Annotated in this window: 52 protein-coding genes (1 of these 52 cut by a window edge); 8 read left to right on the top strand and 44 right to left on the bottom strand. The window is 72.2% G+C overall.

All coding sequences use genetic code 11. From position 1 onward, the window contains the following. Nucleotides 1–122: 122 nt before the first annotated feature. From AB0C25_RS20815 to pyrR, 6 genes are read right to left on the bottom strand one after another with little or no spacing between them, the layout of a single operon-like run. Nucleotides 123–1,169 carry a quinone-dependent dihydroorotate dehydrogenase gene (locus AB0C25_RS20815; RefSeq protein ID WP_357375445.1) on the bottom strand — a complete coding sequence of 349 codons (1,047 nt, stop codon included), beginning with the start codon at nt 1,167–1,169 and terminating at the stop codon, nt 123–125. Then, on the bottom strand, nt 1,166–4,513 hold the full coding sequence (gene carB, locus AB0C25_RS20810) for a carbamoyl-phosphate synthase large subunit (RefSeq protein WP_357375443.1): 3,348 nt from the start codon (nt 4,511–4,513) through the stop codon (nt 1,166–1,168). Before carB ends, AB0C25_RS20815 begins: the two co-directional genes overlap by 4 nt. Further along, nucleotides 4,506–5,669: a glutamine-hydrolyzing carbamoyl-phosphate synthase small subunit gene (gene carA / locus AB0C25_RS20805; RefSeq protein ID WP_357375441.1), complete on the bottom strand. Its 1,164-nt coding sequence runs from the start codon at nt 5,667–5,669 to the stop codon at nt 4,506–4,508. The genes carB and carA overlap by 8 nt, the downstream gene beginning before the upstream one ends. Continuing rightward, nucleotides 5,666–6,943: a dihydroorotase gene (locus tag AB0C25_RS20800; RefSeq protein ID WP_357375439.1), complete on the bottom strand. Its 1,278-nt coding sequence runs from the start codon at nt 6,941–6,943 to the stop codon at nt 5,666–5,668. The genes carA and AB0C25_RS20800 overlap by 4 nt, the downstream gene beginning before the upstream one ends. Then, a complete protein-coding gene (locus AB0C25_RS20795) occupies nt 6,940–7,866 on the bottom strand; it encodes an aspartate carbamoyltransferase catalytic subunit (protein ID WP_357254827.1) in 927 nt (308 codons plus the stop codon). The genes AB0C25_RS20800 and AB0C25_RS20795 overlap by 4 nt, the downstream gene beginning before the upstream one ends. Continuing rightward, nucleotides 7,863–8,465, bottom strand: a complete 603-nt coding sequence (gene pyrR, locus AB0C25_RS20790; protein ID WP_357375437.1) for a bifunctional pyr operon transcriptional regulator/uracil phosphoribosyltransferase PyrR — start codon at nt 8,463–8,465, stop codon at nt 7,863–7,865. The genes AB0C25_RS20795 and pyrR overlap by 4 nt, the downstream gene beginning before the upstream one ends. Nucleotides 8,466–8,753: 288 nt before the next feature. Here pyrR and AB0C25_RS20785 point away from each other — a divergent pair, with 288 nt between their 5' ends. After that, on the top strand, nt 8,754–9,242 hold the full coding sequence (locus AB0C25_RS20785; protein WP_007458348.1) for a transcriptional regulator: 489 nt from the start codon (nt 8,754–8,756) through the stop codon (nt 9,240–9,242). Between the two features lie 75 nt (nt 9,243–9,317). On the opposite strand, the gene nusB is transcribed toward AB0C25_RS20785, so the two are convergent. The 5 genes from nusB to AB0C25_RS20760 all read right to left on the bottom strand — a co-directional run bounded on the left by nusB (nt 9,318) and on the right by AB0C25_RS20760 (nt 13,236). Next, a complete protein-coding gene (gene nusB, locus AB0C25_RS20780; RefSeq protein WP_357375583.1) occupies nt 9,318–9,728 on the bottom strand; it encodes a transcription antitermination factor NusB in 411 nt (136 codons plus the stop codon). A 23-nt stretch (nt 9,729–9,751) separates the two neighbouring features. Then, a complete protein-coding gene (gene efp, locus AB0C25_RS20775) occupies nt 9,752–10,309 on the bottom strand; it encodes an elongation factor P (protein ID WP_210793018.1) in 558 nt (185 codons plus the stop codon). A 410-nt stretch (nt 10,310–10,719) separates the two neighbouring features. Continuing rightward, nucleotides 10,720–11,151 (bottom strand): type II 3-dehydroquinate dehydratase, encoded by a 432-nt coding sequence (gene aroQ, locus AB0C25_RS20770; protein WP_357375435.1) that lies wholly within the window; start codon nt 11,149–11,151, stop codon nt 10,720–10,722. Beyond that, entirely contained in the window at nt 11,148–12,227 is a 1,080-nt protein-coding gene (aroB, locus tag AB0C25_RS20765; protein ID WP_357375433.1) for a 3-dehydroquinate synthase, read from the bottom strand. The genes aroQ and aroB overlap by 4 nt, the downstream gene beginning before the upstream one ends. 10 nt (nt 12,228–12,237) lie before the next feature. Next, nucleotides 12,238–13,236 carry a YafY family protein gene (locus AB0C25_RS20760; RefSeq protein ID WP_357375431.1) on the bottom strand — a complete coding sequence of 333 codons (999 nt, stop codon included), beginning with the start codon at nt 13,234–13,236 and terminating at the stop codon, nt 12,238–12,240. Between the two features lie 79 nt (nt 13,237–13,315). On the opposite strand from AB0C25_RS20760, the gene AB0C25_RS20755 reads away from it, so the two are divergent. Continuing rightward, on the top strand, nt 13,316–14,044 hold the full coding sequence (locus tag AB0C25_RS20755; RefSeq protein ID WP_357375429.1) for an alpha/beta hydrolase: 729 nt from the start codon (nt 13,316–13,318) through the stop codon (nt 14,042–14,044). 19 nt (nt 14,045–14,063) lie between these two features. On the opposite strand, the gene AB0C25_RS20750 is transcribed toward AB0C25_RS20755, so the two are convergent. The 27 genes from AB0C25_RS20750 to AB0C25_RS20620 all read right to left on the bottom strand — a co-directional run bounded on the left by AB0C25_RS20750 (nt 14,064) and on the right by AB0C25_RS20620 (nt 46,503). After that, nucleotides 14,064–14,567, bottom strand: coding sequence for a shikimate kinase (locus tag AB0C25_RS20750; protein WP_357375427.1), 504 nt, complete (start codon nt 14,565–14,567; stop codon nt 14,064–14,066). Beyond that, on the bottom strand, nt 14,567–15,745 hold the full coding sequence (aroC, locus tag AB0C25_RS20745) for a chorismate synthase (protein WP_357375425.1): 1,179 nt from the start codon (nt 15,743–15,745) through the stop codon (nt 14,567–14,569). The genes AB0C25_RS20750 and aroC overlap by 1 nt, the downstream gene beginning before the upstream one ends. 101 nt (nt 15,746–15,846) lie before the next feature. Next, nucleotides 15,847–16,770, bottom strand: a complete 924-nt coding sequence (locus AB0C25_RS20740) for a glycosyltransferase family 2 protein (RefSeq protein WP_357375423.1) — start codon at nt 16,768–16,770, stop codon at nt 15,847–15,849. Further along, entirely contained in the window at nt 16,767–17,438 is a 672-nt protein-coding gene (locus AB0C25_RS20735; RefSeq protein ID WP_357375421.1) for a glycosyltransferase, read from the bottom strand. Before AB0C25_RS20735 ends, AB0C25_RS20740 begins: the two co-directional genes overlap by 4 nt. Further along, the gene (locus tag AB0C25_RS20730) at nt 17,435–17,914 is read right to left on the bottom strand and encodes a UDP-N-acetylglucosamine--LPS N-acetylglucosamine transferase (protein WP_357375419.1); all 480 of its coding nucleotides are present in this window, start codon (nt 17,912–17,914) and stop codon (nt 17,435–17,437) included. The genes AB0C25_RS20735 and AB0C25_RS20730 overlap by 4 nt, the downstream gene beginning before the upstream one ends. 213 nt (nt 17,915–18,127) lie before the next feature. Beyond that, a complete protein-coding gene (locus AB0C25_RS20725) occupies nt 18,128–19,390 on the bottom strand; it encodes a hypothetical protein (protein WP_357375417.1) in 1,263 nt (420 codons plus the stop codon). Beyond that, nucleotides 19,387–20,289 (bottom strand): sulfotransferase domain-containing protein, encoded by a 903-nt coding sequence (locus AB0C25_RS20720; protein ID WP_357375415.1) that lies wholly within the window; start codon nt 20,287–20,289, stop codon nt 19,387–19,389. The genes AB0C25_RS20725 and AB0C25_RS20720 overlap by 4 nt, the downstream gene beginning before the upstream one ends. A gap of 8 nt (nt 20,290–20,297) precedes the next feature. Then, on the bottom strand, nt 20,298–21,848 hold the full coding sequence (locus AB0C25_RS20715; RefSeq protein WP_357375581.1) for a lipopolysaccharide biosynthesis protein: 1,551 nt from the start codon (nt 21,846–21,848) through the stop codon (nt 20,298–20,300). Between the two features lie 74 nt (nt 21,849–21,922). Then, nucleotides 21,923–23,233, bottom strand: coding sequence for an O-antigen ligase family protein (locus tag AB0C25_RS20710; protein WP_357375579.1), 1,311 nt, complete (start codon nt 23,231–23,233; stop codon nt 21,923–21,925). A gap of 59 nt (nt 23,234–23,292) precedes the next feature. Continuing rightward, entirely contained in the window at nt 23,293–24,888 is a 1,596-nt protein-coding gene (locus AB0C25_RS20705) for a lipopolysaccharide biosynthesis protein (RefSeq protein ID WP_357375413.1), read from the bottom strand. Continuing rightward, nucleotides 24,881–25,387 (bottom strand): DapH/DapD/GlmU-related protein, encoded by a 507-nt coding sequence (locus AB0C25_RS20700; RefSeq protein ID WP_357375577.1) that lies wholly within the window; start codon nt 25,385–25,387, stop codon nt 24,881–24,883. Before AB0C25_RS20700 ends, AB0C25_RS20705 begins: the two co-directional genes overlap by 8 nt. Before the next feature lie 138 nt (nt 25,388–25,525). Further along, complete coding sequence (locus AB0C25_RS20695) at nt 25,526–27,463, bottom strand: hypothetical protein (RefSeq protein WP_357375575.1); 1,938 nt, start codon at nt 27,461–27,463, stop codon at nt 25,526–25,528. A gap of 224 nt (nt 27,464–27,687) precedes the next feature. Then, nucleotides 27,688–29,400, bottom strand: coding sequence for a glycoside hydrolase (locus AB0C25_RS20690; RefSeq protein ID WP_357375411.1), 1,713 nt, complete (start codon nt 29,398–29,400; stop codon nt 27,688–27,690). Nucleotides 29,401–29,501: 101 nt separating this feature from the next. Beyond that, nucleotides 29,502–30,314, bottom strand: coding sequence for a shikimate dehydrogenase (locus AB0C25_RS20685; RefSeq protein ID WP_357375573.1), 813 nt, complete (start codon nt 30,312–30,314; stop codon nt 29,502–29,504). Between the two features lie 79 nt (nt 30,315–30,393). Continuing rightward, nucleotides 30,394–31,593 carry an endolytic transglycosylase MltG gene (gene mltG / locus AB0C25_RS20680; RefSeq protein WP_357375409.1) on the bottom strand — a complete coding sequence of 400 codons (1,200 nt, stop codon included), beginning with the start codon at nt 31,591–31,593 and terminating at the stop codon, nt 30,394–30,396. Then, on the bottom strand, nt 31,594–32,052 hold the full coding sequence (ruvX, locus tag AB0C25_RS20675; protein WP_357375407.1) for a Holliday junction resolvase RuvX: 459 nt from the start codon (nt 32,050–32,052) through the stop codon (nt 31,594–31,596). Between the two features lie 72 nt (nt 32,053–32,124). Then, entirely contained in the window at nt 32,125–34,803 is a 2,679-nt protein-coding gene (alaS, locus tag AB0C25_RS20670) for an alanine--tRNA ligase (RefSeq protein WP_357375405.1), read from the bottom strand. Continuing rightward, nucleotides 34,800–35,105: a hypothetical protein gene (locus tag AB0C25_RS20665; RefSeq protein WP_091401860.1), complete on the bottom strand. Its 306-nt coding sequence runs from the start codon at nt 35,103–35,105 to the stop codon at nt 34,800–34,802. The genes alaS and AB0C25_RS20665 overlap by 4 nt, the downstream gene beginning before the upstream one ends. A gap of 30 nt (nt 35,106–35,135) precedes the next feature. Continuing rightward, nucleotides 35,136–35,600 (bottom strand): DUF948 domain-containing protein, encoded by a 465-nt coding sequence (locus AB0C25_RS20660; RefSeq protein ID WP_357254791.1) that lies wholly within the window; start codon nt 35,598–35,600, stop codon nt 35,136–35,138. Nucleotides 35,601–35,748: 148 nt separating this feature from the next. After that, the gene (locus tag AB0C25_RS20655; protein WP_357375571.1) at nt 35,749–36,444 is read right to left on the bottom strand and encodes a hypothetical protein; all 696 of its coding nucleotides are present in this window, start codon (nt 36,442–36,444) and stop codon (nt 35,749–35,751) included. A 2,465-nt stretch (nt 36,445–38,909) separates the two neighbouring features. After that, nucleotides 38,910–40,448 (bottom strand): replication-associated recombination protein A, encoded by a 1,539-nt coding sequence (locus AB0C25_RS20650; RefSeq protein WP_357375403.1) that lies wholly within the window; start codon nt 40,446–40,448, stop codon nt 38,910–38,912. Between the two features lie 74 nt (nt 40,449–40,522). Beyond that, complete coding sequence (locus tag AB0C25_RS20645; protein ID WP_357375401.1) at nt 40,523–40,744, bottom strand: hypothetical protein; 222 nt, start codon at nt 40,742–40,744, stop codon at nt 40,523–40,525. Nucleotides 40,745–40,877: 133 nt separating this feature from the next. Then, the gene (locus AB0C25_RS20640) at nt 40,878–42,161 is read right to left on the bottom strand and encodes an MFS transporter (protein ID WP_357375399.1); all 1,284 of its coding nucleotides are present in this window, start codon (nt 42,159–42,161) and stop codon (nt 40,878–40,880) included. A 115-nt stretch (nt 42,162–42,276) separates the two neighbouring features. After that, on the bottom strand, nt 42,277–42,876 hold the full coding sequence (locus tag AB0C25_RS20635; RefSeq protein WP_357375396.1) for a helix-turn-helix domain-containing protein: 600 nt from the start codon (nt 42,874–42,876) through the stop codon (nt 42,277–42,279). 66 nt (nt 42,877–42,942) lie between these two features. After that, on the bottom strand, nt 42,943–43,755 hold the full coding sequence (locus AB0C25_RS20630) for a sugar nucleotide-binding protein (protein WP_357375568.1): 813 nt from the start codon (nt 43,753–43,755) through the stop codon (nt 42,943–42,945). A 99-nt stretch (nt 43,756–43,854) separates the two neighbouring features. Then, on the bottom strand, nt 43,855–45,660 hold the full coding sequence (aspS, locus tag AB0C25_RS20625; RefSeq protein WP_357375394.1) for an aspartate--tRNA ligase: 1,806 nt from the start codon (nt 45,658–45,660) through the stop codon (nt 43,855–43,857). Between the two features lie 123 nt (nt 45,661–45,783). Further along, entirely contained in the window at nt 45,784–46,503 is a 720-nt protein-coding gene (locus AB0C25_RS20620) for a hypothetical protein (RefSeq protein ID WP_357375392.1), read from the bottom strand. Between the two features lie 803 nt (nt 46,504–47,306). On the opposite strand from AB0C25_RS20620, the gene AB0C25_RS20615 reads away from it, so the two are divergent. The 3 genes from AB0C25_RS20615 (at nt 47,307) to AB0C25_RS20605 (ending at nt 49,020) form a co-directional block, all read left to right on the top strand. Further along, a complete protein-coding gene (locus AB0C25_RS20615; RefSeq protein WP_357375390.1) occupies nt 47,307–47,468 on the top strand; it encodes a hypothetical protein in 162 nt (53 codons plus the stop codon). A gap of 75 nt (nt 47,469–47,543) precedes the next feature. Continuing rightward, nucleotides 47,544–48,278 (top strand): DUF998 domain-containing protein, encoded by a 735-nt coding sequence (locus AB0C25_RS20610; RefSeq protein WP_357375388.1) that lies wholly within the window; start codon nt 47,544–47,546, stop codon nt 48,276–48,278. Between the two features lie 94 nt (nt 48,279–48,372). Next, nucleotides 48,373–49,020, top strand: coding sequence for a DUF998 domain-containing protein (locus tag AB0C25_RS20605; protein WP_357375386.1), 648 nt, complete (start codon nt 48,373–48,375; stop codon nt 49,018–49,020). A gap of 155 nt (nt 49,021–49,175) precedes the next feature. Here AB0C25_RS20605 and AB0C25_RS20600 read toward each other — a convergent pair whose 3' ends face one another. Beyond that, nucleotides 49,176–50,222 (bottom strand): S1 family peptidase, encoded by a 1,047-nt coding sequence (locus AB0C25_RS20600; protein ID WP_357375383.1) that lies wholly within the window; start codon nt 50,220–50,222, stop codon nt 49,176–49,178. A gap of 275 nt (nt 50,223–50,497) precedes the next feature. After that, nucleotides 50,498–50,974, bottom strand: a complete 477-nt coding sequence (locus tag AB0C25_RS20595; RefSeq protein ID WP_357375381.1) for a helix-turn-helix domain-containing protein — start codon at nt 50,972–50,974, stop codon at nt 50,498–50,500. A 55-nt stretch (nt 50,975–51,029) separates the two neighbouring features. Here AB0C25_RS20595 and AB0C25_RS20590 point away from each other — a divergent pair, with 55 nt between their 5' ends. Then, the gene (locus AB0C25_RS20590) at nt 51,030–51,536 is read left to right on the top strand and encodes a PaaI family thioesterase (RefSeq protein ID WP_357375379.1); all 507 of its coding nucleotides are present in this window, start codon (nt 51,030–51,032) and stop codon (nt 51,534–51,536) included. 204 nt (nt 51,537–51,740) lie between these two features. Here the strand turns inward: AB0C25_RS20590 and AB0C25_RS20585 are convergent, their stop codons facing one another. The 3 genes from AB0C25_RS20585 to AB0C25_RS20575 all read right to left on the bottom strand — a co-directional run bounded on the left by AB0C25_RS20585 (nt 51,741) and on the right by AB0C25_RS20575 (nt 54,866). Beyond that, nucleotides 51,741–52,682, bottom strand: coding sequence for an acyl-ACP desaturase (locus AB0C25_RS20585; protein WP_357375377.1), 942 nt, complete (start codon nt 52,680–52,682; stop codon nt 51,741–51,743). Between the two features lie 71 nt (nt 52,683–52,753). Then, the gene (gene hisS / locus AB0C25_RS20580; RefSeq protein WP_357375375.1) at nt 52,754–54,082 is read right to left on the bottom strand and encodes a histidine--tRNA ligase; all 1,329 of its coding nucleotides are present in this window, start codon (nt 54,080–54,082) and stop codon (nt 52,754–52,756) included. Nucleotides 54,083–54,155: 73 nt separating this feature from the next. Next, entirely contained in the window at nt 54,156–54,866 is a 711-nt protein-coding gene (locus AB0C25_RS20575; protein ID WP_357375373.1) for an MBL fold metallo-hydrolase, read from the bottom strand. Nucleotides 54,867–55,135: 269 nt separating this feature from the next. Between AB0C25_RS20575 and AB0C25_RS20570 the strand changes: the two genes are divergently transcribed. Beyond that, nucleotides 55,136–56,020 carry a peptidylprolyl isomerase gene (locus tag AB0C25_RS20570; protein ID WP_357375371.1) on the top strand — a complete coding sequence of 295 codons (885 nt, stop codon included), beginning with the start codon at nt 55,136–55,138 and terminating at the stop codon, nt 56,018–56,020. Between the two features lie 62 nt (nt 56,021–56,082). Next, the gene (locus AB0C25_RS20565; RefSeq protein ID WP_357375369.1) at nt 56,083–56,922 is read left to right on the top strand and encodes a peptidylprolyl isomerase; all 840 of its coding nucleotides are present in this window, start codon (nt 56,083–56,085) and stop codon (nt 56,920–56,922) included. A gap of 66 nt (nt 56,923–56,988) precedes the next feature. Here the strand turns inward: AB0C25_RS20565 and AB0C25_RS20560 are convergent, their stop codons facing one another. Then, a protein-coding gene (locus AB0C25_RS20560) for a bifunctional (p)ppGpp synthetase/guanosine-3',5'-bis(diphosphate) 3'-pyrophosphohydrolase (RefSeq protein WP_357375367.1) crosses the window boundary here: on the bottom strand, nt 56,989–57,671 show its 3' end. 1,840 nt of this gene lie beyond the right edge of the window; 683 of the gene's 2,523 nt are visible here — the last part of the coding sequence; its start codon lies beyond the right edge, outside the window; its stop codon occupies nt 56,989–56,991.

Genomic DNA, 57,671 nt, shown 5'->3' with positions numbered 1-57,671 from the left:
GGGTGTTGCGTCCGGTGAAGCAGAGCAAAGGGCGCCAGGTGAAGGTGGCCTCCCGGGCTCGAAGCCGGTGCGGCGGCCAACCGCCGCCGGCCGGCCCCCGCACCGGCCCGACCCGGGAGCGGTCACCGGCCGGCGACCGCGTCCGGTGCCGCCGTGGCGGCCGTCGCGCGGGCGGCGGCGCGGACCAGGGCCGGTCCGCGGTAGATGAAGCCGGTGTAGAGCTGCACCAGGGCGGCGCCGGCGTCGAACATCCGCGCCGCGTCGTCCGGGTCCAGCACCCCGCCGACGCCGATGATCGGCAGCCGACCACCGGTCTCCCGGTGGACGAAGCCGACCACCTCCCGAGCCCGTCCGGTGAGGGGCCGACCGGAGAGCCCACCGGCCTGGGCGCCGCGTTCGGCGTCCACCGTGGCCAGCCCGGTCCGGGACAGCGTGGTGTTGGTGGCGATCACCCCGGCGGCCCCACGGTCCAGGCAGACCTCCAGCAACTCGGCGATCGCCGCCTCGGTCAGGTCGGGCGCGATCTTGACCAGCACCGGCTTCTCCCCCACCAGCGCGCCGAGCAGCGCGTCCAGGTGGGCGCGGTCCTGCAACGACCGCAGGCCCGGAGTGTTCGGTGAGGACACGTTCACCGCGAAGTAGTCGCCGTGGCCGCGCAGCGCCCGGTACGAGGCGAGGTAGTCCTCGACCGCCTCGTCCAGTGGGGTCACCTTGGACTTGCCCAACGAGATGCCCAGCGGCACCCCGAGCGGGCGGGTGAGCGCCGTCAGCCGGGCCGCCAACGCCGCGGCCCCGGCGTTGTTGAAGCCCATCCGGTTGACCACGGCCTCGCTGGCCGGCAGGCGGAACAGCCGCGGCCGTGGGTTGCCCGGCTGGGCGTGCGCCGTGACCGTGCCGACCTCGACGAAACCGAAGCCGAGGGCTGGCCAGGCCGGCAGCGCCGCGCCGTCCTTGTCCATCCCCGCCGCCAACCCGACCGGGTTGGGGAAGCGCACCCCGAACACCGTGCGCGGCGCGTCGACCGCGTAGCGGGTTCGCAGCGCCGCCAACGCGGCCGGCCGCCGCGACAGGGCCGCCAGCCGCCGCAGTGTCCACTCGTGCGCCGCCTCGGCGTCCCCACCCCCGATCCGGAACAACCAGGGCCGTACCGCCTGCTCGAACAGGGTCACTGGGCGGCCCGCAGGATGGCGTGCAGATCCTGCAGGGGGCGTACCTGCATGTCGCCGCGGATTCGCGCCTCGATGCCCATGACCGCCGCCGCCGCGCCGGGGACCGTGGTGATGCAGGGGATGTCGGCGGTGACGGCCGCGCTGCGGATCTCGTAGCCGTCGGAGCGGGCGCTGGCGCCCGAACCCTGCGGCGTGTTGATCACCAGCGCCACCTGGCCGCCGGCGATCAGCGACACCGCGTCATCGCCCTCGCCAGCCTGGTAGTGCTTGCGGACCTGCTCGCAGGCGATGCCGTGCCGGCGCAGCACCTCGGCGGTGCCGGTGGTCGCCACGATCTCGAAGCCGAGATCGGCCAACCGCTTGATCGGGAAGATCATGCCGCGCTTGTCCCGGTTGGCCACCGAGACGAAGATCTTCCCGGCCGTCGGCAGCGAACCGTACGCGGCGGACTGGCTCTTGGCGAAGGCGTGCCCGAAGTTGGTGTCGATGCCCATCACCTCGCCTGTCGACTTCATCTCCGGCCCGAGCAGCGAGTCGATGCCCTTGCCCGCGCGGGTCCGGAAACGCTTGAACGGCAGCACCGCCTCCTTGACCGCGACCGGCGCGTCGGCGGGCATCGTGCCCCCGTCCCCCGCCGCCGGCAGCAGGCCTTCGGCGCGCAGTTCGGCGATCCTCGCGCCGAGCGCGATCCGGGCCGCCGCCTTGGCCAGCGGCACCGCCGTCGCCTTGGAGACGAACGGCACGGTACGCGACGCCCGCGGGTTGGCCTCCAGCACGTAGAGCACGTCGTCCTTGAGGGCGTACTGCACGTTGAGCAGGCCGCGGACGCCGACGCCACGGGCGATGGCCTCGGTGTAGCGGCGGACCTCGGCCAGGTGCGAGCCCGCGAGGGTGATCGGCGGCAGCGCGCAGGACGAGTCGCCGGAGTGGATACCGGCCTCCTCGATGTGCTCCATCACGCCACCGATGTAGACCTCGCCGTCGGCGTCGCAGAGAGCGTCCACGTCGATCTCGATGGCGTCGTCGAGGAACCGGTCCACCAGCACCGGGTGATCCGGGGAGATGTCGGTGGCCCGACCGATGTAGTCGCGCAGCGTCGGGTCGTCGTAGACGATCTCCATGCCCCGACCGCCCAGCACGTACGACGGCCGGACCAGCACCGGGTAGCCGATCTCGTCGGCGATCGTCTTGGCCTCGTCGTAGGACGTGGCCATGCCGTGCGCCGGCGCGCGCAGCCCGGCGCGGGCCAGCACGGCGCCGAACGCGCCCCGCTCCTCGGCCAGGTGGATCGACTCCGGGGAGGTGCCGACGATCGGCACACCGGCGTTCTTGAGCCGCTGCGCCAGGCCCAGCGGGGTCTGCCCGCCGAGCTGCACGACCACCCCGACCACACCCGGCCCGCCGGCCGCCCGGCCGGACGAGTCCTCGGCGTGCCAGACCTCCAGCACGTCCTCGAAGGTCAGCGGCTCGAAGTAGAGCCGGTCGGCGGTGTCGTAGTCGGTGGAGACCGTCTCCGGGTTGCAGTTGACCATGACGGTCTCGTAACCGGCCGACCGCAACGCCTGCACCGCGTGCACACAGGAGTAGTCGAACTCGATGCCCTGCCCGATCCGGTTCGGGCCGGAGCCGAGGATCAGCACCTTCGGCCGGTCCGACGGCGCGACCTCGGTCTCCAGGTCGTACGTCGAGTAGTGGTACGGCGTGGTCGCCTCGAACTCGGCCGCGCAGGTGTCCACCGTCTTGTAGACCGGGCGTACGTCGAGGCGGTGCCGCAGGGTGCGTACGCCGTCCTCGGCGGCCAGCTCCGGGCGCAGCGCGGCGAGCTGACGGTCGGACAGGCCGGCCCGCTTGGCCCGGCGCAGCAGGTCGGCGTCGAGCACCGGCGCGTCGACGATCTCGCCGCGCAGCTCGATCAGCGCGGCGATCTGGTCCAGGAACCACGGGTCGATCCCGCCGGACGCCTCACTGACCTCGGCGATCGACGCGCCGAGGCGCAGCGCCCGCTCGACGGTGTAGAGCCGCCCGTCGTGCGGGATCCGCAGCGCGGCGAGGGTGTCCGCCAGGGTGACGTCCGCCGGGTCCGGCACACTCCAGAAACCGGCCGATTTGGTTTCCATCGAGCGCATCGCCTTGTTCAGCGCCTCGGTGAAGTTGCGCCCGAGGCTCATCGCCTCGCCCACCGACTTCATCGTGGTGGTCAGCTCCGGGTCCGCGCCGGGGAACTTCTCGAACGCGAACCGGGGGATCTTCACCACCACGTAGTCCAGGCTCGGCTCGAACGCCGCCGGGGTCTTCAACGTGATGTCGTTGGGGATCTCGTCGAGGGTGTAGCCGATGGCCAGCTTCGCGGCGATCTTCGCGATCGGGAAGCCGGTCGCCTTCGAGGCCAGCGCCGAGGAGCGCGACACCCGGGGGTTCATCTCGATCACGACGATCCGGCCGTCGACCGGGTTGACCGCGAACTGGATGTTGCAGCCGCCGGTGTCCACCCCGACCTCGCGCAGCACCGCGATGCCCAGGTCCCGCAGGCGCTGGTACTCCCGGTCGGTGAGCGTCATGGCCGGGGCCACGGTGACGCTGTCGCCGGTGTGCACGCCCATCGGGTCGATGTTCTCGATCGAGCAGACCACCACCACGTTGTCGTGCCGGTCGCGCATCAGCTCGAGCTCGTACTCCTTCCAGCCGAGCACGCTCTCCTCGATGAGGACCTCGTGCACCGGGCTGGCGGCCAGGCCGTCGCCGGCGATGCGGGCCAGGTCCTCCGAGGTGTGCGCCATGCCGGAGCCCAGGCCACCCATGGTGAACGACGGCCGGATCACCACCGGCAGGCCCAGCTCGGCGACCGTCGCCTCGACCTCGTCCATCGTGTGGCAGACCCGCGAGCGGGGCACCAGGCCGGTCGGGTCGTCGACACCGAGGCGTACGCCGGCCTTCGCCACGATCTCCTTGAACAGCTGCCGGTCCTCGCCCCGGTTGATGGCGTCGATGTTCGCGCCGATCAACTCCACGCCGTATTTCTCCAGGACGCCGGCCTCGTGCAGGGCGACGGCCGTGTTCAGCGCGGTCTGCCCGCCGAGGGTCGCCAGGATCGCGTCCGGGCGCTCCTTGGCGATGACCAGCTCCACGAACTCCGGGGTGATCGGCTCGACGTACGTCGCGTCGGCGAACTCCGGGTCGGTCATGATCGTCGCCGGGTTGGAGTTGACCAGGCTGACCCGGATCCCCTCGCTGCGCAGCACCCGGCACGCCTGGGTGCCGGAGTAGTCGAACTCGCAGGCCTGCCCGATGACGATCGGCCCGGAGCCGATCACGAGGATGTGCTTGAGATCGGTCCGCTTAGGCATTGCTGCGCCCCCTGCTGTGGTTCCGGCCCTCGATGAGATCGGCGAATCGGTCGAAGAGGTAGTCCGCGTCGTGCGGGCCGGCCGCCGCCTCCGGGTGGTACTGGACGGTGAACGCGGGCAGGTCCACGGCCCGCAGTCCCTCGACCACGTTGTCATTGAGGCAGACGTGCGACACCCGGACGCCACCGAAGTCGGTGTCGATCACCTGGTCGGGGACGACCGCGCCAGCGCCCGTGCCGGGGACCTGGACCGCGAAGCCATGGTTGTGGCTGGTCACCTCGACCTTGCCGGTGACCCGGTCGAGCACCGGCTGGTTGATCCCCCGGTGGCCGTAGCCCAACTTGTAGGTGCCGAAGCCGAGCGCCCGACCGAGGATCTGGCTGCCGAAGCAGATGCCGAACAGCGGCACCTCCCGCCGCAGCGCCTCCCGGGCCAACGCCACCGGGGCGTCGGCGGTCGCCGGGTCACCCGGGCCGGGCGACAGGAAGATCGCATCGGCGCCGGTGGCGAGCATCTGGTCGATGCTCGACGACGCCGGCAGCACGTGGGTGGTCACCCCACGGGTGGCCAGCCGACGCGGCACGTTGCGCTTGATGCCCAGGTCCAGCGCCGCCACGGTGAACCGGTGCTCGCCGAGGGCCTCGACGACGTACGGCTCGGCGGTGCTCACCTCGGCGGACAGGTCCGCACCGACCATCTGCGGTGACTGCCGGACCCGGGCCAGCAGGCTCTGCGGGTCCTTCTCGACGCTGGAGATGCCCACCCGCATGGCGCCCCGCTCGCGCAGGTGCCGGGTCAGCGCCCGGGTGTCCACCCCGCTGATGCCCACCACACCCTCGGTGGCGAGGCGGTCCTCCAGACTGCCGGTGGCCCGCCAGTTCGAACCGATCCGGGCCGGGTCGCGCACCACATAACCCGCCACCCAGATCCGGCCGGACTCGTCGTCCTCGCCGTTCACGCCGGTGTTGCCGATGTGCGGGGCGGTCTGCACCACCACCTGCCGGTGGTAGGACGGGTCGGTCAGGGTCTCCTGATAACCGGTCATGCCGGTGTTGAAGACCGCCTCGCCGAAGGTCTCCCCGACGCTGCCGTACGCCTCACCGGGGAACGTGCGCCCGTCCTCGAGCACCAGGATTGCGGGTCTGCGCTTGGTCACTTGATGGCCTTTCCGTCCAGGACCGTCGGCTCGCCACGCAGGAAGGTCGCCACGATGCGACCCGGCAGCGTCATGCGGGCGTACGGGGTGTTGCGACTGCGGCTGGCCAGCTCCGTCGGCTCGATGGTGCGGCGGGCGGCCGGGTCGATCAGGGTCAGGTTGGCCGGCACACCCGGCGCGGGGTCGACGCCGTGCCCGGTGAGGCCGGCGATCCGGGCGGGCGTACGCGACATCCGCTCGGCGATCAGGTCCCACTCGGGGCCGAGCACGTCGAGCGCGATGGACAGGGCCGTCTCCAGGCCGAGCATGCCCGGTCGGGCGTACGCCCACTCGCACTCCTTGTCCTCCACGGCGTGCGGGGCGTGGTCGGTGGCGATCACGTCGACCACACCGTCGGCGAGCGCGGCGCGCAGCGCGGCGATGTCCGCGGCCGTCCGCAGCGGCGGGTTGACCTTGAAGACCGGGTCGTAGCTCTCCGCTCGCTCATCGGTGAGCAGCAGGTGGTGCGGGGTGACCTCGGCGGTGACGCGTACCCCACGGGCCTTCGCCTGGCGCAGCACCTCGACGCTGCCGGCGGTGGAGACGTGGCAGACGTGCAGGCGGCTGCCCACGTGCTCGGCGAGCAGCACGTCCCGGGCGATGATCGCCTCCTCGGCGACCGCCGGCCAGCCGATCAGCCCGAGTCGGGTGGAGACCTCACCCTCGTGCATTTGTGCGCCCTCGGTGAGCCGGGGCTCCTCGGCGTGCTGGGCGATGATCCCGTCGAACGCCTTCACGTACTCCAGTGCCCGGCGCATCAGCTTCGGGTCGGCGACGCAGTGCCCGTCGTCGGAGAAGATCCGCACCCGGGCCGCGGAGTCCGCCATCGCGCCCAGCTCGGCGAGGCGCTCGCCGGCCAGCCCGACGGTGACCGCGCCGATCGGTTGCACGTCGACCAGACCGGCCTCGCGGCCGAGCCGCCAGACCTGCTCGACCACGCCCGCGGTGTCGGCGACGGGGGACGTGTTGGCCATCGCGCAGACCGCCGTGTAGCCACCCATCGCCGCCGCACGGGACCCGGACTCGACGGTCTCGGCGTCCTCCCGGCCGGGCTCGCGCAGGTGGGTGTGCAGGTCGACGAGGCCGGGCAGGGCGACCAGCCCGGTGCCGTCGACGACTGTGGCGTCCGGCGCGGACAGGCCGGCGCCGACCTCGGCGACCAGACCGTCGCGGATCAGCAGGTCGGTCGGCGCGCCGCCGACGACACTCACGCTGGTGATCAGGTACGCGCTCACCGGTTGTTCCCTCCGAGCAGCAGGTAAAGAACAGCCATCCGCACGGAGACACCGTTGGTGACCTGTTCGACGATTGTGGAGCGGGGTGAGTCGGCGACCTCGGGGGTGATCTCCATCCCCCGGTTCATCGGGCCGGGGTGCATGACGATCGCGTGCTCGGGCAGCCGGCGCATCCGTGGGCCGTCCAGCCCGTAGCGGCGGGCGTACTCGCGCGCGGAGGGGAAGTAGGAGTCGTTCATCCGCTCCCGCTGCACCCGCAGCATCATCACCACGTCGACGTTGGGCAGCACGGAGTCGAGGTCGTAGGAGACGTCGGTCGCCGGGGCGAGGGCTCCCGCGATGTCGACCGGGATGAGCGTCGGCGGGCCGACCAGGGTGACCTTCGCGCCGAGGGTGGAGAGCAGCAGCACGTTGGAGCGGGCGACCCGGGAGTGCAGCACGTCCCCGACCACCGCGACCGACAGCCCGGCGAGCCGGCCCAGCCGGGACCGCATGGTGTACGCGTCCAGCAACGCCTGGGTCGGGTGCTCGTGGGTGCCGTCCCCGGCGTTGACGACCGATCCGTCGACCCAGTTGGCCAGCCGGTGCGGCGCGCCCGAGGCGGGGTGCCGCACGACGACGGCGTCGGCGCCCATGGCCTGCAGGGTCAACGCGGTGTCCTTCAGGCTCTCGCCCTTGGTGACGCTGGAGCCCTTCGCGGAAAAGTTGATCACGTCGGCGCTGAGCCGCTTCGCCGCCGCCTCGAAGGAGATCCGGGTGCGGGTGGAGTCCTCGTAGAAGAGGTTCACCACGGTCCGGCCGCGCAGGGCGGGCAGTTTCTTGATCTCCCGACCGGCGACGGTGGCCATCTCGGCGGCGGTGTCCAGGATCTCGGTGGCGGTGTCGGCGTCCAGGTCCGCGCCGGAGAGCAGATGCTTGATCACTCCGCTGGCCTTTCGTTCGCGACGGGTCCCCCGTAGAGCTTGACCTCGTCGGTCCCGTCGGTCTCGGCGAACGTCACCTTCACGTTCTCGGCGAGCGAGGTCGGGATGTTCTTGCCGACGTAGTCGGCGCGGATCGGCAACTCCCGGTGGCCGCGGTCGACCAGGACGGCGAGTTGCACCGACGCCGGGCGGCCCACGTCGTTGAGCGCGTCGAGCGCGGCCCGGACGGTACGGCCGGAGAAGAGCACGTCGTCGACGAGGATGACCCGCTTGCCGTCGATCCCGCCGGACGGCAACTCGGTCGGGCCGATCGCGCGAGTGGCCTGCCGGCGCAGGTCGTCGCGGTACAGGGTGATGTCGAGCACACCTACCGGAACGGCGACGTCCTCGAAGGTGCTGATCCGGTCGGCGAGTCGCCGGGCGAGGGGCGTCCCCCGGGTCGGAATTCCCAGCAGCACCGTGTTGGCGGCACCCTGGGTCTTCTCCAGGATCTGGTGGGCGATGCGGTCGACCACGCGTTGCACGTCGGCGCTGGCGAGGATCACCTTCACCGAGGGTTGTCGCGGTGGTGACGGGCGGGCAGCCGGTGGGTATGCCACGGCGGACCTCCTTCCCCGCCTCACGGGACGGGTCGTTAAAGGATGTCGGGCACCTCCGGCCGGACCGCGCAGCGGACCTGACCGGGGCTTCGCGCCACGTTACCAGTGGTCACCGGGCCGAGGGACGGCGGCCGCTGACCACCGGGTCAGGACCAGGATTCGGGGACGACTTCCCGGACGCTCCTCAACGGTCGGGTCACGACCACTTGACCAGGTGTCGCATTCCCCGTACCGTCACGCTCCGTAGCGATCGACGGGAGAACCCCGAGCAGCACTGGGAGTGTCCGAATGCCCTCTGAATACGCCAAGTCTCTGGGCGCCCGCCTGCGCTCCATCCGCCAGCAGCAGGGCCTGTCCCTGCAGGGTGTGGAGGAGAAGTCGAATGGGCGGTGGAAGGCCGTGGTGGTCGGCTCGTACGAGCGCGGCGACCGGGCCGTGACGGTGTCCCGTCTGGCCGAGTTGGCCGAGTTCTACCGTGTCCCCGTCTCGGAGCTGCTGCCTGACGGCAGTGGTGTCCGGCACGAGCCCACCAGCAAGATCGTCCTGGACCTGGAGCGGCTCTACGACGAGGCCTCCGAGGACCTGGCCTACGTCGCCCGCTACGCCCGCGCCATCCAGCAGCAGCGTGGTGACTACAACGGCCGGGTGCTCTCGATCCGCGCCGACGATCTGCGGGCCCTCGCGATCGTCTACGACGCCTCGCCGTCGGGTCTGATCGAGCGGCTCACCGAGCACGGTGTGCTGGTGGCCGACCCGCGGGCGTTCTTCGCCTCCTGAGCTGTCGCTGTACCGAAAGGGCCCGTGCCATCTGGCACGGGCCCTTTCCGGTAACGGTGTTCGGTGCTGCGACGGTCAGCGGGTGGCGTACTCGGCGATGCGGCCGAGCACCCCGTTGAGGAAGCGCGGCGAATCGTCGGTCGACATCTGCCGGGCCAACTCCACAGCCTCACTGATCGCTACCGCGTCGTCGATCTCGTCGACGTAGAGCAACTCGTAGACGGCGATCCGGGCCAGATTCCGGTCGACGACCGGCATCCGCTCCAACGTCCAACCCTCGGCATAGCTGCCGATCAGCTCGTCGATCCGGTTGAGGTGCTCGGCGACGCCCTCGACCAGACCCACCGCGTAGCCGAGGTGCTCCGGTCGGGGCTGCTCGATCCGCTGCACGTAGCCGGCCAGCACCTCCACCGGAGGCTTGTCCCGCAGGTCGGCCTCGTAGAGGACATCCAGCGCCCGCTTGCGCGCCTTGCGGCGCGCCGGCATCTGCTGCTTGGAACCCTCAGCCATCAGGCGCGGCCGAGGTAACGGCCGTCGCGGGTGTCGACCTTGATCTTCTCACCGGTGGTGATGAACAGCGGCACCGGCACGGTGGCGCCGGTCTCCACGGTCGCCGGCTTGGTGCCGCCGGTCGAGCGGTCACCCTGCAGGCCCGGCTCGGTGTAGGTGACCTCCAGCACGACGCTCGTGGGCAGCTCGATGTAGAGCGGCACACCCTCGTGCTGGGCGACGGTCGCCTCCGCCTCGGGCAGCAGGTAGTTGGCTGCCTCGCCAACGGTGCCGCCGAGCACGGTGATCTGGTCGAACGTCTCCAGATCCATGAAGACGAAGTCCTCACCGTCGGCGTACAGGTATTGCATCGTGCGCTTGTCAACGGTCGCGGTTTCGACCTTGGTGCCCGCGTTGAAGGTCTTGTCGACCACCTTCCCGGACAGCACGTTCTTCAGCGTGGTGCGCACGAAGGCACCACCCTTACCGGGCTTGACGTGCTGGAACTCGACGACAGCCCAGAGCTCGCCGTCCAGGTTGAGTACCAGGCCGTTTTTGAGGTCGTTGGTGGAGGCCATTTCCTGCCTTGATCATCAATTGGCGGACAGACCTTACGAGTCTACTAGCTGCGCCGAGACCCGCTGACCACCCTACGCGGGCGGGGGCCGACCCACGGGCATCGACGCCCACAATGGTGACGGAACGTGACCTTCGCGAGGGTACCCGTTCCCCTCGTCGAACCCTTTGCTCTGCTTCAACCCACGCACCAGTCACCCACCGTGCCGGCCAGACAGCCGCCCTCGGTACGACCCAACTCACAAAGCCGCAGCTCACCGCACTGTTGCGCCGGTTGAAGCAGAGCAAAGGATCTGAGCAGCTGGGTACACCGGCGCCGGACGCGGCACACCCGGTAACGCTCGGCGACGCCGTTAACGCTCACAATCGGTGATTTGTCGCAGCCGGTGGGAAATGGGCGGGAAGGCGTTGGTCAGGCGCCTCGGCCGGCCAGGTGGTGCAGAGCGAGGCGATAGCCGTCGATGCCGAGGCCGCAGATCACCCCGGTCGCCACCGCGGACACCACCGAATGGTGCCGGAACTCCTCACGGGCGTGGATGTTGGACAGGTGCACCTCCACCAACGGCCCCCGCAGCATCGCGCACGCGTCACGGACGGCGTACGAGTAGTGCGACCAGGCAGCCGGGTTGAGCACCACCGCGGCAGCCTCGTCGGCGGCGGCGTGCAACCAGCCGAGCAGCTCGTGCTCGGCGTCGGTCTGCCGGACCGTCACGTCCAACCCCAACTCCCGGCCGGTGGCCTCGCAGAGCGCCACCAGGTCGGCGTAGGTGGTCGCGCCGTACACCTCGGGCTCCCGGGTGCCCAGCCGGCCCAGGTTCGGCCCGTTGAGGACGTACACCTTCACCGGCTGGCCACCTCCTGGTAGGCGGCCTCCAGCAGCGCGTCGTCCGGGCCCTCCAACATCGCCGGACGGGCCAACCCGTCCAGCACCACGAAACGCAGCCGACTGCCCCGCGCCTTCTTGTCCACCCGCATCGCGGCCAGCAACCGCGGCCAGGCGTCGGCCGGGTAGCTCACCGGAAGACCGAGCGCGGTCAGGGCGACCCGGTGCCGGTCGGCGGTCGGCGCGTCCAGCCGGCCGGCGAGCCGGGCCAGCGCGGCCGCGTAGACCAGGCCGACGGCGACGGCGTGCCCGTGCCGCCAGCGGTAGCCTTCGTTCTGCTCGATCGCGTGGGCGAGGGTGTGACCGTAGTTGAGCACCTCCCGCACGCCCGACTCGCGCAGGTCACCGGCGACCACGTCCGCCTTGACCCGGATCGCCCGCTCGATCAGCTCCCGCGTCACCGGCCCGCGCGCGTCGGTGGCCGCCTCCGGGTCGCTCTCGACGAGATCCAGGATCGCCGGATCGGCGATGAACCCGCACTTGACCACCTCGGCGAGCCCGGCCGCCAGGTCGACCGCGGGCAGGCTGTCCAGGGTGGCCAGGTCGGCCAGCACACCGACCGGCGGATGGAACGCGCCCACCAGGTTCTTGCCGGCGGCCGTGTTGATGCCCGTCTTGCCGCCCACCGCGGCGTCCACCATGCCCAGCAGCGAGGTCGCCACCGGCACCCAGCGCACCCCGCGCAACCAGCAGGCCGCGACGAAGCCGGCCAGGTCGGTCACCGCGCCGCCGCCCACCCCGACCACCGCGTCGGTACGGGTGAAGCCGGCCGCGCCGAGCCGGTCCCAGCAGGCGGCCGCCACGTCGATCTGCTTGCCCGACTCGGCGTCGGGCACCTCGATCGGCAGTGGCTCGACGCCGGCGGCGCGCAGCCGCTCGCCGAGCGCGTCCGCCAGGGCCTTGAGCGGGGGCGCGTGCAGCACCGCCGCCCGACTCGCGCCGGGCAGCAGGCCCGGCAACGCGGTCAGCAGGTCACGCCCCACCAACACGTCGTACGGCCGCTCGCCGCCGACCGGAATCCGGGTCACCTCGTTCATCGCCGGCAGCCTAGTCCAGCGGATGGCGCGGTGACGGCATCTGCCCACCTGCTGGCCGGGCCGCCCAGCCGGCGAGCAGGCGGGCGTGCTCGGCCACCGCGGCGCGCAGCGCCTCCGGGTGTCGCACCGTGAACGGGCAGCCCAGACCAGCGAGCAGCGCGGCCATACCGGGCAGACTCTCCGCCCGGGCCCGCAGCAGCACTCCCTCGGCGGTGACGGTCAGCTCGGCCACGCTGGGCGGGATGCGACGGCGCGCCGCATCCACATCGGTCTCCAGCAGCACCTCGACCTCGTGCGAGTAGGGCACGCCGGCCAGCGACCTGGTCACCCGGGCCACCGGATCGAAGCCCTCCGGGACGGTGAACGTCGCCGTGCCGGGCGTCACGGCGCCGACGCGGTCCAGACGGAACGTGCGCACCTCACCGCGCCGGTGGTCGTGGCCGGTGACGTACCAGCGGCCGGAGTGGAAGACCAGGCCGTACGGGTCGAGTTCCCGGTGCGACCGCTCGCCCCGCCAGGAGCGGTAGTCCAGTGCCACCCGTTGCCGGTGCCGGGCCGCCGCGGCCAGCGCGAGCAGGGTGCCCGACGCCGGCCGCAGCTCCGGTTCGGGGCTGCGCAGGGTGAAGCCGAGGTGCTCCTGCACGGCCGCGAGCCGGTCGGCGAGCGCCGCCGGCAGGACCCGACGGATCTTCGCGAGCGCCGTGGCCGTGGCGGGCTGCTCGGTGGTCAGCCCGACCCGCTCCGCGACGACCAGCCCGAGCAGCACGGCCACCGCCTCGTCGTCGGTGAGCATCAGCGGTGGCAGCTTGTAACCGGGGTGCAGCCGGTACCCGCCGTGGCGGCCCCGGTCGGCGGTGACCGGGATGCCCAGGTCGACGAGGGTGGCCGCGTACCGGCGCACGGTCCGCTCGTCGACACCGAGCCGACCGCTCAGCTCGGCGGCGGTCGCGCGGTGCCGGGTCTGGAGCAACTCCAGCAGGGCCAGCACCCGACCGGCGGGATGTGACACAGACCACTCCTCGAAACCGGGCGGATTCTGTCCGGATTCGATCGTACGGTCTGTCGGTAGCCGAGAGAAGGAGCGACAGATGGCGACGTACGTACTGGTGCCGGGGTTCTGGTTGGGTGCCTGGGCGTGGCGGGAGGTGACCTCGGCGCTGCGCGCGCAGGGGCACGAGGTCCACCCGATGACACTGACCGGGGTGGCCGAACGCCACCATCTCGCCGGTCCGGAGACCGGCCTGGAGACGCACACCACCGACATCGTCCGACTGATCGAGGTCGAGGATCTGCGCGACGTGCTGCTTGTCGGCCACTCGGGCGGCGGGATGCCGGTCGCCCAGGCGGCGGACCGCATTCCGGACCGGATCGCCCGGGTGATCTACGTGGAGAGTGGGCCGTTGCCGGACGGCGTCGCGCAGTTCGACACCGTGCCACCGGAGGAGCAGCAGCGGCTGCGCGCCGCGATCGGCACCGGCCACCTGCTGCCGCCGCCGGCGTGGGACCCGGCCGCCGACCCCACCAACCTGGCCGGTCTGGACGAGCCGACGCTGGCCCTGCTGCGTGCCCGGGCCACCCCGCAGCCGCTGGCGGCCGCCACCGACCCGGTACGCCGTACCGGCGGGCGTCCGGTGCCGACCGCGCTGGTCGCCAGCACCTTCCCGCTCAGCGTGGTGCGGCAGATGATCGGCGAGGGACACCCGTTCTTCACCGGTTTGGCCGGCGGTCAGCTGTTCGAGCTGCCCACCGGGCACTGGCCGATGCTCAGCGAGCCGAAGGCCCTGGCCGACGTGCTCGACCGCGCCGCCCGCGGCTGAGCGCCGAACCGGGCCGAGGTCAGCCCCTCAGCACGGCGGCGATCTCGGCGACGACCGCCGCCGGGGCCCGGCCGTCGGTGGTCACCGTCATCGTGGCGACCTCGCGGTAGAGCGGCCGACGCTGATCCATCAGGTGCTTGAGGGTGGCGCGCGGGTTGATCGCCAGCAACGGCCGGCCGGCGCCCAACCCGACCCGCTTCACCGCGTCCGGCAGCTCCACCGAGAGGTGCACCACGCGGTGCCCGATCAGCGCGGCCCGCGTCTCCTCGGCCAGCACCGCGCCGCCGCCGAGCGCGAGCACACCCGTGCCGCCGGCCAGCGCCGCGGCCACCGCGGCCCGTTCCAGGGTACGGAAGTGCGCCTCTCCCTCGTCGATGAAGATCTCCGGGATCGGCTTGCCGGCCATCTGCTCGATGTCGATGTCGGTGTCGCGGAACTCCACCCCGAGGGTGGCGGCGAGCGCCCGGCCGACGGTGGTCTTGCCGCAGCCGGGCACGCCGACCAGCACGACGACCGGTGCCATCAGCGGATCACCAGGGCGTCGAGGTAGCCGGCCAGGTTGCGACGGATCTCGGCGATCGAGTCCCCGCCGAACTTCTCGGTGGCCGCCTCGGCGAGCACGAGCGCCACCATCGCCTCGGCGACCACCGCCGCGGCGGGCACCGCGCAGACGTCGGACCGCTGGTTGATCGCGGTGGCCGGCTCGCCGGTGGTGATGTCCACGGTGGCCAGCGCCCGGTTCAACGAGGAGATCGGCTTCATCGCGGCACGAACCCGCAGCGGCTCGCCGGTGGTGATGCCACCCTCCAGCCCGCCGGCCCGGTCGGTGACCCGGCGGACGCCGGTCGCCGACGGGATGATCTCGTCGTGCGCCTCCGAGCCCCGGGAGCGGGCCTGCTGCCAGCCGTCGCCGATCTCCACGCCCTTGATCGCCTGGATGGACATCAGCGCGGTGGCCAGTCGGGCGTCGAGTTTGCGGTCCCACTGCACGTGACTGCCCAGACCCGGCGGCACCCCGTACGCCAGCACCTCGACCACGCCCCCGAGGGTGTCGGCGGCCTTCTTCGCGGCATCGACCTCGGCGACCATCAGCGCGCTGGCCTCCGGGTCGAGGCAGCGCAGCGGGTCGGCGTCGATCCGGGCCGCGTCGGACGGCACGGGACGCAGCCCGGGCTTCGCGGCCACCGGACCCAGCTCGACGACGTGCGAGACGATCTCGATGCCGAGCGCTTGCCGGATCAGCGCCTTGGCGACCGTGCCGACGGCCACCCGCGCGGCGGTCTCCCGGGCGCTGGCGCGTTCCAGGATCGGCCGGGCGTCGGTGTGGCCGTACTTCTGCATACCGGCCAGGTCGGCGTGGCCCGGCCGGGGACGGGTCAGCGGCGCGTTGCGGGCCTGCCGGGCCAGCTCGTCGGGGTCGACCGGATCGGCGGCCATCACGGTCTGCCACTTCGGCCACTCGGAGTTGCCCACCCGGATCGCCACCGGGCTGCCCAGGGTCACGCCGTGCCGCAGACCGCCGAGCAGCTCGACCTCGTCGCGCTCGAACGCCATCCGGGCGCCACGGCCGTAGCCCAGCCGCCGACGGGCCAGCTCGTCGGCGATCTCGGAGGAGGTCACCTCGATGCCGGCCGGCACCCCCTCCATCATCGCGACGAGGGCGGGACCGTGCGATTCACCTGCAGTCAACCAGCGCAACACAGCGGCCAGTCTGTCACGGCGTGCCACCGACCCGGCACGCTGCCCGCCGTGTCCCGCCCTGCGGACACCGGTGCCCGGTCGACCGGGCACCGGTGTCCAGGTCAGATCCCCCGACCGCGCTTGTGCAGGGTGCGCAGCACCGCGTCGGCCCGGACCACCCGACCGGCGACGGCGAGGGCCAGATAGGCGCGCGGCTCGCGGGGATTGCTCCGCAGGGTGCGCCGAGCCCACCGCAGCGCGCCCCGGCGGTTGCCTGCGGCGGCCTGGGCGAACGCGATCTGACCGGCCACCCGCGCCGCACCGGCCGGCTGGCCGGCGAACTCGGGGTAGCGCCGCAGCAGCCACTGCAACGCGTCGGAGATGGTGTCCCAGCGCTGCGAGAAGTACGAGCGCTTGTGCCACCGGACCAGCACCGAGGGCGTCCGCAGGTTGATCAGTGGTGCGCTGCGCGCCGCCCGCAGCAGGAACTCGTAGTCCTCCGCGTAGCTGCCCGGGATCTCCTCGTCGACCAGCCCGAACCCGTCGCGCAGCGCACTGGCGCGGATCAGGAAGGTCGACGGGTGCAGCTCCGTCAACCGGTCGCGCAGCAGGTCGTCCAGGCTGATCCGGTCCTTGTCCAGCACCCGGTCGACGGTGTGCCCGTCATAGCTGACCCGGATGCCGGAACAGACGAACTCGGCGGCCGGGTCGGCGGCCAGCGCGTCGACCTGCGGGGCCAACTTGCCGGGCAGCCACTCGTCGTCGTCGTCGCAGAACGCGACAAGATCACCCGCACCGGCGAGGGTGCCGCTGTTGCGGGCACCGGCCAACCCCGGGGTACGGGTGTTGCCGATCACCCGCACCGAACGGGTCGGGCCGCCCGCCAACTCGGTCAGCGACTCGTCCTGCGCGGACTGGTCGAACACCACCACGACCTCGATCGGCCCCGGGTACTCCTGCGCCAGGATCGCGCGCACCGCCGACCTCAGCAGCTCCGGGCGGTCCCGGGTGGGCACCACGACACTGACGCTGGGCTGGTGGGTCATCGGATCTCCTTCGCACCCGGGCGCGGCCGGGACCAGGCCCGCCACCGGAGTGGGCGCGGGGTCGAGCGGGCCACCAGGTCGTCGACGATCCGCCCGACCCGGGCCACCGCCGCCCGTTGTGCCTCGTGCGCCTGCGGGTCGGCGGCAACCGCGTACCGGGATGGGTCGGCCAACCCGTCGGCCAACGCGCCGTGCAGCGCCTCCCGGGTCTCGCAGAGCGCCACCAGGCCGGCGGCGCCGAGCCGGCGGGCGAACAGGAGCTGGTGGTCGTCGACGTGCTCACCGCGCGCCGGGTCGCGAGGCACCACGATGGGCAGGTGGCCGTGCCGGCGCGCCTCCAGGATGGTCGCCGGGCCACCGTGGCAGACCACCAGGTCGGCCTCGGCCATCGCCTGTTGCAGCGCGTCGTGGCCGAGGAACGGCACCGCGCCGGGCAGGTGCGGAGCACGGGTGTGCCCGTGCTGCACCGTCAGCCCGACCTCGTCGGTGGCCTGCGCGTGCCACTGCGCCAGCCAGTCGACGAGCCGGTCGAAGGGGTGCTTGTCGGTGCCCACCGCGACCAGCAGCCGGAGCTGGCCGGCCGCGGTGTCCCGCTGGCGCGGCAGCCGGGGCTCCTCGTCGGTCGAGGCGGGTTGCGATCGCCGGGCGGTGCCGGCCTCCCCCGTCACAGCAGCGTCCCGACGACGGTGGCCTCGGGATACTGCCGGCGCTGCTCGTCCCACTGCACGAGCATCGCGGACAGGAACGGTCGGCAGAGCCGTGCGGTCAACGTCGGGGTGTCGATCCGGTCGTACACCTCGATGTAGACCGTCGGGATGCGCCACAGCCGGGCCAGCACCACGAACGGCACCGCCACCCCAGCGCCGGTGGTGACCACCGCGGCGACCCGCCGGGCCCGCAGCACCTGCCAGGCCAGCAGCGCGTTGCGCAGCAGGTTCGGGATGTTGCGGGTGGTCGGGTGGTGCGCCGGCACCAGGTCCTCGCCGGTCAGCAGGGACACCGCCTCCGGGGTGTCGAAGGTGACCCAGCAGCGCCGCCACTGTTCGTACCAGGGCCGCAGGGCGAGTAGTTGGGCCAGATGGCCACCGCTGGAGCCGACCAGCAGAAGCACTGGCGCGGCATCGTCGTCGATCTTCGTGTCCACGCGACTCCCCACAAGTTCGCTTGGAATTCCAGTTCACGCCACGCAGAAGCAGATCACACGTTCTCCGGTCGTTGAATAGCGCGACCGGCCGAGACGTCGATCTCCACATCGGGCACCCGGGCGCGTCGAACGCCCGAGGTCCATCGATCGTTATCACCACCTGCCATTATGTCGTCACTCTGTGGCGCGCCTCGACGCCACGATTCCTCCGGATCAGCCGCTATGTCTTTTCTCGATGACGTCCAGAAGTGCGGGATGCAGCGCGGTGTTCCAGCCCGCGCCCGCGTCGGCCAACCGCCAGGTCCGCAACCACATCTCCACCAGGTACGCGTCGGCGACCAACCGGCGCTGCGACGCGCCGAGACCGAGTCGCTCGCCGTGCCGGTCCAGGTACGCGTCGACGGCCGACGCCGCGACAGCGGCCGACTCGCCCCGCAGCACCAGGGCCCGCTGGAACGCGTCGTGCGCCAGGTCGAACCCGATGGGCACGTCCGCCCCGCTGTGCTCCCAGTCCCAGGCGACCAACCGGCCGTCGTGCCGACCCAGGTTCCAGGGCACCCAGTCGCCGTGCCAGTGACCGAACTCGACGCCGGTGTCGCCGTGCCGACGAGCCAGCGCGGCCACCGCGGCGACCGCCCGCGCACCGGACTCCTCGGCCGCGGCAGCCCGGTCGGCCTGCCCGGCCAGACGGGTCAGGAAGGTCGACCCGGCCAGTGCCCGGCGTGCACCCGGCGGGCCGCCACGCCGGGCGACCGCCAGCAGCGCCGCGATCCGCGGCGGGTCGTCGACCGGCACACCGCGTACCGCCGGTGGCAGCGGCTCGATCACCGCGACCACCTGGCCCGCCCACGCCGTCTCGGTGAGCAGCCGCGGCGGCGTCGGATGGTCGGCGACACCGGTCACCGTCCGCAGCGCCCGCAGCGCCGCCGCCTCGGCGGTGACCAACGCGCGGGTCGCGTCGTTCCAGCCGATCTTCGCGTAGCCGCGCGGCCGACCGTCGGCCGTGAAGAGTTGCAGGGTGGGCTTGGCGTTCGGGTCGGGTGGTCGGACCCCGCACGCGGCCAGCAGCGGCGTGCCGCCCAGCTCGGCCGCGAGCCGCTCGGTCAGCAACAACTCCGCCGCCGCAGCCCCGGCGGGCACCGACACGGTCAACGTCGGGAAGGGCGCGAGCCCCACCGCGCCGAGCCGGGCCAGTCCACCGAGCACCGCCCGCAGGGCGCGCACCTTCGGTGGTCGCAGGGCGTTGTACGCCAACAGCGACGCCGCCCCGGCCCGAGGAGCGCCCAACGGCACCAGGAACCGCGCCCGGGCGACCGACGGCACCACCGCGTACCGGGCCACCGCCCGGTGACCGGCCGGTGCGCCGGCACCCACCGCCAGGGTGACCCGCTCGTCCGGGAAGACCGCGCGGCTCACCCAGCCCAGACCGTCCACCCGGGAGCGCGGGTCCGTGGCCGGGCCCACCCGTGTCGTCACGCCGGCCGGTCCGCCCAGTCGAGGTCCAACCCGAGCCGCTGGCGCAGCGCGTCGTTGTGCGGCCGGTAGTAGTCGGTCAACTCGGCGCGTACCGCCGGCTCCAGCGGCGCCGAGCGCCGGTCGTTGAAGACCTTGAAGTGCGGCAGGTCGTACGCCGGCAGGCCGAGGAAGTCGAGGGTGCGCCGGTAGGTCGCCCGGGAGTCACGGTAGAGGTCCTCGCTGGGCAGGAACAGGATCTGCTGCCTGTCGAAACGCTCCAACCACGGCTCCAGGTGCTCCAGGTAGCGCCCCCGCGCCCGGTACGTGTACCAGTCGTACGCCTCGCTGAACGACTCCGGCTCGGCGATCAGCCGCTCCCGCTCCCCCGCCGTCCGCTCCGGCTCGGCGGCCAGCGCGGCGGCGAAGTCCAGCGGCTCGATACCGTGCGTGCGGCGCTCCTTCCAGTGCGAGTACGCCCGCTCCACCGGGTCCCGCAGGAGCACGATCAGCTTCACCCCCGGCAGCAGCGCGGCGACCCGCTGCGCGGCGAGTGGGTGGAACATGTACAGCGGCGCGGCCTCGCCGACCCGGACCGGCCCGCCGTGCCGCTTCGACAGGGCGTCGCGGTGGCGCTGGGTCGGGAAGTGCGAGCGGTACCACGCCTCGCCGCGCCCCCAGTGCTCCTCGAAGTAGTGCGCCGACTTGGTGTTCCACGCCGGGAAGAGGCGGGGCACCAGCGGGTGCTGGATGAGGTAGTTCCACAGGGAGGTGGTGCCACCCCGTTTCGTGCCGATGATCAGGAAGTCCGGCAGGGGCCGCCGGTCACTGGTACGGACCCCGTAGTCCACCAGGGACTCCTTCACCCGGACGGTCACCTGGGTCGGGACCAACTGCTTGACCCGGTCACGGATGGACGCCACGACGGACCTCACCTGCCTCTCGTCGATGCCGGGCCGGGGTCGGCGGCCGCGGCCGCGGTCTCCCGTCCACGGACCTGCCTCATGGTCTCCCGAACACCGGCGCGCACCCGGGGCAACGTCAACATGCCGACGCAGCCGGCGAGCAGCACACCCAGCGCCACCGCCAGGCCGGGCAGCCCGCGCCCGCCCACCAGCACACCGGCGCCGGCCGCCAGGCCCACCGCGGTGACCGTGGCCGCCGCGGCACGCACCGTCGCGCGGTCGAACAGTGGCTCCCGGACCACCGACCGCGCGAACCCGGCGGCGGTCAGGTTCTCGGTGGCGATGCCCGCCGCCCAGGCCACCGCCGCTCCCGTGGCGCCGTGCCGGGGGATCAGCCAGAGGCCCAGCGAGACGGTCACGGTCAACCCGGCCACGGTGGCCACCAGGTGCAGCCCGCTGCGCCCACCCATCAGCAGCAGGCTCTGCACGTTGCCCACCCCGGTGTTGACGAGCATCGCCAGCGCGAGCACGGTCATCGCCGGCACACCGGCGGTGAACTCCGGCCCGAACAACTGCAGGAAGGCCAACGCGAAGACCGCCAGCAACAGGTACACCGGCCAGGACAGCACCAGCCCCCAGATGGTCAACTGCCGGTGCACGGCCGCCGCCGCGGCCCGCTCGCCGCGCCCGAGCAGCCGGGACAACTGCGGTGACACCGCCACCCGCAACCCCTGCATGGCGAGCTGGCCGGCCAGGACGTACCGGCCGACCGCGCCGAACACGCCGGCGTCCGTCGGCCCGGCCAACACGGAGGTGAGCAGCACACCCACCCACATGCTGCCCGCGTCGATGGCCGCCGACGCCGCCCGGGGCAGCGCGAACCGCCAGAACGTCGGCCAGTCGCCTCGGGTCGGTCGCAGCGCCGCGCCCCGGCCCAGCCCGAGCGGACCGGCCACGAGGGTGAGGCAGACCAGCAGCGCCACCGCCGCCGGCACCAACCAGCCGGTCATGCCGGCGACCAGGCCACCGCCGGCCAGCGCGGCGGCGCCGACCAGCAGCGGACGGGCGACCGGCAACAGCAGGAACTGCACCCCGACGTACGCCCGGATGGACCGCACGCAGCGCAACGCGGCCAGCAGGAGGGTCATCGCGACCACCACCGGCACCGCGGCGAACGTGATGGTGAGCAGCGCGTGGCCGCTCGTACCGGAACCACGCAGCAGCCGGGGCGCGAGCGCGTCCGCCGCCAGCACGCCGACGCCGGCGACCAGGAGCCCGGCCAGCAGCGGCGGGATCAGCGCCACCGGAAGGACCCGGGCCGCGTCGCCGCGCACACCGACGCTACGCCGGGGCAGCGACCACATCAGGCCGGTCTCCGCGCCGAGCGTGCAGATCGCGGCGGCCACGGTGACCACCCCGATCGCCGCGAAGAACGCGCCCGCGCCGGCCGTGCCGTACGACCGGGTGATCACCACGGCCAGCACGAAGCCGAACAGGCCGCTGGTGGCCGCGCCAAGCAGCCCGGCCACGCCGCTGCGCGCGCTGCGTCGGGTCTCGGTCGAGCCCGCGTCGGCGATGACGGCCGGCTCGTCCGCACCGGCGGGCACCGGCGTCGGGTGCTCCGGACCGGTCGGCGGTCGGGTGGCGGCGGTCACGCCGGCACCGCCGCGGCCGGCGCGGCGGGCTGCGACCACCCGGGCGCCCGGGGCGACCCGGTCCACCGTTCCCGTTCGGTGAGCGCCATCGCGAAGCCGACCGCGAAGAACGCGACAGCCAGATTCTGGTTCGCCATGCCGTAGAACGGGACCTGCACCAGGCAGACCACCGGCACCACCGACAGCCACTGCCCGGCCGCCGACGTCGCCCGCGCGCAGATCACCGCGGCGGCGACGAACCAGGCGAGGAAACAGACGAGCGCTGGTACGCCGTGACTGAACAGCACCATCCAGAGCTGCCCCTGGGTGCCGATCGGCGCGTCCGCCGACACGGTGTCGACGTTCACCGGCGCGCCGTAGCCCAACCACGGTGACTCCTGCACCCGGCGGATCACCTCGGTGTAGAGCGAGAGCCGGTCGGTGTTGGTGTCGCTGGAATCGACCCGGTTGCTGATCAACTCGGCGATCGGAATGAACAGTGTGGCCAGCGCGCCGATCACCACCACGCCCACGATGGACGCGGCCACCCGGATGTTGCCACGCAGGCTGGCCCGCACCCCGAGCACCGCGAGCCCGGCACCGAGGCTGAGGAACATCGCCCGGTTGAGGGTGAGGAACGCCGGAGCGAGCGACAGCGGCAACGACGCGAGGAGCACCCAGCGCAGGACACCCCGCCGACGCAGCATCGTGAAGGCCACCACGCAGGGCAACGTCATGGCGTACGCGCTGCCGTAGTTGTTCGTGTACGCGAACGGCGCGGCCGGCCGGTAGATCGGGTTGAGCGACCGGGTGCTGTATTCGGCGGTGGTCAGGTGCACCATGTCCTGGATGAACGGGGTGCCGGCCACCCCTCCGGGCAGCAGCACCTCCATCGGGGTGGCCATGGCCAGCCGGGGCACCAGCACCCCGAGCCAGCCGAGCGCCACCAGCGCGAACCAGAACGCGCAGAGCGGACTGAGCACCGCCACCAGGCTCGCGCGTTCCCGGGCGGCGACGTAGACGTAGACACCGACCACGAGCGCGGTCAGGTAGAAAGCCAGGCGCAGGGCGAACGTCAGCAGCGAGGCGGGCGACGGCAGCTGGGTGGCGCTGACCACCACGATGGCGAGGAACAGCAACCAGATCCCGGCCGCCGGCGGCAGTGGCACCCGACCCCGGGTGAGCAGCAACGCGAACAGCAACCCACCCAGCAGCGGCCAGCCGAGGTAGAACGCACCGAACAGCCACCAGAGCGGCACCAGGCCGAACATCAGCGACAGGGGCCAGAGCGGCAGCCGGGGCGGCAGCGACGACGGCACCGGGGCGATACCGGCGGTAGCGCCGCCGGGCGGCGGATCGGTCGCCGGGGCGCGGGTGACCGACACGCTCAGGCCCGGCCGTTACGGGTGAGCACGAAGCCCAGCGGGGTGACCCCGGCGGCGCGCAGCCGTTCCACCAGGCGTCGCAGGTCGCTCTGCCGGGTGCGGTCCCGCTCCACGACCACCACGGCGCTGCCCTGCCGGGCGACGGCGACGCCGCGCTCGTCGGACTCCGCGGGCGGGGCGTTGAACAGCACCAGGCCGTGGTCGGCGCCCTGTCGCCAGGTGCCGAACCGGACGCTGCCCACACCGACGCTCACCTCGTCCGGGTCGACGACCCGACCGTTCTCCGGGCGGGCGGACGACACCCGGGGCAGCGTCAGCGTGGCGTCGGCGTCGGTGGACGGGCGGGCGCCGGGCGGGTGCGGGGAGGGTCGGCGGGGGGTCGCGGCCTCGCCGGTGCCGGCGGGCGGAGGGCTGCCGGCCGGGCGGGGCTTCGGCACCAGCGGCCGGGACGGGTCGATGGGCAGCCGTCCCCGGTCGGCGAGCACCGTGGCGCGCAGCAGTTCGGTGCGCCCGCTGTCGTCGGCGACGAAGACGTCGCGGCCGTCGGCGGCGAGCGCCACCGCGAGCCCGGCGGTGAGCGCGGAAGCGTCCTCCCGGGCGCTGACCAGCGCCACCCGGGCAGGTGGACGGACCCGCTCGGCGACCGCCATCGCCACGTACCGGACGTCGGCGTCGACCGCCCGGGGGCTGCCCCGGAACGCCGGCCTCCGCACCGTGCCGAGCAGCGGCAGGCCGGTGGCGTCCCGGCCGTCGGCGACCGAGCGGACCCGCCGGTCGGCCGACTCCCAGGCGTACGCGAGCACGATGCCGATGAGCGCCCCGCCCAGCAGGCCGGCCACCAGGTAGAGCGGCCGGTGCCCGGCGGAGGCGACAAGCGACTTCTCGGCGGTCTGGGTGACCCAGCCGGGGTTGACGTCGACCGCGGCGATCTCGGTACGCGCGGTGTTGAGCTGGGTGAGCTGGTTGTTGACCCCGGCCAACTCGGCGACCACCGCGTTGCCGGCGGCGGGGTCCTTGGTGGTGCTGGCCCGTTTCTGCAGCGCGGCCTGCTGGGCGGCGACCTTGGTGATGCTGACGTCGTAGGAGCGCAGCATCTCGGCGCGCTGCTGCTCGTACATGGTGCGTCGCACGTCCAGGTAGGTCTGGGCGGCCAGGTTGGCGCCCTGCACCGCCCGCTGCGCCTCGCCCGCCTGGTAGCTGAAGCGCAGGATCTGCCCGCCGGTGGGCACCTCGACCTCGAGCGCGCCGCGAATGTCGCGCGGGTGTCCGCCGGCCGCGTCGGCGAGCCGCTGCACCACCTCGGTGCCGGTGGCGATGCCGCTCTCCACGTTCATGTTGACCGCCCGGTCGGCACCCGCGCCGCTGGGGGTGAAGGCGTCGGTCACCACCGGCCGGACCGCCACCACGGCGTTCGCCGTCAGCGCCGCCGGCACCAGCAGCACGTAGCCGAGCGCGGCGAGCAGACCGACCAGGGCCGCCGCGCCGACCAGCCGCAACCGGTGCATCGGCACCCGCAGCAGGTCGGTCAGTGTCACCGCGCCGGGGGTCGCGGCGGACGGGCCGTCGGTGGTCCAGGAGCCGGAAGTCGCATCAGTCATGGAACTTCTTCACCGTCTGTTGAGGATTGCCGACGACCACGACGCCTGGAGGGACGTCCGTGCGGACCACCGTCGCCGCGCCCACGACGCTGTCCCGGCCCACCCGGACGCCCTTCATCACCAGGGCGTGCGCGCCGACCCACACGTTGTCCTCAAGGACGATCGGGGCGCGGGTGGCCGGGCCGGGCGGGGCGTGCCGTTGCGCGGGCGGCAGGTTGTGGAAGTCGTTGTCGAGCAACTCACAGTCCGACAGGAGGCACCGGTCCCCCACGGTGACCGATGTCCAGGTGCCGATCCAGGTGGCGTTGAGCAGACAGTCTGCGCCGACGCGTACCTCACCGGGACCCGCGAAGCGGACCAGCTTGTTGATCCGGGTGCGGTCCCCGATGGTCACCCGTACACCCCGGCGCAGCCGGATTCGGCCCCGGATCTCCACGTCCCGGCCGAGCGTCAACCGCCGGTAGCGGAGCTGATACCACACGCGTTTGACCGCGAAGATCAGACGCACCGCGCGTCTCGTACGGATGCCAGCGGCGCCGAGCAACGAGCCTCCCCACGTCACGGGGCCGGTGACGGTGTGCCCGCCACCGACCCAACGTGAACAATCTACCGACGCTCCGTTACGAACGGTTGACCATTACTGCACGGAGAAGAACGTCGAGGGGGTGGACCAGGACAACTCGGGCGTCGCGGCGCTGATCACGGTCGCCGTCGTGCCATCGACCGCCATGCTCGACGTGGCCGCCGGGTCGAACGGCGCACTGCGCAGGGTGCCGTCGGTGCCACCGTAGACGATCCGACCGCCCACCCAGGCCATGCCACGCACTCCCGACCAGGTCACCCCGGTCGTCGGCAGGGTGAACTCGGTGGCGCCGAGATAGTTGCCGTCGATCTCGAAGTAGCGGTAGTAGAGATTGTTGGCCCCGGTGCGGGTGTAGTAGAGCCGACCGTCGAGGAAGAAGGCGCCGGTCAACACCGCCGGGTTGTACCAGTCGTTGTAGCCGGACGCCTCCCACGACGAGCCGATCGCGCCACCGTTGAACAGCGAGACGTCGATCCGGCTGCCGGTGGGCGTGCCGGCCACCGTGTGCGCCCAGTAGATCCGGTCGTTCACCCGCCACGTCGCGCCGGCATCGGTGTAGGCGGGCTGGCTGACCGTGGTCGCGGTGCCCAGCGCGGTGCCGTCGAACGGCACCTTCGCCACCGTGCCCGCGCCGGTGTTCAGGTAGAGGTTGCCGGTGGTGGCCGACGGCGGGTTCATCGGGGCGAAGGTACGCCCGCCGGCGAGCGGGAACATGCCGAGCCGGCCATGGTATTCCTCGCCCATGCCGTCGGAGTTGTGCCCGAAGTAGAGGCCGTCCGAGCCGCGCCAGAGCACCGGCACCGCCGAACCCCAACTGCTGGTGCCCGAGGGCATCGAGGCGCTGCCACTGCGGCGCGGATTCCAGTTCACCGGCATCCCGGTGGCCGGGGTGACGGCGGCGATACCGAGCCGGTCGACCGCGCCCGGACCGGCGTTGTCGCTGGCGTTCGGGTTGTTCATCCAGCGGAAGTGCCCGCCCAGATAGATCACGTTGTCCGCCACCTCGACCGAGGTGATGGTGTCGTTGCCGGTGAAGTCGGCCCAGGTGGCGACCAGGCCGCTGCCCCGCGCGGCGGTCTCGAAGCGGACCAGGACGTCGCAGTACGCGGTCGGCCAGCCACCGCCACCGTTGCTGCCCACGACGAACCAGCTGCCGTCCTCGCCGAACTTCACGTCCTGCACGTAGTGCACGAAGGTCGCCGGCGACGCGCAGGGCGAGGTGTACTTGGCGGTGCTCCAGTCGAGCAGCGTGGGGGTCGCGGAGACGTCCACGAGCGCGATCTGGTTGCGCGCCAGGCCGTTGACGAGCGTGAAGTTACCGCCGACGACGAGCGTGTTGCCATCCGGTGCGACGTCGAGGGTCCAGACGTACGACGTGGTGCCGTGCCGTCCCACGGTGGCGTCGATGACGAAGCTCGGGTCGATCGCGCCGGTGGTCGCGTTGAGCCGGCCGATACCGACGTGCGCGGTGCCGTTGAGCCAGTTGAACGCGCCGGCCACGTACAGCCAGTTGCCGTGCAGCGCCAGGTCGCGGACCGTGCCGCCGTCGGAGCGCCCGACCCAGCTGTCGATGATCGCGCCGGTGGCCGGGTCGAGCGCGACCAGGTTCTTCCGGGAGACCCCGTTGACGTTCTTGAAGGTGCCGCCGACGATCAGCGTGCCGCCAGGACCGGCGACGAGCGTGTTGACCGCCCCGTCGAGCACCGGCAGGAAGGTGGTGGACATGGTGCCGGTGAGTCGGTCGTACGCGAAGAGGTAGCGCTGGGTGACCCACGCGGCGCCGGCGGTCTGCCGCAGTTGGGTGAAGCTGCCGCCGACGAAGACCGTGTTGCCCACCTGCGCGAAGGCGCGGGTCTCACCGTCTCGGGCGTGCGGCGTCACATCGGCGGGGTTGGCCGACACCAACGTGGCCGTCTCGGGGACCGGCACCACCGCGGCCGACGCGGTGGTGGGTACGCCGAGAACCGCGGCGACGATCGCCAACGCGACCATCCCCGCCCAGCCCCGACGTTGTCCTGCGAAACGCCACAAGTGCGAAAGTCTAGGCACGCTGCGCCTCCAAGGTGGATGAGAACCCGGGGTAGCGTGCCTCGTCCAGCTTGGTCAATGAAATCCGCCGATTGGGCGGTGCATGAATCTGCTAGCCGACAGAACGCCGGAGGGTCGGATGTCCGACCTCCGGTGCGCGGCGTCCTGTCAGTGGCCGAAAACGGTCGTCAGCGGCTCCCCCCGGTGGGCTGCCGCAGGTACGGATCCTGCCCGGCCTTCGCGAAACCGGCCACCGCTGCGGCGTCGTGGTTCATCGTCATGTCGCAGGTCGCCGTGCGGCTGGTCATGCCCGGCGAGTTGAAGTAGATGGCGGCCTTGATCTTCGGGTGGGCCTTCAGCGCGGCCGGGAAGTCCTGGAACCAGCGCTGCTTGGCGCCCAGGTCGGCGGAGTTGAAGTTGGTGCCGAACTCGGCGAGCATCCGGGGCTTGCCGGCGCCGATGCCGTTGGCGTCCAACCAGTCGTAGAAACCGCCCACGGTCGTGCTCGGGCTCTTCCACACCGTGCTGCCGTTGCAGACGTGGAAGTTGTACGGGTCGTAGGCCACCCAGTCGACGTAACGGTCACCGGGGTACAGGCCGGCGTACCGGGAGTAGTGCCCGGACCAGCCCATCATCGTCCAGACCCAGACCGCGTTCGTCGCGCCGGCCTTGGCGAACCGCTCGTGGACGTAGCGCCAGGCGCGGACGAAGTCGGCGTCGCCGCCCTTGTTCGGCTCGTCCTCCGGCTCGTGGTCGAAGCCCATGAACACCGGTACGCCCGCCGCGCGGATGCGGCCCGCGACCGCGTCGATCGTCGCGTCCTGCCGGCCACTGTAGATCTCCGACCACTTCATCGTGGTGCCGGCGGAGAAGTCACGGGACTCCCAGGCGAAGAACATCAACCGGCCCTCGCGCATCTGCTGCGTTTCGTACGCGTCCGGGAAGGCGCCGTTGCTGCCGGCGTTGGAGAAGTCGTGGTAGCGGTGCACGATGTCGAACTTGCGCCCGACCTGCGCCTCCACGTCGGTGACGGCCTTGCCGTGGTCCCAGCCGCCGGATGCCCCGGCCGGCGAGTACATACCCCACCAGGCGCCACAGGACGGGACGAGCTTGTCCGACACGGAACCACACCGGCCGTCCGGGAGGGTGCCGCTCGGGCTCGGTGTCGCGGTCCGGCTCGGCGCGATGGTGGCCGACGGCTTCGGCGCGCCGGTGGTCGGCGCGGCGCTCGGCGCCGCACTCGGCGGCGGCGCGGGCCGGGTGGTCGTCACCGACGACGGCCGGGTGCCGATGTCGTAGCTGATCACCAGGCTGGGACGCAGGTCCGGGTTGCGGTTCTCGACCGACGCCCAGTAGACCCGGCTCTCCAGGCCCGTCTGGGCCAGGGCGACAGTCCAGGTGCCGTTACCGGTGACCAGCTTGGAGATGTCCCACTCGTTGAAGCCCTTGGCCACACCTGACACGCTGTCCAGCACCGCACCGGCCGTCGCCAGCGGCGGCCGCGATTCGCGGGCGCTCAGCGGTGAGGCGTGCGCCGTCACCGTCGCGGGGAACTGCTGCCAGGCGTGCATCCGCAGCGTCGCCCGGACGTTTACCGCGGCGGCCGGCACAGTGGTCACCGCGAACTCGATGACCGCCTCGCGGCCACCACGCGGATTGCCGTCGCAGCGCGTCGCGCAGGTCGCCAGCGTCGTCTTGGTCGCGTTGTCGCCGTCCTGCGACACCGCGGTCGCGGTGGTGTCGGCCACCGCCCGGATCGACAGGTCGTCGCTGGCCAACAGCGGCATCATGGTCGCCACGACGCCGGCCACCACCGATCCGCCGACCACGCCGATGGCGATCGCCTTGCGCCGGGGCGCGGAGCGGAACCGGGTAATGCGGTGCAGTCCGTGCCTGGTCAAGGAAACTCCCTGTGTCTGCGTCCGTAACGGTGAGCAGCGTATCCATGACCAGGACGCATCGCGGGAACGACAGTTTCCCGTAAGCGCGTCTTAACCGTCAGCTAAAGAAAGCCACCTCTGGTCGCCTGTCGTACCGCCTCCCGCATCGCCGTGACCGGTGCGGCCACGCCGGTGAACTGCTCGAACTGCCCGACCGCCTGGGCCAGCAGAAGGTCCAGACCGGACACCACCCGCCGCCCCGCCGCGACGGCGGAGGCGGCCAGCGGCGTGGGCCACGGGTCGTAGAGCGCGTCGAAGAACACCGCCCCCGGCCGCCAGGTCACCGCGTCGGCCAACGGGTCGGCGACTCCCTTCGGCACGGTGGAGACGGCCACGTCTGCGGCGGCGAGATGCTGGTGCGCGGCGGCCCAGTCGGCGGGGATCAGCGCGACACCCAGCGCGTCCGCCACCGGCCGCAGCTCGTCGACCGCGGCCGCCCGACGGGCCACCACCGTGACCGAGGAACAGGCCAACCGCGCTGCGGCGGCCAGCGCGGCGCGGGCCGTGCCACCGGCGCCGAGCACCGTCACGGCGGCGCCGGCACCCACCCCGGCGTCGGTGAGCACCCGCACCATGCCGGCGACGTCCGTGTTGTCCGCGTACCAGGAGCCGTCGGGGCGGCGTACCAGCGTGTTGGCCGCGCCGACGGCGAGGGCGACCGGCGACGCGGTGTCGGCCACGGCGAGCGCCGCCTCCTTTCCCGGCATGGTCACCGACAGGCCGGCCCACTCCGGCCCCAGGCCGGCGACCAGGTCCGGCAGCTCCGCGGCGGCGCACTCGATCCGGGTGTACGACCACCCGGTCAGCCCGGCCGCGACGTAACCGGCGTTGTGGATCACCGGGGAGAGGGAGTGCGCGATCGGCTTCCCGAGCACCGCGGCCCTACGGGTCGACACGACCACCGCCGGTTGTCGTCACTGCCCTGCCCTCCCGAGTGTGCCGGACCGGATGCCGTCAGTCGATGATGCCGGCCGCCCGGGCCTTGTCCTTGTTGCGTTCGTGCTGCTCGGGCGTCTCGGCGAACTCGGAGTGCCCCTGCTTGTCGACCGCCACGAAGAAGACCCACTTGCCCGGCGGCGGATCCATCGCCCCTTCCAGGGCTGCCTTTCCGGGGCTGTTGATCGGGGTCGGGATCAGGCCCCGCAGCTTGCGGTTGTACGGGTTCTTCTGGTCGTCCATCTCGGCCGCCGTCATCTGCTTGGACGACTTGGTCGGCTTGCCGATCGACTCAAGGTAGTAGTTGACCGTGACGTCCATCTCCAGGCAGTTGCAGAAGAACTCGCCGTACACCCGGTTGTAGGCCACCCGGGCGACCTTGCCCAGGTCGTCGGCGTTGCCCGCCTCGGCCTGCGCCAGTGAGGCCACGATCAACGCCTCGTACGGGCTGACGCCGCCCCGTTCCTTCTGCACCGTGTCGGCGAACTTCATCTCACCGGTCACCGAGAGGAAGCGATTCACCATCAGCTTCAGGATGCTCTGCGCGGTGGCCTTTGGCGGGATCTCGTAGGTGTCCGGGTAGAGGAAACCCTCGATGGACTTGCCGACCTTCCTGCCGTCGCTGCGCGTGAACCACCAGTCCGGAACGCCGAGCGCCTCCGGGTTCTTCGCGGCGGCCTGGAAGTCCTTGACCGGGATCTTGGTCTTCTCGGAGAGCAGCTTGTAGATGTTGAAGCTCGTGCGACCCTCGGGGATCGTCAGCCCGTTGACGATCTTGTTCTTCAGGTCGAGCATCGCGGTGACGGCGCTCGTGCCACTCATCTGCTTGCGCAGTTTGTACGTGCCCGGCTGGATGTTCTTGCTGCGCGAGTTGGCCTCGGCCGCCTCGATGAACGCCTTCTGACTCTTCACCACGTCGGCCGCGACGAGGGCGTCGGCCATGTCGGCAATCAGCGCACCGCTCTTGATGTCGACGGTGACCTCGCCGGACCCGGCGCCGTCGTAGTCGGGGGTGACGAAGTAGCTCTGGATGCGGTCGAAGCCGTAGAACGCGCCGCCACCGATCGCGCCCAACAGGACCAGGGCCATCAGCAGAGCCAGGAACGTCTTGCCCCGGCCGCCGCCGGAGGCACCGTTGCGCTTGCGGAAGCTGCGCCGGTGCCGGCCCTTCTCCCCCCGCTCCGCCTCGTCGAACCCCAGTTCCAGATCGTCGATCATTTACGTCCGCCTCCGCTGCGCGTCCAGCCAGCTCTGCAGGATCTCCACTGCGGCCGCCTGATCGACAACCGCACGTTGACGTTTACCTCGGACGCCACGCTCGGCAAGCCTACGAGAGGCGACCACCGTCGACATCCTCTCGTCGGTGAGCGTTACCGGGACGGGCGCTATCACATCGACCAGTCGGTCAGCGTACGCCTTCACGTGGACAGCCGCCGGACCATGCTTGCCGGCGAGATTGACCGGAAGGCCGACGACAACCCCGACGGCCTCGTGCTCGGCCACCAGCGCGGCCAACTCGGCGAGATCGCTGGGCACCGCGTCCGGCGCGGCCCCCAGATCACGGGCCAGCGTGACCAGCGGCGTTGCCAGGATCCCGTCCGGATCCGAGCGGGAGACGCCCACCCGCACCTGACCGACGTCCACGCCGATCCGCACACCACGCGTCAGCTCAGCCACCGACGGTCACCACCGGCCGGGTACGAACCAGGGCGGACCAAATGGCCCGCCCTGACTCACAGTAATGATCTATCACGCTTCGGTGATCGCCTTCTCGACGGTGAGCAGCAGCTTCGGCGCCTCGGCCGCCGGGAGACCGCCGCCCTGGGCCAGATCGGGGCTGCCCCCGCCGCGCCCGGAGAACGCCGCCTTCACCAGATCCGACGCGGCCAGGCCCCGGCCGCGCGCGGCCGCGTTGACCGCCACCACCAGGGACGCCTTGCCGTTCGACCGGGCCGCCACCGCGACCACCGCCGGCCGCGCCGGGTCGATCTTGCCCCGGATCTCCTGGGCCAGGGTCCGCACGTCGTTGCCGGCCGCGCCCTCCGGCGCCTCGGTCCCCACGTACGCCACCCCGCGCACATCCTTGGCCTGCGCCGCGAGCGCCGACGCCCCGCCCAGCACCAACTGGGCGCGCAGCTTCTCCAGCTCCTTCTCGGCGTCCCGGAGCTGGGTGACGGTCTGCTCCACCCGGTCGGCGACCTGGTCGTTGGGCACCCGGTACAGCTCGGCCAACCGGGAGACCAGCAGGTGCTCCTTGGCCAGGAAGCCGAAGGCGTCCATGCCGACGAGCGCCTCGACCCGGCGGACACCGGACCCGATCGACGACTCGGAGAGGATCTTCACCAGGCCGAGTTGGGCCGAGCGGGCCACGTGCGTGCCGCCGCACAGCTCCCGGGCGTAGTCGCCCACCTCGACGACCCGCACCTCCTCGCCGTACTTCTCGCCGAAGAGCGCCATCGCGCCGATCCGCCGCGCCTCGTCCAGCGAGGTGATGAAGGCGTGCACCTCCAGGTCGGCCAGGAGCACCTCGTTGACCTGCTGCTCCACGTCCCGCAGGACGGTCGGCGACACCCCGGTCGGTGTGTTGAAGTCGAACCGCAGCCGACCGGGCGCGTTCAGCGACCCCGCCTGCGTGGCCGACTCACCGAGGAAGTTCCGCATGGTCTGGTGCACCAGGTGCGTCGCGGTGTGCGACCGGGAGATCGCCCGCCGCCGGGTCGTGTCGATCTCGGCGTAACCCGCCTCACCGGCGCGCACCTCACCCCGGATCACCCGGGCCCGGTGCACGATCAGGCCGGGAACCGGCTGCTGCACGTCGAGCACCTCGACCTGCCCGCCACCGACGGTGATCATGCCCTGGTCGGGCTGCTGGCCACCGCCCTCGGCGTAGAACGGGGTCGTGTCGAGCACCAACTCGATGGTGTCGCCCTCGGTCGCCGCCTGCCGCGGGCCGTCGGCACCCAGCAGCGCCCGCACCGTCGACTCGCGGGCCACCTCGCTGTAACCCGTGAACGTCACCGGGCCACCCGAGTCGAGCACCGACCGGTACGCCGACAGGTCGGTGTGCCCGGTCTTGCGGGCCTGCGCGTCCGCCTTCGCCCGGGTGCGCTGGTCGGCCATCAGCCGGCGGAAGCCCTCGTCGTCCACCGCGAGGCCCTGCTCCGCGGCGATCTCCAGGGTCAGGTCGATCGGGAAGCCGTACGTGTCGTGCAGCTGGAACGCCTTCGCGCCGGACAGCGCCGAGCCGCCCGCCGTGCGGGTCTCGGCGATCGCGGTGTCCAGGATCGTCGTGCCGGCACGCAGGGTGGACAGGAACGCCTCCTCCTCCGCGTACGCGTAGTCCGCGATCCGGTCGAAGTCGGTCGCCAGCTCCGGGTACGACGGGGACATGCAGTCCCGCGCCACCGGCAGCAACTCGGGCAGCGCCCGGTCCTGCCAGCCGAGCAGGCGGATCGACCGGATCGCCCGGCGCATGATCCGGCGCAGCACGTAGCCGCGACCCTCGTTGCTCGGGGTCACGCCGTCGCCGATCAGCATCAGCGCCGTGCGCACGTGGTCGGCGATCACCCGCAGCCGGACGTCGTCCGGGTGCGACTCGCTGGCCACGTGGCCGGAGTGCGCGCCGTAGCGCTTACCGGTCAGCTCCGCCGCCCGCGCCAGGATCGGCCGGACCTCGTCGATCTCGTACAGGTTGTCCACACCCTGCAGGATCGAGGCCATCCGCTCCAGGCCCATGCCGGTGTCGATGTTCTTCGCCGGCAGGTCACCCAGGATCGGGTAGTCCTCCTTGGTGGTGCCCGGCCCCCGCTCGAACTGCATGAAGACGAGGTTCCAGTACTCCATGTACCGGTCCTCGTCGACCGCCGGGCCGCCCTCGCGGCCGTACTCCGGGCCCCGGTCGTAGAACAGCTCCGACGACGGACCGCACGGCCCGGGAATGCCCATCGACCAGAAGTTGTCCGCCTTGCCCCGGCGGACGATCCGGTCGGCGGGCACCCCCACCGACCGCCAGATCTCGTACGCCTCGTCGTCGTCGAGGTAGATCGTCGGCCAGATCCGCTCCGGGTCCAGCCCGTAACCACCCTCGGCGATCGGCTTCGTGGACAACTCCCAGGCCAGCGGGATCGCGCCGGCCTTGAAGTAGTCACCGAAGGAGAAGTTGCCGTTCATCTGGAAGAACGTGCCGTGCCGGCTGGTCTTGCCGACCTCGTCGATGTCCGGGGTGCGCAGGCACTTCTGCACGCTGACCGCCCGCTGGTACGCGGGCGTCTGCTGACCGAGGAAGTACGGGACGAACTGCACCATGCCGGCGTTGACGAACAGCAGGTTCGGGTCGCTGATGGCGGGCAGCGGAGCGGACGGCACCACGGTGTGGCCATTCGCCTCGAAGTGCGCGAGGTACCGCCGCTTGATCTCCGCCGTCTTCATCGCTGGTGTTCCTCCGGAAAGATTTCCCGATCGCCGATCCGCGGGTCTTCCCGCAGGTCGGCGAACTTGTCGTCGAACGCCTCGCCCTGGGCGAACGCGTGGTGGATCTCCTGCTCGCGTTCGGCCATCCCGACCCGGACGTCCTCCACGAAACTACGCAGCGACTCGACGAGCCCGCCAGCGGATTCCGTCAGTGAGCTGGCGATGCCCGCCGGCGTGTACGCCTGCGCGGTCCGGGTCGCCTTGCGGACCACGATCACCCCGACGGCCACGCCGATGCCGAGCCAGAACAAGCGCCTCATGTCCCGCTACCTCCTGGTGCGCCGGGCCGGTCAGCTGTTGCCGCGTCGCGCGGCCCGTCGCTGCTGCTTGATGGTGTCGCGTACCTCGCGCTCGGTCTCGGCGTGCCGACGGCCGGCGGCGGCCTTGCGCACGCCGTAGCCGAACGCGGCCACCTTGACCAGCGGGTTCGCGGCTGCGGCGGAGACGACGGTGGCCAGGTTGGCGACGTTGGCGGTGACGTTCTGCGCGTGGCTGGTCATGGTGTCGACCTTCGCCAACTGGAGGTTCACACCGTCGAGCGAGGTCTGCACCTGCTCCAGGGCGGTGTTGACGTTCTTCACCGTGGTGTTCACGTCACCGAGCAGCGGTCCGGTCCGATCGTTGAGATCGTTGATCATCCGGGTGGTGGCGTCCACCGTGTGCCGCAGCCGCAGGATGGGCAGCGTCAGGATGAGCACCAGCACCGCGAACGCACTCGCCGCGATCAGCGCCGCGATCGCCAAAATGTCGCCCACGCCTGTCCTCCTCAAGCAGAGTTCCGCAGGACCCGACGTCCCCGGAACGCACAACCGTGGCACCGTGGCGGCCGCCACGCCGTCAGCGGTCACCGACGGCGGGCGTGCCCGCCAGCCCCAGACCCTACCGTCCGTGATGGAGACCGCCTCACGACGGTGAGGGTGTCAGCTCACCCAGCGGATCCCCGCTGACCGTCGGGAACGGGTCCTCTCCGGTCAGTGACGGGTCGGTGGTCGGCTGCGGCCTGGTCCGCTCATCGTCGATCGCGTTGCGTACCTTCACCGACACCAACGAGCCGGTGCACTCCGTCGCAGCGGCCGACGGGTCGCCGGACGGCACGACCGCCGGCTCCCCGTCGACCGGCGGCGGCACGCAGGTCGGCTCGCGTACCCACAGGTCGAGGGTCAACTCGTCGCGACGCCAGCAGGTGTAGCTGCCCTTCGTCTTCTGCTCCGGGCAGCGGCTCACCTTCCACGGCTGCCAGCCGTCCTGGCGCAGCGCGTCCTCGTAGACCTTCGCCGTGTCCTCCGGCGACTTGTCCGAGGTGACGGTGCGCTCCCGCAGCCGGCAGTCGAGCAGGCACCAGCGGCTGCCGCTGACGTCGTCGACGGTCTTGGCGGCGGCCCAGCCGGGCACGTTGAGTTGATCAAGGTTGTCGAAGACCGGGTCACGGCTCAGCGTCCGAATACCGAAGAAGAGCGGCACCGCACCGAGCAGCACGACGCTGACCAGCACCAGCACCGCCGCCCGCAGGCGACGGCGTTCCCGCAACTGCCGGCGCAACTCGGATCGGGCACCCGGGGCGGCATCGTCGTCGGGCGTGTCCTGTCCAGCCGCGCGCAGCGCGGGCTCACCTGCCGGCCGATCCACCGGGCCGGCCGGGACCGGCACGGCCGCGGCGGCACGGGCCACCCCGACCGGCTCGCCGGGGCGGCCGGGCGGTGGCACCGGTGCGACACCGCTCGGGTCGGCCCGGCCGGGCTCCCGGTGCGGCGGCAACGCGCGTCCGGCGGCACGGTCGGCGGGCACGGGTCGGCCGGCCGGGGCGCCACCACGCGTCGGGGACCCGGGACCGGCACCCGGCTCACCGTGCGCCCGATCGTCGGCGAGCGGCGGTCGCGCACCGCCGGGCGGGCGGACGGCGGCACGAGCCGGGCCATCCGGCCGGGTACGCGGCGGACCGTCCACGCCCGGTGCGGCGGCGGCCCGAACCGGGACGTCCCCACCCGGTGGAACGGCGGCCCGAGCTGGACCGTCCGGACGGACGGCGTCCCGGGGGGCCGACTCGGAGCCCGGGGCGGGCCGGGCCGCGGGGTCGACGCCCCGGCGCCCGGCGCCGGGGACCGGTGCGCCACCCGGGACGGGTCGCGCCCGGCCGGGCGGGGTGGAGCGGACGGCGCCGCGCGCCGGTGCGGCGGGACCGGCGCCGGGCGTGGGTCGTCCACCGGCGTAGGGGTCGTCGCCGCGGTCGTTGGCCGGCCCGGGTCGCCCCGGGCCGTCCGGACCGGGCTTGGCGCCCGGCCGGCGTCGTCGGTCGGTCGGATCCGGTGTGGGAGTCGCATCCGGGCCGGGCGGGGCCACCGGGCGAGCCCGCCCGCCGATGCGGTCCGGAACGGACGCCGCAGCGCCCCGGCCACGGGCCGGGCGATCGCCGGACGCCGACGCAGGGGGCAGAGCCTGCTCACCTGTGGTGCCTGGCGCGTCGGGTCGGGCGGCACGACGACCGGTCGGAGGGTCCGCACCGGGGTCGGCCGGCGGGCCGGCGGGCCGGCGGGCGGCGGTGCGCTCCGCGGCCGGGTCGGGCACGCCGAGGCGACCGGACGCGTGGTCGACGAGGTCGCCCGCGCCGCCGCCCGGCGCGGGGCCGCGACCCGCGGCCGGCGGGGTGCCACCGCGGCGGTTGACCACGGGCAGGCCGGGGTCGGTGTGCGGCAGGCGGCCGGCCTGGCGCAGCCAGTCGGCGGGCCGTTCGGGGCGGTCCGCCCGGGGTTCGGCGCCAGCGGGCCGTTCGGGGCGGTCCGCCCGGGGTTCACCGCCGGCCGGCGTCCGTCGCTCCGGCTCAGCGGGGACGGCCCGGCGGCGACCGGTGCCGTCGGCCGGTCCGATGGTGGGCGTGGCGCCGCTGTGCGCGCCGGACGCCGCGGGCACCGGCGGCGCGTTGCCCGTGCGGGGCACCGCGGGCTCGTCGGGTTCGGCGGCACGGCGGCGGCCGGCGGCCGGACGCTCGTCGGGACGACGGTCGGCGGGCTCCGGTGCCCCCGGGTCGACCGGGCCTGGGCGACGCCGCGCGGTACGCGGGTCACGGTCGATGGCGGGGTCGGGTCGCAGGCTGTCGGCGGCCGGTGGCGCGGCCGGCGCGCCGGCCAGGCGCGCCGCGCCGGCGGCCGCCCGCGCCGGATCGGGTGTCGCTCCGGCGCGCCGACCAGCGGGAGTTCCCTCGGCCGGCGGCAGTGCACGACCGGGTTCGGTGGGCTCCGGACCAGTTCGGCGACCCGGTGGGCCGGCGTCCGGGCGGCGCAGTGGCGGCATCGCGTCCGGGTGACCGCCGGCTACGGCGCCGTCCGGACGACGACCCGGCGCAACGGCGGCGTCCGGACGACGACCGGTCGGGGCGCCCGAGGTGGGTGGGCCGGGGGGAGCCGTTGCCGGGCGCCGGGCCGGGCCGCCGGGCGCGTCGGGTGTGGCGCGAGGCGCCGGCGGGCCGGCCGGGTCGCCGCCGACCGGGCGGGCGGCCGGAGGCGCCGGCGGTACGGCGGCACGGGCACCGGGTGCCGGCCGTACGCCGCGACGCGCGGGCTGGCCCGGGCCCGGGGCAGCGGGAGGTGGACGGTCATCCGGGCGGCGTGCCGCCGGCGGCACGTCCCCCGGCCAGGGGGTGTCGACCGGTCGACGGGCGGCGGCACCGGGGCCGCTCTGGCTCGGGGCAGGCGGCACCGCGGCCGCCGGCGGCACCGGCCCTCGCGCACGGGCCGGCTCGGCCGGCGCTCCCGTCCGCGGCCCGGCGGGCTCTACGGGCGCACCCGTCCGCGGCCCGGTGGGTTCGACCGGCGCACCCCCGCGCGGCCCGGCGGGCTCTACCGGCGGACCACCGCGGGGGCGGAGGGGTTCGGCCGGCGCGCCGTCCGGACCCAGTTCACCGCGTTGCTGCTTGGCCGAGCGGAGGTCGTCGATCCAGCCGAACTCCTCGCCGGCGACCGGCTCCTCCGGCTCGGCCTCGGCCGCCCGGCCTCGACCCCACCGGCGCGTCTTGGCGCGGGGATCGCGCCGCTCGTCCGGGCCCTCGTCCGGGCGGTCCCCACCACGCGATCTCACTGTTGACCCTCTCCTGCGGCGTCAGCGCCGCTGTCCTGCGTCGTGCCGGAGGTGCCCGTGCCCGTCGTCGGGCGGCCGTTCTCACCAGGAAGCGCGGACGCGGTCCGCGTCGTTACCTGCGGCTCGGCTGTCGGAGTGTCCGGACGGGTGGCCGGGGCCGGCAGGCCACGCACGATCCGGCGCAGCACCGGCAGCCGGTTGGCCACCGACCGTTCCGCGCCGTGCGGGCTGGGCTGGTAGTAGTCGGTGCCGACCAGATCGTCCGGCACGTACTGCTGGGTGACCACGCCGCGCTGATCGTCGTGCGGATAGCGGTAACCCGTGCCGTGGCCCAGGCCACGAGCGCCGGCGTAGTGCGCGTCGCGCAGCCCGCGCGGCACCGGGCCACCCCGACCGGCCCGGACGTCGGCGATCGCGGCACCGATGGCGGTGGTGGCCGAGTTGGACTTGGGGGCGGTGGCCAGGTGGATCACCGCCTGGGCCAGGTTGAGCTGCACCTCGGGCAGCCCCACGTACTCGACGGCGTGGGCGGCGGCGGTGGCGACGCTCAGTGCGCTCGGGTCGGCCATGCCCACGTCCTCGCTGGCGAAGATGACCAGGCGGCGGGCGATGAACCGGGCGTCCTCACCGGCGACCAGCATGCGGGCCAACCAGTGCACCGCGGCGTCCACGTCCGAGCCGCGCATGCTCTTGATGAAGGCGCTGACCACGTCGTAGTGGGCGTCGCCGTCGCGGTCGTAGCGCACCGCCGCGACGTCGACGGCCTGCTCGGCGGTGGCGAGGTCGATCCGCCCGCCACCCAGCGCCGTGGCGGAGGCCGCCGCCGCCTCCAGCGCGGTGAGTGCCTTGCGGACATCGCCGGCGGCGAGTCGGACCAGGTGGTCCTCGGCCTCCGGAGCCAGGGTGAGCACGCCGTCGAGGCCACGCTTGTCGGCGACCGCGCGGCGCAGCAGACCCCGCACCGCCTCGTCGTCGAGCGGTTGCAGGGTGAGCAGCACGCACCGCGACAGCAACGGCGAGATGACCGAGAAGTACGGATTTTCGGTGGTCGCCGCCAGCAACGTGACAGTGCGGTCCTCGACCGCGGCGAGCAGCGAATCCTGCTGGGTCTTGCTGAACCGGTGCACCTCGTCGATGAAGAGCACGGTCTGCGGGCCGCCCGAGCGGCGCTGGCGGCGGGCCGCCTCGATCACCGCCCGGACGTCCTTGACGCCGGCGGAGAGCGCCGACATGGCGACGAAGCGCCGGTCGGTCGCCCCGGCCACCAGGTGCGCGATGGTGGTCTTGCCGCTGCCCGGGGGACCCCAGAGGATCACCGACATCGGGGCGCCGCCGGAGACCAGTTGCCGCAGTGGGGCGCCGGGGGCGAGCAGGTGGTCCTGGCCGATCAACTCGTCGAGAGTCACCGGGCGCATCCGGACGGGCAGGGGCGAGTCGTCGGCCACCGCGGTGAAGCCGTCGACACCGGCGGGACCGTCGGGCGCGCTGCGCGACCCGGCGGGTTCACCGAGGGAGAAGAGGGCGTCGGACTCCATCACGAAGACAGTACCGGGCCGGGCCCACGAGGCCAGAATCGCGCCGTGGGCCCGCCCCCGGTGATCGGTTCCGGTCAGCCACGACCGGGGCGACGGCCCCGGTACCAGCGACCGCCGCCGCCACCGCCGCCACTGCGCGGGCCGCTGCCCACGCCGCCCAGGTAGAGCGAGAGCAGGAACAGACCGAGGAGCACGAGGGTGTTCCAGTTGAACAGGTCGGGTGCGCCGAAGTCGGTGTCGAGCAGGTCGATCAGCAGGGCAAAGCCAAAGACGATGGCCGCGAGAATGGCGAGCATGTCGCTCCTCCGGTGGGGGTTCCCAGTAGGTCGGCGCGTGATGTACCCAATCGGTCGGCTCGCCAATCTCCACCCTGGATCTGGGGTGTCCACCTCCGGACCAGGTCGACCGCCGCCCGGGTGAGTGGCCCTCCTACCGTTCGGCCGACACGGGCACCGCCGTCGGCGCGACCGGGGTTGCGGGCCGGCGGCTGGCCAGCCAGGCGGGCAGGTAGAGCGGCGCGGCGACGGCCAACACCACCGCGCCGACCACCATCGCGGTGCTGACGCTGGCGGCGGCGGCGATCGCGGTCAGGACCACCCCGCCGAGGGCGAAGCCGGGTTGCGCCATCATCGAGTTCAGCGACAGCACGCTGGTCCGGTACGGGCCGTCGACCTGCCGGTGCAGCAGCCCACTGTGCAGCGGATTCGACGCGCCGTGCACGGCGTAGCAGGCCAGGTAGGCCACCAGCACCCCGACCGGCCCGGCGAACAGGCCCATCCCGACCACCGTGACGCCCTGCAGGATGCGCAGCAGCGCCGCTCCCGGAGCGGCCCCGAACCAGCGCAGCAGCAACGGGGTCAGCGCCGCGCCGGCGGCCGAGGCGAGCCAGGCCGCCGAGTTGGCCGGCCCGAGCAGCGCGGCGGCGCGTTCCGGATCGCCGATCACCTCGGCGAGCCGGACCGGCAGCAGCGACTCGAAAGTGATCATGCCGAAGCCCCAGAACAGCTCCACCAGCACCAGCGCCAGCAGCACCCGGGAACGGCGCAGCAGCCCGATCGCCTGGCCGATCATCCGGGGGGCCTGGACCACCGAGGCCCGCAGGGCCGCCAACCCGCTGGCCGGTCGCTGCTCGACAAGCAGGACGAGCAGCGCGACAAGAGCGGCCGCCTGCGCGACGATCGCGGCCAGCACGGGCACGGTGAGCGCGCTGACCGGCCCGATCGAACCCAGTGCGACCAGGCCACCACTGAGCAGCGCGCCAGCGCCGATCGCCCCGCCGCTGACGGTGCCGGCGTAGCCCAGGCCCCGCTCGTACTCGGCATTCGGGTCCGCGGCCAGTGTGGCGTCGACGTACCAGGACTCCAACGGCCCACTGTCGAGTGCCCGGTAGATCCCCTGCACCGCATAGACCAGGAAGAACACCCAGAACGAGTCGGCCACCGCGAACAGCGCCAGCGAGACGAGGCTGAGCGCCCCGGCCACGACGAGCACCGGTCGGCGGCCGAGGGCGTCGGCCAGCCCTCCGGTGGGCAGCTCCAGCGCGAGCACCAGCAAACCCTGCGCGCTGAAGACCAGGCCGATCTGCGGCAGCGACAGGCCGCGCTCCTGCATCAGCAGGATCATGACCGGGATGATCAGACCCGTGGGCAACCAGCGCAGACCGTAGAGCGTGAGGTAGCGGAACCGGACCTGGCGTACGGTCAGCGCGCTCACGACGTCACCTCAGTTCGCGACTGCGGGGCTCGCAACACCGGCTCACTCCTCGCGCTCACCAGGCCACCGTTCGTTCGCGACTGCGGGGCTCGCAACACCGGCTCACTCCTCGCGCTCACCAGCGATCGTCCAACCGGGGGAAACCGGCCAGGAACACGTGCACGGGCTTGGCGTCCGACGCCTCGGTGACGGCCTCGTCGCGGTAGCGCATCAGCACCTCCCACAGGTCGGCACTGAGAGCCCGCAGCCGGGTCGGATCCAGCGGCAGCACCAGGTCACTCATGCCGGCGGCGTCACGCCAGTCACGGGACTGGTGGTGCTCGACGGCCATCCACCGCTCGGCCAGCTCGGCCATCACCCGTACCTGGTCGCCCTGGATCCACTGCACGGCGGCACGGGCGTCCGGGTCGTCGTCGAAGTCGGTGGGCTCGAAGTCGCTGACGTCGTGTGCGGCCTGCCACCATCGCTGCCGGCTGGTGCCCCGGTCGGGGTCCTCGGTCACCAACCCGACGTCGGCGAGCTGGCGCAGGTGGTAACTCGTGGCGCCGGTGTTGGTGCTCAGCCGCTCGGCCAGCGCGGTCGCGGTCGCCGGGCCGTCGACCCGCAGCGAGCCGAGCAGCCGCATCCGCAGGGGGTGGGCAAGTGTGCGGACCTGTCGGCCGTCCAGATGGACGCGGCGCTGCTCGACCGGCCGGTCGGGTGAAGTGCTCTCCATTTCTGCACACTATCTCTGCACAACTCTTGTGCACAAGAGTTGTGCATGACAGGTGTGCAAGCTTGCTCAGTGCGCGAGAAGTTCGCGTACTCCCCGCAGGCGCGTGCGCAGCAGGCCGGCGGCCCGGGCCGAGTCGAGGCGTACGTCGAGAGGGCGGGACAGGCCGACGGCGGCGCCGGTGGTGGTCGTGAGGCCGGCCGGGTTTAGGCCGAACCGCGCCGCGACCAGCAGGCCCAGCTCGGCGCGACTGACGGCGTCCGGGCCGGCCACGTTGAGCAGACCGGCGTACGAGGAGGCGACCAGCTCCAGCACGGCGTCGGCCAGGTCGTCGACGTCGATGGGGCAGCGCAGCTCGTCGCTGAACAGGACGGCCCGACCGGCGAGCGCGTCCCGGCAGAGCTGGATCTGCTTGCTGCCCTCCCCCAGGATCAGCGAGGTACGCACCAGGGCCGCGCCGGGATCGATCGCCCGCACGGCGGTCTCGGCCGCGGCCTTCGCCGCCCCGTACGCGTGCACCGGGGTGGGTGGGTCGTCGTCGGCGTACGGCGTGGGACGGCCGGCGTGCAGCGCGTCACTCGACACGTGCACCAGTCGGGCGCCCACCTCGGCGGCGGCGACCGCCACGTTCGCGGCGCCGTCGGCGGTGACCGCCCAGTCGTCGTACCGGTAGGGGGTCCCGACCACGGCGTCCGGCCGCACCTGCGCGACAAGCGCGCGCACGGCGGACCGGTCCGTCACGTCCAGCCGCCGCGCGTGCACGCCCGGCACCGCGACCTCACCGGAGTGGAAGGTCGCGACCACAGCGAGCCCGGCGCGAACCCCCCGCCGACAAACCTCCCGCCCCAGAAACCCACTGCCTCCGACCACAAGCACCCGCATGCCAGCCCACTCCCCCACCTAGGTCGATCATGAGGTTAACGAGCCACACGCCGTGGCGCGGGCCCGTCAACCTCATGATCGACGGCGCGAAGAGGGGGATCAGACCGGGTCGGCTACCGGGGCCGCTGGGCCGGCGGTTCCCGTGTGGGCCGTCGCGGGCGGCTTGGGCTTGGCGTCGATGCCGGCCTCGGTGCGCTGCTGGCCGGTGATCGGCGTCGGTGCGCCGGTCAGCGGGTCGAACCCACCCCGGGTCTTCGGGAACGCGATCACCTCGCGGATCGAGTCCGCGCCGGCGAGCAGCATGCAGACCCGGTCCCAGCCGAAGGCGATGCCGCCGTGCGGCGGTGCGCCGTACTTGAACGCCTCCAGCAGGAAGCCGAACTTGTCCTGCGCCTCCTCGGGCGTGATGCCGAGCAGGTCGAAGACCCGCTTCTGCACGTCACCCCGGTGGATACGGATCGACCCGCCGCCGATCTCGTTGCCGTTGCAGACGATGTCGTACGCGTACGCCAGGGCCCGGTCCGGGGCCTCCTCGAACCGGTCGACCCACTCCGAGTTCGGCGAGGTGAACGGGTGGTGCACGGCCGTCCAACCGCCCTCGTCCGTGCGCTCGAACATCGGCGCGTCGACCACCCAGCAGAACGCCCAGGCGCTCTCGTCGATCAGACCGGACCGCTTGGCGATCTCGACGCGGGCCGCGCCAAGCAGCTCCTGCGCCTCCCGGGTGGTGGCGCTGGCGGCGAAGAAGATCGCGTCGCCCGGCTTGGCGCCAACCGCGTCGGCGAGCCCGCCCAGGTGCTCGGCGGAGAGGTTCTTCGCCACCGGCCCGCGCGCCTCGCCGGTCTCGGCGTCCAGCACCACGTACGCCAGGCCGCGCGCGCCACGCGCCTTGGCCCAGTCCTGCCAGCCGTCCAGCTCCTTGCGGCTCTGCGCCGCGCCACCCGGCATCACGACCGCGCCGACGTAGCCGCCCGCGTCGATCGCCCCGGCGAACACCCGGAACGCGGTGCCGCGCAGGTAGTCGGTCAGCTCGGTCAGCTCGACGCCGTAGCGCAGGTCCGGCTTGTCGGAGCCGTACCGGGCCATCGCGTCGTGCCAGGTGATCCGCGGGATCGGCCCGGAGATCTCGTGCCCCGCCAGTTCCTTCCACAGCGTCGAGACGATCGCCTCACCGAGGTCGATCACGTCGTCCTCGGTCACGAAGGACATCTCGATGTCGAGCTGGGTGAACTCGGGCTGCCGGTCGGCCCGGAAGTCCTCGTCCCGGTAGCAGCGGGCGATCTGGTAATACCGCTCCATGCCGCCGACCATCAGCAGCTGCTTGAACAGCTGCGGCGACTGCGGCAGCGCGTACCAGCTGCCGGGCTGCAGTCGCACCGGCACCAGGAAGTCGCGGGCGCCCTCGGGCGTCGACCGGGTCAGCGTCGGCGTCTCGATCTCCAGGAAGTCCCGCTCGTGCAGCACACCCCGGGCCAGGTGGCTGGCCCGCGAGCGCAGCCGCAGCGCGTTCGCCGGGCCGCTGCGGCGCAGGTCCAGGTAGCGGTACTTCAGCCGGATGTCGTCGCCGGCCTCGATCTGGTCGTCCACCGGCAGCGGCAGCGGCGCGGCCTCGGAGAGCACCTCCAGTTCGGTGACGGTCACCTCGACCTCACCGGTGGGCAGCTCCGGGTTCTCGTTGCCGGCCGGCCGGCGGGTCACCTCGCCGACGACCTTCACGCAGAACTCGTTGCGCAGCGCGTGCGCGTCCTCCTCGCGGAAGACCACCTGGACGACGCCGGTGCCGTCGCGCAGGTCGACGAAGATGACCCCGCCGTGGTCGCGCCGGCGGGCCACCCACCCGGCGAGCGTCACCGTCGAGCCGGCGTCCGCGGCGCGCAGGCTTCCGGCATTGTGGGTACGGATCACGGCTGGCAACTCCTCATCGTGGAACAGTCCTCACCCGCATTCTGTCAGGAGTGCCGGCAACGATCCGCGCCACCCGTCGACCCGCCGGATCATTCGGGCGAGGTCGGCGGGTGGCGCAGATCGTCAGTCTTTCGGGATGTTCCAGGCCGTGGCCCGGATGACGACGGCCCGATCATTGCCGAGGGAGACGACCTCCACCAGGACGATCCGCCAATCGTCGCGCTGCGCCGACGCGGTCTGGAAGTTGGTCCTGACGCAGAGCCAGGAGCCCTTGCGGAGGGGGACCTCGGCCCCCTCCGCGATCGGAGACGTCCGAATAGCGTCATAACACTCGCCCGGTTTCATTCCGGCCGCTGCCGCCTCACTGCCCTCGACGCCGCCGTCCAACCTGATCCACGGCGCGCCTCCCTGACAGCCGGGGTCGAGGCTCATCTCCGACGCGTCCGAACCCACGTTGGCTCGGGGATCGTCGAGATCGACCTGCATCTTCTTGAAGCAGTCCGCTGTCTTCAGCGTGAGGCTCTGGTTCTCGTACTCGGGCTCGTAGACGGCCTGGGCGTCGATTTTCGGCGGTGTTGCGGGCGACCGGGGTCGGACGGATGAGGTGGCGGTGGGTGGCGGCACGCTCGATGCGGGATTGCCGGGCACCGGGTTGGCCGGGCCGGCACTCGCCGTCGGCCCGGTGGCCGCTGGAGTCTCCGCCCCCAGTCGCCAGTCGAACACGTCCCGAGCCAGGGCAACCGCTGCGAGAAGCAGCCCAACCACGGCGAAGACGACTGCCAGCCGCGCGCCACGATGGTCCGGCTCCCGCGTTGACGTCGGTGATTCGGTGGACTCTTGCATGTTCGCATTACCTTCCCGCCGCCGACGTGTGAATGGAACCGCTCTTGTCTGACGACTTCCGGTCACTTCGCGTCGGCGAAGACTACTCCTTCTCGGGCGGTGGCGAGTTCCTGATAGCGTGCGGATTCCGCCCGGGACAACGACTTCTCCCCGTCCGACGCTCATTTTTGCCGATGCGGGAGGTCTTAGCGGTGAGCCGACCCAATCCACGGTCACTAATGCCCGAACCCATCTCAGTTTCTCCATCAGCACCGCGGAGTGGCGACTCCCAGCCGCCTGGTGGCCCTTCCCCATCACCGACTCAGCCCGTCACCGACGCGCATCGCAGCCCGACAAGCCTGATAGTGATCGCCGTGGCTGGCCTGGCGCTGTTGGTGGCGCCCGCCTCCGCAGCCATCTCCTGGCGGGCGCTGGACCAGGCGCAGACCGCCCGGGACATCGCCTCCGTTCGAGAGTCGGCGGATCCTCCGCCCCGCGCTCGGCCCGAGACCGTCCGGACCGGTCGACCCGCAGTCGACCGTCGTCACGCTGGAGGCGCCGGACACTCTCGCCGTTGAAGCGGGGGCCGTCAACCTTGAGAAGCTTTCTCGCCAACTGAACGGGCAGTCGCAGTACGACCGTCCAATCGTTATCGGCTGTCCGACCAATTCCGGCGCCGACAAGCAACGCGATGTCACCTATCGTCTGCAGCGCCGCTATCTCGATCTCACCCTCACCGCACGACCCTTCTTCTTCCCTCCGACGAACGCGACGGGGTCGTCCTCGTCCATGCGCAGGCGACGATCCGACAGACCGACGGCGCGTTGACCCGGGTGACCCGGGGGCAGCAGTTCGACGCCCGCATGGACAGTCCACGGGACCTGATGGCGGACGTCGAAGGCGTTGACGAGCTGACGCTGCAGGTCCAGTGCCAGTACCCGGGCGGTTCGGTCATCTTCACCGCGGCCCGGGTTAGTCAGGGCTGACTGGCAACTGGGCGCGTCGCTGGCGGGACCGGCGAACCCTGCTCGACGGGCCGCCACGCCGGTTAACGTGGCGAAATGCGCGTCGTACCGACCTGGGTCGTCGCCACGGCGGCGGCCGCGCCCGTGTTGCTGGTGGCCGGGTGGAGGGTCGCGGAGTCCCGGCAGCCCGCCGGGTACGACCCGATCCGGGACACCATCAGCGAGCTGGCCGGGCACGACGCCGCCGACGCCTGGATCATGGTCACGTCCCTGGTGCTGATGGGCTGCTGCTACCTGACGGTCGCCGCCGTGTTGCACGCCGCAGGCCTGCCCAGCCGTTTCCTACTCGCCGTCGGCGGGGTGGCGACCATCGCGCTTGTCGCGTTTCCCCGGCCAACGGTGGGCGGCTCGCTCAGCCACGGCATCACGGCGACGGTGGCCGTCCTCGCCCTGGCGCTCTGGCCGGCCGGATCGGCGCTGTGGCTCCCGCGCGGCCACGGCACCCGGCACCCGACCCGGCGGGACCCGCCGTGGGCGTTCCGCCGGGCGGTGGGGTTGAGCGCCACGGGGGTGCTGCTCGCCCTCTTCGGCTGGTGCGCGTTCGAGGTGACAAGCGGTTCTCGGACCGGGCTGGCCGAGCGGGTGACGGCGGTGGCGATCTCACTCTGGCCACTGCTGGCGGTCCTTTCCGCCCGGCGGGCGCACCTCGCCTCGGCCGTTGGCGGCATCGTGCGCATCGGCCCGGACCTACCGCCAGTCAGCGTCGTACCCCCGGATCCGCTTCGACCAGGTCGCGGGCCCGCTCCTCGACGGCCCGATCGACTGCCCTGAGTCGTCGCCCGACGTGAGCCGGCGGCGGTCATTCTGGCCGGGCTCGAGGTGTCGGCCCGGGGAGCTCCTTCTTTCGCACCGCTACGATCGCCAGATGTCCGCCGTTCCCCGCTGGACCCTGCTGTCGGCCGGTGGCGCACCGCTGTTTCTCATCGGGGGCTGGACGCTGGCGCAGGCCGCCCAACCTGACGGGTTCGATCCGGTCCGGCAGACCATCAGCGCGCTTACCGCCACGGGTGCCGACCACCGCTGGATCATGACGATCGGGCTGGCCGGCCTGGGCCTCTGTCACTTGATGACCGCGCTCGGCCTGGTTACCGCCGCTCCGGCGGGCCGAGGGCTGCTCGCGCTGGGCGGTCTGGCCACCCTGGTGCTTGTCGCGTTTCCGCAGCGTCCAGGGGATGGCTCGACGATTCACGTCGTAGCCGCTGGTGTGGCGTTCGTGGCGTTGGCTGTCTGGCCGGCGCTGGCCGTGCCCCGTCGAGCGGCGTCCCCGGGCCGGGACGACCGCCATTCGCCCGACGGGTCGGCTCCGAGCGGTCCCGCACACTGGATACCGCTCGCGGTGACGGCGGTCCTGCTCGGGCTGCTCGGCTGGTTCGCCGTCGAGCTCTTCACCGACGGCGCACTGATCGGCCTGACGGAACGGTCTCTGGCGGCCGCCGAGACGGCCGTGCCGCTGGCCGCCGTGCTCACCGCGCTGGCCGCTCAGCGGCGGCCGAGATCCTCCGGGCCGAGCTGACCGACGTCGCGGGCGCCGGGCGCACGGCACCGGCTTGCCGGGCACGCCTGAGCTGGTCTCCTTCCGCGCGGGACTGCCGAGCATCGCGGGTTCGGGTGCTTACACAGCGAACGGGCCGCCGGAGTGTTTCCGGCGGCCCGCGGGCGGTGACGGGATCAGAAGACGCTGACGCCGTAGCGGCTCAGGGCCTCGGTGACGGGCTGGAAGAAGGTCGTGCCGCCGGTGCGGCAGTTGCCACTGCCGCCGGAGGTCATGCCCAGGGCCGTGGTGTTGGCGAACAGCGAGCCGCCGCTGTCGCCCGGCTCGGCGCAGACGTTGGTACGGATCAGGCCGGAGACCGAACCCTCGGCGTAGTTGACCGTGGCGTTCGTCGCGTTCACCGTGCCGCCGCGCAGGCCGGTGGTGCTGCCGGAGCGCTGCACCGACTGGCCGACGGACGCGTTGCCGGCGCCGGTGATGTCCCGGTAGCTGCCGTTGTAGAGGTAGACGTTGCCGGCGGCGTTCGCCGAGTTGCTGTGCCGCACGATGCCGTAGTCGTTGCCCGGGAAGCTGGTGCCGGTCCGCGTGCCGATGAGGGCGGTCTGGGCGGAGTTCGAGTACCAGTTGGCGGAGATGTTGGTGCAGTGCCCGGCGGTCACGAAGGAGTAGGTGCTGCCGCTGCGCACGTTGAAGCCGAGCGAGCAGCGCCCGCCCCCGCCCGCGTAGATGGCCTGGCCGCCGGAGATCCGGGTGCTCAGCACACCCGCCTCGGCCTCGACGCGGACCGCGCCGTTGGCCCGCGCGGCGGCGGCCCTGACCCGCTCCAGCTTGGCGCCGGTGACGGTGCTGTCGACGGAGACGACGACCTGATTGGTGACCGGGTCGCTCCACCAGGCGGTGCCCGGGATCTTCGCGGAGCGCTCCAGGTCGGCGGTGGCCCGGTTGAGTTCGCCGGCACCGCGGGTGACGTAGCGGACGGCCGCGCCGGCCTTGTTCGCCGCGCTCGCGGCGGCCGCGTCGGTCACCGTGACGACGGACCTGCCGCTGGCGTCGATGTACGAGCCGGCCGAGCGGTCGCCGAGTTGCGCGGACAGCGCGGCCGCGGCGTCGGGCGATGCGGCGGGCGCGGCCTGGGCCGGTGCGCCGATGAGCGCGCCGACGACCAGGCTTCCGGAAACGGCGACAGTGGCCGCAACGCGGAATGTGGACCTCGTGGGTCGCATGTAACAACCTCCTGGGCGGGGGAGCGGGTCTCGCCGAGGTCGGCTGACCCGAGGGCACCCGGCCGATCTGGGGAAACCGGCCAAGTGCACTGAAGTATTCACATACTTAAGATCATTAACAAGGCTCGATTCCGCCCGGATTCAGCGAACGCGGCCGGCCACATCTCCGCAACACCACCGACACGATGGCGAACAGCCACCGTCACACTCAACCCGCCCTGTGTGAGCATGATCGTCGATGCCTTGCGGCGTCGGTCTGGCGCGGGTGTCGCGCGTCAGGGGGTCCGGCGGCGGGCGCCGGGACCGGGGCGCGACACCACGTCGCGCATCCGCCCCACGTCGTGTCCGTCGGCACAGCGCAACTCGAGGCGCACCGGCGCATCGCAGTCACGGTGAGTGACGGTCAACAGCGAACCCTCGGCGTCGGCGAGGTACCGGTCACCCCACCCGAGCACGGCCACCAGGACCGGCCAGAGATCCAGACCCTTCTCCGTCAACCGGTACTCGTGGCGCAGCCGACTGCCCGGCTCCCGGTACGGCTCGCGGCGCAGCACGCCCTGCTCGACCAGGCTGGCCAACCGCTTGGTCAGCACCTGCCGCGGGATGCCGGTACGCACCCGCATGTCGTCGAAGCGGCGGATGCCGGTGAACACCTCGCGGAGCACCACAACCGTCCACCGCTCACCGAGGATCTCCATGGCGCGGGCGATGGTGCAGTTCTCCACCGACCAGTCCAGTGCTGCGGGTCGCATCCGACCAGGCTAGGTCTCGTTGACAGACTCAGCAACCTGCTGCCAGGCTGCGTCCATGACGCAGACTCAGGAGCCAGCGCGCAGCCGTACCTTCACCTGGGCGGACCCGGCGGTCAACGCCGCTCAGATCGGTCGACGCAGTGGCCTCGACATGCTCCGGGCGATGATCGCCGGCGAGCTGGCCGCACCACCGGTGATGCACCTCATCGACATGACCCGGATGGCGGCCGACGAGGGCGTGGTGGTCGTCGAGCTGACCCCGCAGGAGTTCCACTACAACCCGCTCGGCACCGTCCACGGCGGTGTCCTCTCGACACTGCTGGACACCGCCGCGGGCTGCGCCGTGCACAGCACCCTGCCGGCCGGCGTCGGCTACACCTCGCTGGACCTCAACGTGAAGTTCCTCCGCCCGGTCACGGTCGCCAGCGGCACCCTGCGCTGCACGGGGACGGTGCTGCAACGCGGCAACCGGACGGCCCTGGCCGAGGCCCGCATCACCGACGCCAACGGCCGCCTGACAGCCCACGCCACCAGCACCTGCCTGATCCTCCCCCAACCCTGACCCCCAACCCTCCCCTCCCAACCCCCTCCCCTCCCCTCCCACGCCGCCCACCCCCACAGCGCGTTGATCATGGAGTTATAGCGCTGACACGCCGGCGCGAGTGGCTATAACTCCATGATCAACGGAGTGGAGCCGGGGGTGGTGGCAGGGAAGTGGGGAGTGGGGAGTGGGGGGTGGGGGGGTGGGGAGTGGGGGGTGGGTGGGTTAGCGGAGGGCTAGGCGGGCGGCTCTCGCGTCGCGCTTCTCCTCGAAGCGGCTCGCTGCCTTGTCCAGGTTGTCCAGTTGGGCCGCTAGCTGCTCGCGGGCGGCTTCGCCGTCGCCGTCGAGACCTGTCACGTTGAAGACGTCCCACTGACGCAGCACCGGCTGGAGCACCTCGTCGCGGTGCTGGCGCAGGTCGTAGATGCCCGCCAGGGCGATCGCCACCGACTTGCGGGCGAACCCGTCGATGCCGGAGCCCGGCATCTGGAAGTCGGCCACCACGTCGGCGACGGCCCGCATGGCCTGACTCGGGGCCAGCTCGAACGCGGCGGCGAGCAGGTTGCGGTAGAAGACCATGTGCAGGTTCTCGTCGGCGGCCACCCGGGCCAGCAGTGCCTCACAGGCGGGGTCGCCGGTGGCCTTGCCGGTGTTGCGGTGCGAGATGCGGGTGGCCAACTCCTGGAACGAGACGTACGCCAGCGAGTGCAGCACCTCGTCGCCGTGGGCGTTGGTGTAGCCCTCCGACATGTGCGTCATCCGGGCCCGCTCCAACGCCACCGGGTCGACCGCCCGGGTGACGGTCAGGTAGTCGCGGATCGCGACCCCGTGCCGACCCTCCTCGGCGGTCCACCGGTGCACCCAGGTGCCCCACGCGCCGTCCCGGCCGAACAGGGTGGCGATCTCGTGGTGGTACGAGGGCAGATTGTCCTCGGTCAGCAGGTTCACGATCAGCGCCGTGCGGGCCACGTCGGGGATGGTGGAGTCGGTCGGTGACCACGCCTCGCCGCCGAGCGGCCCGTCGAAGGTCCGCCCTTCGCTCCACGGCACGTACTCGTGCGGGAACCACTCCTTGGCGAGCGAGAGGTGGCGGTCGAGGTTGCGGGCAACCACCGGCTCCAACTCGACGAGGAGTGCGGTCTGACTGACTGTGGTGCTGACGGTCACGAGAAGCTCCCTACGGTGGCGTAACTTACGCTACCGTAGGTCCCCGCGGCCATGAGCGCCAGTGGTGAGACTCAGCTGACCGTCGGTTTGAGGTCAGCCAGGGGTGGCATCCACTCCCCCGCACCGGCCGTGACCTGCTCACCCGAACGGATGTCCTTCACCTCGTCCGGCGCTCCGTCGGCACCCGGGAACCACACGTACGGGATGCCGCGCCGCTCGGCGTAACGGATCTGCTTGCCGAACTTCGCCGCGCTCGGCGAGACCTCGGTGGCGATGCCGCGGGACCGCAGCGCCGCCGCGATCCGGCCACTGGCCGGCCGGTGCTCCTCGTCGGCCAACGCCACCAGGACACAGGTGGGCACCGAGCGGGACACCGACAGGTCCCCCGCGCCGAACAGCAACCCGAGCAGCCGGGTCACCCCGATCGAGATACCCACCCCGGGGTACGAGACAGCGCCGGCGCTGGCCAGGTTGTCGTACCGGCCGCCGGAGCAGATCGAGCCGAACCGCTCGTAGCCGCGCAGCTGGGTCTCGTAGACGGTGCCCGTGTAGTAGTCCAGGCCGCGGGCGATGCGCAGGTCCGCCACGCACAGGCCGGGCGAGTGCTCGGCGGCGGTCTGCACCACCCGGACCAGCTCCTCGATGCCCTCGTCGAGCAGCGGGTCGCTCACCCCGAGCGCCCGCACGGCGTCGGCGAACGACGCGTCCGGAGCGGAGATCTCGGCCAGCGCCAGGCACGCCTTGGCCTGCGCCTCGCTCGCCCCGGCGGTCTGGGCCAGCAGCTCGGCCACCTTCACCGGACCGATCTTGTCGAGCTTGTCGATCGCCCGCAGCGCGGCCTCCGGGTCGGTGAGCCCGATACCCCGGTAGAAGCCCTCGGGGATCTTGCGGTTGTTGACCTGGATGGTCACCGGCGGGATCGGCAGCGACCGCAGCGCGTCCCCGATGACCAGCGGCATCTCCGCCTCGTGGTGCGGGGCCAGGGTGTCCCGGTCGACGATGTCGATGTCGGCCTGGACGAACTCCCGGTAGCGCCCCTCCTGCGGCCGCTCCCCCCGCCACACCTTCTGGATCTGGTAGCGGCGGAACGGGAAGGTCAACTTGCCGGCGTTCTCCAGCACGTACCGGGCGAACGGCACGGTCAGGTCGAAGTGCAGGCCGAGCTGGTCGTCGCCGCCCGCCCCCTCGGCGTCGGCGTGCAACCGCCGGATCACGTAGACCTCCTTCGAGGTCTCGCCCTTGCGCAGCAGTTGGTCCAGCGGCTCCACCGCGCGGGTCTCCAGCGGCGCGAAGCCGTACAGCTCGAACGTGGCCCGGATCCTGTCGAGCACGAACTGCTCGATCATCCGCTGGCCGGGGGTCCACTCCGGGAAGCCGGAGATGGGCGTGGGCTTGCTCATCGGCGTACTCCTTGCGGTGCCGCGCCCGCGGCGCGGTGGTGTCGTGGGTCCGCGCGCGGCGCGGACGAAAGATCTAGAGGCCCCGGGTGGGAGCGGCCGGCGACGTGCCGGCCACCTCGATGAGGTACGGGTTGCTGGCGCGCTCGCGGCCGATGGTGGTGCTCGGGCCGTGGCCGGGCAGCACGACCGTGTCGTCGGCCAGCGGAAGGATCTTGTCGCGCAGGCTGGTAAGCATGGCCGGCATGCTCCCGCCCGGCAGGTCGGTGCGGCCGATGGACCCGGCGAAGAGGACGTCGCCGGACAGGCAGATCTCGTCTGCCTCCCAGCCCGAGCCCGCGCCGGGCAGCCGGAACAGCACCGACCCGCCGGTATGGCCCGGTGCGTGGTCGACGGCGATCTCCAGGCCGGCGAGGGTGAGGGTGGCGCCGTCGGTCAACTCGGCCACGTCCTCCGGCTCGGTGTAGCTCAGTCGGCCGCCGAACAGCGACGTCAGGTCGGTCGAGAGGCCCTTGGCCGGGTCGGCCAGCATTTCCCGGTCACCGGGGTGCACGTAGGCGGTGATGCCCCGCGCACCGCAGACCGGCGCGACCGAGAAGGTGTGGTCGAGGTGGCCGTGGGTGAGCAGCACGGCGGCCGGATGCAGGCGGTGTTCGGCGAGCAGCGCGTCGAGCTGGTCGAGCACCCCGATGCCGGGATCGACCACCACGCACTGCTCCCCCGGCGCGGTGGCAACCACGTAGCAGTTGGTGCCGAAGGCGTCCGCGGGAAAGCCGGCCACGAGCACGGGCGCTGTCCTTTCGTCGAACGGCTGTCGTCCTGCCCAGCAGCCTAACGGGCGCGCCGAGTGAGTTTGCCGCGTCCGTCCCGCGCGCCCCGCGGGACACAGTGACATCGCCCGATAAGCGCTGCTCGGAACGGGGTGGACCTCGTACACCACTTTCCCAGTCACTAGCCGTACACTCTGGCGGGCGTGTGGCGCGGCACACGTGACGCCCGGACGGGCCGGGACGCCCGGTCGCCGGCGACGACCAGGTAGAGGAAAGGGGAGCACCGGTGGCTTCCAGCAGGGACCGGCAGCGCAAAATGGCGCGGGCCAAGCTCGACCGGCAGTTGGCCCGGCGGGCCGCCGCCACGCGGCGGCGTCGGCAGATCCAGGCCGGTCTGGGCGCCGCCCTGATCCTCGTGTTGGTCGTGGCCGGCTCCGCCTGGGCGCTCGGGGCGTTCGACTCCGACTCCAAGCAGAACACGGCAAACGAGGACACCTGCCTCTGGACGCCGCAGGACGCCTCGGCCAACGCCAACCTCAAGGACGTCGGCACGCCGGAGAGCAAGGGTCTGCCCACCGAGGGCACCCGGGCGATGACGGTGACCACCAACCAGGGCGGGCCGATCACCGCGGAGCTCAGCCTGACCAACTCGCCCTGCGCGGCGGCGAGCATCGCGCACCTGGCGAGCCGGTCGTTCTACGACAACACCAAGTGCCACGAGATCACCGCCGACGGCGCGCTGCGCTGCGGCGACCCGAGCGGCACCGGCCTCGGCGGCCCGACCTACTCGTTCTACGACGAGGAGTTGCCGACCGTGCCGTCGGCGTCACCGTCGGCCAACCCGGCTCCCGGCCAGCCGCCGACGTACCCGAAGGGCACCGTGGCGATGATCGCCAACCCGCCGGGCAGCAACGGCAGCCAGTTCCTGATCTTCTTCAAGGACTTCACCACCGCCGACCCGAAGTTTCCGGTGATCGGGCGGGTGACCGGCGGGCTGGACGTGGTGGAGAAGATCGGCGCCCTCCCGACCGTGGACAATGGGACCGGGGCCAAGGTCAAGCCCAGCACCGACGTGACGATCCAGAGCCTCACCGTCGGTGAGCCGGTCACCGCGGCGGCGCCGGTGCCGTCGGCCTCCGGCGCGCCGTCCAGCAGCCCCAGCGCCGGCTGACCGGCCGCCACCACCCACACCCAAGCGGCACCCCAGCAGCAGACAGCCAGGAGGATCCAGGCGTGACGTCCACCAGAGAGCGGCAGCGCGCGGCGGCACGCGCCCGGCTCGAGAAGGAGATGGCCGAGCGCGCGGCCAAGGCCCGCAAGCGCCGGCAGACGCGGGCGATCGTCAGCGCGGCAGGCGCGCTGGTGCTCGTGGTCGCCGGCACCGTCTGGCTGGCGGTGAGCCTCGGCGGCGGCGACGACGACAAGAAGAACGCCGCCGCGCCGGCCGGCGCGGCGGAGTGCGCCTTCAACGAGCTGCCGAAGGAACAGCGGCCCCCACAGATCAAGGACGTCGGGCTGCCGAGCAACCAGCAGTCCGCCACCGGCGTGCAGACCATGACGATCGACACCAACCTGGGCCCGATCACGGCCAAGGTCGACCGGTCGAAGGTGCCGTGCACGGCGGGCAGCTTCAGCTACCTCGCGGAGAAGAACTTCTTCGACAACACCAAGTGCCACCGCCTCGTGAGCGAGGGCATCAAGGTGTTGCAGTGCGGCGACCCCAGCGCCACCGGCAACGGTTGGCGGGACACCGACGGCCAGGGCGGCCCGAGCTACCGCATGGCCGAGGAGAACCTGCCCACCGACAAGCGCCCGCCGTACCCGGACGGTGTCATCGCGATGGCCAAGTCGCAGGATCCGGGCAGCACCGGCAGCCAGTTCTTCATCGTCTACGGCGACTCGCCGCTGGACCCGGCGTACACGGTGCTGGGCACCATCACCGGCGGCATGGACATCGTCAAGGACGTGGCCAAGGCCGGCGATGACGGGGCGTTCGCCCAGCAGGCCGGTGGTGGCCACCCGAAGAAGGAGGTCATCATCAAGGACCTCGCGATGAGCCCACCGCAGGGCTGACACTCGCGCTGACGACGAGGCGCCCGCCGGCTTAGCCGGCGGGCGCCTCTGTGTCCGGGGTACGCGTCAGGCGCCGGAGGTGACCCGGTACGCGTCGAAGACGCCGTCCACCTTGCGGACCGTCGCCAGCAGGTGGCCCAGGTGCTTCGGATCGGCCATCTCGAAGCTGAACCGGCTCACCGCCACCCGGTCGCGGGTGGTGGTGACGGTGGCGGAGAGGATGTTGACCCGCTCGTCGGAGAGCACCCGGGTGACGTCGGCCAGCAGCTTGTGCCGGTCCAGTGCCTCGACCTGGATGGCGACCAGGAAGGTCGAGGCGGAGGTGAGCTTCCAACTCACCTCGACCACCCGCTCGCTCTGGGCCCGCAGGTCCTCGGCGTTGGCGCAGTCGTCGCGGTGCACGCTCACCCCGCCGGAGCGGGTGACGAACCCGAAGACCGAATCCGGGGGGACCGGGGTGCAGCAGCGGGCCAGCTTGATCCAGACGTCGCTGACGCCGCGGACCACGACACCGGGGTCGTTGCTGCTCTGGCGGCTGCGCGGTGGCCGGGTGGCGACGGCGGTCTCGGCGATGTCCTCCGCCGCGCCCTCCTCGCCGCCGTACGCGGCCATCAGCTTCTGCACCACCGACTGCGCGGAGACCTGACTGTCACCGACCGCCGCGTAGAGCGACGCCACGTCGGCCAGGTGCAGGTCCCGCGCGATCGACATGAGCGCGTCGGAGGTGAGCATCCGCTGCAACGGCATGC

The sequence above is a fragment of the Micromonospora sp. NPDC048839 genome, assembly GCF_040649915.1.
Classification (GTDB): Bacteria; Actinomycetota; Actinomycetes; order Mycobacteriales; family Micromonosporaceae; genus Micromonospora.
Note: the sequence above shows the minus strand (reverse complement) of the source record. Positions and strands in the feature narration are given on the sequence as shown.

Excerpts from the sequence above, each read along its gene's own strand:
- AB0C25_RS20740 (WP_357375423.1), bottom strand. The coding sequence starts at position 16,770 with ATGACCCACCAGCCCAGCGTCAGTGTCGTGGTGCCCACCCGGGACCGC.
- AB0C25_RS20705 (WP_357375413.1), bottom strand. The coding sequence starts at position 24,888 with ATGACTGATGCGACTTCCGGCTCCTGGACCACCGACGGCCCGTCCGCC.
- AB0C25_RS20650 (WP_357375403.1), bottom strand. The coding sequence starts at position 40,448 with ATGGAGTCCGACGCCCTCTTCTCCCTCGGTGAACCCGCCGGGTCGCGC.
- hisS (WP_357375375.1), bottom strand. The coding sequence starts at position 54,082 with ATGAGCAAGCCCACGCCCATCTCCGGCTTCCCGGAGTGGACCCCCGGC.
- AB0C25_RS20595 (WP_357375381.1), bottom strand. The coding sequence starts at position 50,974 with ATGCGACCCGCAGCACTGGACTGGTCGGTGGAGAACTGCACCATCGCC.
- AB0C25_RS20590 (WP_357375379.1), top strand. The coding sequence starts at position 51,030 with ATGACGCAGACTCAGGAGCCAGCGCGCAGCCGTACCTTCACCTGGGCG.
- carB (WP_357375443.1), bottom strand. The coding sequence starts at position 4,513 with ATGCCTAAGCGGACCGATCTCAAGCACATCCTCGTGATCGGCTCCGGG.
- alaS (WP_357375405.1), bottom strand. The coding sequence starts at position 34,803 with ATGAAGACGGCGGAGATCAAGCGGCGGTACCTCGCGCACTTCGAGGCG.
- AB0C25_RS20600 (WP_357375383.1), bottom strand. The coding sequence starts at position 50,222 with ATGCGACCCACGAGGTCCACATTCCGCGTTGCGGCCACTGTCGCCGTT.
- AB0C25_RS20645 (WP_357375401.1), bottom strand. The coding sequence starts at position 40,744 with ATGCTCGCCATTCTCGCGGCCATCGTCTTTGGCTTTGCCCTGCTGATC.
- AB0C25_RS20620 (WP_357375392.1), bottom strand. The coding sequence starts at position 46,503 with ATGCAAGAGTCCACCGAATCACCGACGTCAACGCGGGAGCCGGACCAT.
- efp (WP_210793018.1), bottom strand. The coding sequence starts at position 10,309 with ATGGCCTCCACCAACGACCTCAAAAACGGCCTGGTACTCAACCTGGAC.
- nusB (WP_357375583.1), bottom strand. The coding sequence starts at position 9,728 with ATGCCGGCGCGCCGCAAGGCGCGCAAGCGGGCGCTGGATGTCCTCTAC.
- AB0C25_RS20665 (WP_091401860.1), bottom strand. The coding sequence starts at position 35,105 with ATGAGGCGCTTGTTCTGGCTCGGCATCGGCGTGGCCGTCGGGGTGATC.
- aroB (WP_357375433.1), bottom strand. The coding sequence starts at position 12,227 with ATGAACGAGGTGACCCGGATTCCGGTCGGCGGCGAGCGGCCGTACGAC.
- mltG (WP_357375409.1), bottom strand. The coding sequence starts at position 31,593 with ATGATCGACGATCTGGAACTGGGGTTCGACGAGGCGGAGCGGGGGGAG.
- AB0C25_RS20785 (WP_007458348.1), top strand. The coding sequence starts at position 8,754 with ATGCCCTCTGAATACGCCAAGTCTCTGGGCGCCCGCCTGCGCTCCATC.
- AB0C25_RS20610 (WP_357375388.1), top strand. The coding sequence starts at position 47,544 with ATGCGCGTCGTACCGACCTGGGTCGTCGCCACGGCGGCGGCCGCGCCC.
- AB0C25_RS20605 (WP_357375386.1), top strand. The coding sequence starts at position 48,373 with ATGTCCGCCGTTCCCCGCTGGACCCTGCTGTCGGCCGGTGGCGCACCG.
- AB0C25_RS20635 (WP_357375396.1), bottom strand. The coding sequence starts at position 42,876 with ATGGAGAGCACTTCACCCGACCGGCCGGTCGAGCAGCGCCGCGTCCAT.
- AB0C25_RS20695 (WP_357375575.1), bottom strand. The coding sequence starts at position 27,463 with ATGGTCGCGTTGGCGATCGTCGCCGCGGTTCTCGGCGTACCCACCACC.
- AB0C25_RS20750 (WP_357375427.1), bottom strand. The coding sequence starts at position 14,567 with ATGGCACCGGTCGTCGTGCTGGTCGGCGTGCCCGGCTGCGGCAAGACC.
- AB0C25_RS20755 (WP_357375429.1), top strand. The coding sequence starts at position 13,316 with ATGGCGACGTACGTACTGGTGCCGGGGTTCTGGTTGGGTGCCTGGGCG.
- AB0C25_RS20630 (WP_357375568.1), bottom strand. The coding sequence starts at position 43,755 with ATGCGGGTGCTTGTGGTCGGAGGCAGTGGGTTTCTGGGGCGGGAGGTT.